Annotated in this window: 56 protein-coding genes (2 of these 56 running past the window's edge); 25 read left to right on the top strand and 31 right to left on the bottom strand. The window is 62.2% G+C overall.

The window, feature by feature from the left end:
- Positions 1–605 carry the 3' portion of an isoprenoid biosynthesis glyoxalase ElbB gene (elbB, locus tag ACU688_RS17810; protein ID WP_448185791.1) on the top strand. 61 nt of this gene lie to the left of the window's left edge, so only the last 605 of its 666 coding nucleotides appear in the window; its start codon lies beyond the left edge, outside the window; the stop codon is at positions 603–605.
- 139 nt (positions 606–744) lie between these two features.
- Here the strand turns inward: elbB and ACU688_RS17805 are convergent, their stop codons facing one another.
- Both ACU688_RS17805 and ACU688_RS17800 read right to left on the bottom strand, forming a co-directional pair.
- Positions 745–1,200: a YaiI/YqxD family protein gene (locus tag ACU688_RS17805; RefSeq protein WP_448185790.1), complete on the bottom strand. Its 456-nt coding sequence runs from the start codon at positions 1,198–1,200 to the stop codon at positions 745–747.
- Positions 1,201–1,364: 164 nt separating this feature from the next.
- The gene (locus ACU688_RS17800) at positions 1,365–3,260 is read right to left on the bottom strand and encodes an FTR1 family protein (protein ID WP_448185789.1); all 1,896 of its coding nucleotides are present in this window, start codon (positions 3,258–3,260) and stop codon (positions 1,365–1,367) included.
- Positions 3,261–3,517: 257 nt separating this feature from the next.
- On the opposite strand from ACU688_RS17800, the gene ACU688_RS17795 reads away from it, so the two are divergent.
- Genes ACU688_RS17795 through ACU688_RS17780 form a run of 4 tightly spaced genes read left to right on the top strand, consistent with a single transcriptional unit; the run spans position 3,518 to position 6,661 of the window.
- Entirely contained in the window at positions 3,518–4,912 is a 1,395-nt protein-coding gene (locus tag ACU688_RS17795) for a COG3014 family protein (protein WP_448185788.1), read from the top strand.
- Positions 4,913–4,922: 10 nt separating this feature from the next.
- Positions 4,923–5,294: a YcfL family putative periplasmic lipoprotein gene (locus ACU688_RS17790; protein WP_017530843.1), complete on the top strand. Its 372-nt coding sequence runs from the start codon at positions 4,923–4,925 to the stop codon at positions 5,292–5,294.
- Between the two features lie 35 nt (positions 5,295–5,329).
- Positions 5,330–5,917 carry a penicillin-binding protein activator LpoB gene (lpoB, locus tag ACU688_RS17785; protein ID WP_124526873.1) on the top strand — a complete coding sequence of 196 codons (588 nt, stop codon included), beginning with the start codon at positions 5,330–5,332 and terminating at the stop codon, positions 5,915–5,917.
- Between the two features lie 3 nt (positions 5,918–5,920).
- Positions 5,921–6,661: a penicillin-binding protein activator LpoB gene (locus ACU688_RS17780; protein WP_448185787.1), complete on the top strand. Its 741-nt coding sequence runs from the start codon at positions 5,921–5,923 to the stop codon at positions 6,659–6,661.
- Between the two features lie 178 nt (positions 6,662–6,839).
- Here the strand turns inward: ACU688_RS17780 and ACU688_RS17775 are convergent, their stop codons facing one another.
- The 3 genes from ACU688_RS17775 to ACU688_RS17765 form a co-directional block, all read right to left on the bottom strand.
- Positions 6,840–7,472: a LysE family transporter gene (locus tag ACU688_RS17775; protein WP_124526875.1), complete on the bottom strand. Its 633-nt coding sequence runs from the start codon at positions 7,470–7,472 to the stop codon at positions 6,840–6,842.
- A gap of 71 nt (positions 7,473–7,543) precedes the next feature.
- Complete coding sequence (locus ACU688_RS17770) at positions 7,544–8,098, bottom strand: mechanosensitive ion channel domain-containing protein (protein WP_448185786.1); 555 nt, start codon at positions 8,096–8,098, stop codon at positions 7,544–7,546.
- Entirely contained in the window at positions 8,098–10,008 is a 1,911-nt protein-coding gene (locus ACU688_RS17765; protein WP_448185785.1) for an ATP-binding cassette domain-containing protein, read from the bottom strand. Before ACU688_RS17765 ends, ACU688_RS17770 begins: the two co-directional genes overlap by 1 nt.
- A 50-nt stretch (positions 10,009–10,058) precedes the next feature.
- Between ACU688_RS17765 and ACU688_RS17760 the strand changes: the two genes are divergently transcribed.
- Positions 10,059–10,520, top strand: coding sequence for a TIGR02444 family protein (locus ACU688_RS17760; RefSeq protein ID WP_448185784.1), 462 nt, complete (start codon positions 10,059–10,061; stop codon positions 10,518–10,520).
- On the opposite strand, the gene ACU688_RS17755 is transcribed toward ACU688_RS17760, so the two are convergent.
- Positions 10,517–11,578 (bottom strand): AlgP family protein, encoded by a 1,062-nt coding sequence (locus ACU688_RS17755; RefSeq protein ID WP_448185783.1) that lies wholly within the window; start codon positions 11,576–11,578, stop codon positions 10,517–10,519. The two genes, ACU688_RS17760 and ACU688_RS17755, sit on opposite strands and share 4 nt — an antisense overlap.
- Before the next feature lie 192 nt (positions 11,579–11,770).
- Between ACU688_RS17755 and ACU688_RS17750 the strand changes: the two genes are divergently transcribed.
- Entirely contained in the window at positions 11,771–12,448 is a 678-nt protein-coding gene (locus ACU688_RS17750) for an FKBP-type peptidyl-prolyl cis-trans isomerase (protein ID WP_448185782.1), read from the top strand.
- Positions 12,449–12,502: 54 nt separating this feature from the next.
- Here ACU688_RS17750 and rsd read toward each other — a convergent pair whose 3' ends face one another.
- The 7 genes from rsd to ACU688_RS17715 all read right to left on the bottom strand — a co-directional run bounded on the left by rsd (position 12,503) and on the right by ACU688_RS17715 (position 18,890).
- Positions 12,503–12,961 (bottom strand): sigma D regulator, encoded by a 459-nt coding sequence (gene rsd, locus ACU688_RS17745; protein WP_448185781.1) that lies wholly within the window; start codon positions 12,959–12,961, stop codon positions 12,503–12,505.
- A 215-nt stretch (positions 12,962–13,176) separates the two neighbouring features.
- Positions 13,177–13,692, bottom strand: a complete 516-nt coding sequence (locus ACU688_RS17740) for a disulfide bond formation protein B (RefSeq protein WP_448185780.1) — start codon at positions 13,690–13,692, stop codon at positions 13,177–13,179.
- A gap of 235 nt (positions 13,693–13,927) precedes the next feature.
- Positions 13,928–15,169, bottom strand: coding sequence for a heme biosynthesis protein HemY (locus ACU688_RS17735; RefSeq protein ID WP_448185779.1), 1,242 nt, complete (start codon positions 15,167–15,169; stop codon positions 13,928–13,930).
- Between the two features lie 5 nt (positions 15,170–15,174).
- Complete coding sequence (locus ACU688_RS17730; RefSeq protein WP_448185778.1) at positions 15,175–16,290, bottom strand: uroporphyrinogen-III C-methyltransferase; 1,116 nt, start codon at positions 16,288–16,290, stop codon at positions 15,175–15,177.
- Positions 16,291–16,308: 18 nt separating this feature from the next.
- Positions 16,309–17,067 carry a uroporphyrinogen-III synthase gene (locus tag ACU688_RS17725; RefSeq protein WP_448185777.1) on the bottom strand — a complete coding sequence of 253 codons (759 nt, stop codon included), beginning with the start codon at positions 17,065–17,067 and terminating at the stop codon, positions 16,309–16,311.
- Positions 17,064–18,005: a hydroxymethylbilane synthase gene (gene hemC, locus ACU688_RS17720; RefSeq protein WP_017736979.1), complete on the bottom strand. Its 942-nt coding sequence runs from the start codon at positions 18,003–18,005 to the stop codon at positions 17,064–17,066. Before hemC ends, ACU688_RS17725 begins: the two co-directional genes overlap by 4 nt.
- A gap of 138 nt (positions 18,006–18,143) precedes the next feature.
- Positions 18,144–18,890, bottom strand: coding sequence for a LytR/AlgR family response regulator transcription factor (locus ACU688_RS17715; protein ID WP_448185776.1), 747 nt, complete (start codon positions 18,888–18,890; stop codon positions 18,144–18,146).
- A 502-nt stretch (positions 18,891–19,392) separates the two neighbouring features.
- Here ACU688_RS17715 and argH point away from each other — a divergent pair.
- Complete coding sequence (argH, locus tag ACU688_RS17710) at positions 19,393–20,787, top strand: argininosuccinate lyase (RefSeq protein ID WP_448185775.1); 1,395 nt, start codon at positions 19,393–19,395, stop codon at positions 20,785–20,787.
- 109 nt (positions 20,788–20,896) lie between these two features.
- On the opposite strand, the gene ACU688_RS17705 is transcribed toward argH, so the two are convergent.
- Positions 20,897–21,556 (bottom strand): glutathione S-transferase family protein, encoded by a 660-nt coding sequence (locus ACU688_RS17705; protein WP_448185774.1) that lies wholly within the window; start codon positions 21,554–21,556, stop codon positions 20,897–20,899.
- A gap of 126 nt (positions 21,557–21,682) precedes the next feature.
- Between ACU688_RS17705 and ACU688_RS17700 the strand changes: the two genes are divergently transcribed.
- The 3 genes from ACU688_RS17700 (at position 21,683) to ACU688_RS17690 (ending at position 25,328) form a co-directional block, all read left to right on the top strand.
- A complete protein-coding gene (locus tag ACU688_RS17700) occupies positions 21,683–21,967 on the top strand; it encodes a hypothetical protein (protein ID WP_010207441.1) in 285 nt (94 codons plus the stop codon).
- Between the two features lie 96 nt (positions 21,968–22,063).
- A complete protein-coding gene (locus tag ACU688_RS17695; RefSeq protein ID WP_003195403.1) occupies positions 22,064–22,318 on the top strand; it encodes a TIGR02647 family protein in 255 nt (84 codons plus the stop codon).
- A 169-nt stretch (positions 22,319–22,487) separates the two neighbouring features.
- A complete protein-coding gene (locus ACU688_RS17690; protein WP_448185773.1) occupies positions 22,488–25,328 on the top strand; it encodes a class I adenylate cyclase in 2,841 nt (946 codons plus the stop codon).
- On the opposite strand, the gene rnk is transcribed toward ACU688_RS17690, so the two are convergent.
- From rnk to cyaY, 3 genes are all read right to left on the bottom strand, one after another.
- Positions 25,325–25,738, bottom strand: coding sequence for a nucleoside diphosphate kinase regulator (rnk, locus tag ACU688_RS17685; protein ID WP_124526885.1), 414 nt, complete (start codon positions 25,736–25,738; stop codon positions 25,325–25,327). The genes ACU688_RS17690 and rnk overlap by 4 nt on opposite strands.
- 131 nt (positions 25,739–25,869) lie before the next feature.
- Positions 25,870–26,088 carry a DUF1289 domain-containing protein gene (locus ACU688_RS17680; RefSeq protein WP_448185772.1) on the bottom strand — a complete coding sequence of 73 codons (219 nt, stop codon included), beginning with the start codon at positions 26,086–26,088 and terminating at the stop codon, positions 25,870–25,872.
- 2 nt (positions 26,089–26,090) lie between these two features.
- Positions 26,091–26,423, bottom strand: a complete 333-nt coding sequence (cyaY, locus tag ACU688_RS17675; protein WP_207040366.1) for an iron donor protein CyaY — start codon at positions 26,421–26,423, stop codon at positions 26,091–26,093.
- A 238-nt stretch (positions 26,424–26,661) separates the two neighbouring features.
- On the opposite strand from cyaY, the gene lptM reads away from it, so the two are divergent.
- From lptM to ACU688_RS17645, 6 genes are read left to right on the top strand one after another with little or no spacing between them, the layout of a single operon-like run.
- Complete coding sequence (gene lptM, locus ACU688_RS17670; protein WP_010207449.1) at positions 26,662–26,832, top strand: LPS translocon maturation chaperone LptM; 171 nt, start codon at positions 26,662–26,664, stop codon at positions 26,830–26,832.
- 9 nt (positions 26,833–26,841) lie between these two features.
- Positions 26,842–28,089 (top strand): diaminopimelate decarboxylase, encoded by a 1,248-nt coding sequence (lysA, locus tag ACU688_RS17665; protein ID WP_017736986.1) that lies wholly within the window; start codon positions 26,842–26,844, stop codon positions 28,087–28,089.
- Positions 28,090–28,092: 3 nt separating this feature from the next.
- Positions 28,093–28,923, top strand: coding sequence for a diaminopimelate epimerase (gene dapF, locus ACU688_RS17660; RefSeq protein WP_448185771.1), 831 nt, complete (start codon positions 28,093–28,095; stop codon positions 28,921–28,923).
- A gap of 13 nt (positions 28,924–28,936) precedes the next feature.
- Entirely contained in the window at positions 28,937–29,653 is a 717-nt protein-coding gene (locus tag ACU688_RS17655) for a DUF484 family protein (RefSeq protein ID WP_017736988.1), read from the top strand.
- Positions 29,654–29,655: 2 nt separating this feature from the next.
- On the top strand, positions 29,656–30,555 hold the full coding sequence (xerC, locus tag ACU688_RS17650) for a tyrosine recombinase XerC (RefSeq protein WP_207040362.1): 900 nt from the start codon (positions 29,656–29,658) through the stop codon (positions 30,553–30,555).
- On the top strand, positions 30,552–31,247 hold the full coding sequence (locus ACU688_RS17645; protein ID WP_448185770.1) for an HAD family hydrolase: 696 nt from the start codon (positions 30,552–30,554) through the stop codon (positions 31,245–31,247). Before xerC ends, ACU688_RS17645 begins: the two co-directional genes overlap by 4 nt.
- Before the next feature lie 189 nt (positions 31,248–31,436).
- On the opposite strand, the gene sutA is transcribed toward ACU688_RS17645, so the two are convergent.
- From sutA to glnK, 3 genes are all read right to left on the bottom strand, one after another.
- Complete coding sequence (gene sutA, locus ACU688_RS17640) at positions 31,437–31,772, bottom strand: dormancy-specific transcriptional regulator SutA (protein WP_017736991.1); 336 nt, start codon at positions 31,770–31,772, stop codon at positions 31,437–31,439.
- 348 nt (positions 31,773–32,120) lie between these two features.
- Positions 32,121–33,458 carry an ammonium transporter gene (locus ACU688_RS17635; protein WP_010207459.1) on the bottom strand — a complete coding sequence of 446 codons (1,338 nt, stop codon included), beginning with the start codon at positions 33,456–33,458 and terminating at the stop codon, positions 32,121–32,123.
- Positions 33,459–33,492: 34 nt separating this feature from the next.
- On the bottom strand, positions 33,493–33,831 hold the full coding sequence (glnK, locus tag ACU688_RS17630) for a P-II family nitrogen regulator (protein WP_002555808.1): 339 nt from the start codon (positions 33,829–33,831) through the stop codon (positions 33,493–33,495).
- 421 nt (positions 33,832–34,252) lie between these two features.
- Here glnK and ACU688_RS17625 point away from each other — a divergent pair, with 421 nt between their 5' ends.
- The gene (locus ACU688_RS17625; protein WP_448185769.1) at positions 34,253–34,513 is read left to right on the top strand and encodes an accessory factor UbiK family protein; all 261 of its coding nucleotides are present in this window, start codon (positions 34,253–34,255) and stop codon (positions 34,511–34,513) included.
- A gap of 226 nt (positions 34,514–34,739) precedes the next feature.
- Positions 34,740–36,242, top strand: coding sequence for a YifB family Mg chelatase-like AAA ATPase (locus ACU688_RS17620; protein WP_448185768.1), 1,503 nt, complete (start codon positions 34,740–34,742; stop codon positions 36,240–36,242).
- Between the two features lie 17 nt (positions 36,243–36,259).
- On the opposite strand, the gene ACU688_RS17615 is transcribed toward ACU688_RS17620, so the two are convergent.
- Positions 36,260–37,489 (bottom strand): benzoate/H(+) symporter BenE family transporter, encoded by a 1,230-nt coding sequence (locus ACU688_RS17615; RefSeq protein ID WP_448185767.1) that lies wholly within the window; start codon positions 37,487–37,489, stop codon positions 36,260–36,262.
- Between the two features lie 105 nt (positions 37,490–37,594).
- On the opposite strand from ACU688_RS17615, the gene pdxR reads away from it, so the two are divergent.
- Positions 37,595–39,094, top strand: coding sequence for a MocR-like pyridoxine biosynthesis transcription factor PdxR (gene pdxR / locus ACU688_RS17610; protein ID WP_448185766.1), 1,500 nt, complete (start codon positions 37,595–37,597; stop codon positions 39,092–39,094).
- 25 nt (positions 39,095–39,119) lie between these two features.
- On the opposite strand, the gene ACU688_RS17605 is transcribed toward pdxR, so the two are convergent.
- Together ACU688_RS17605 and ACU688_RS17600 are read right to left on the bottom strand one after the other, a co-directional pair.
- Positions 39,120–41,096, bottom strand: a complete 1,977-nt coding sequence (locus ACU688_RS17605) for a methyl-accepting chemotaxis protein (protein ID WP_448185765.1) — start codon at positions 41,094–41,096, stop codon at positions 39,120–39,122.
- Between the two features lie 180 nt (positions 41,097–41,276).
- On the bottom strand, positions 41,277–42,194 hold the full coding sequence (locus ACU688_RS17600) for a LysR substrate-binding domain-containing protein (protein WP_448185764.1): 918 nt from the start codon (positions 42,192–42,194) through the stop codon (positions 41,277–41,279).
- Between the two features lie 150 nt (positions 42,195–42,344).
- Here ACU688_RS17600 and ACU688_RS17595 point away from each other — a divergent pair, with 150 nt between their 5' ends.
- Positions 42,345–43,748: a NorM family multidrug efflux MATE transporter gene (locus ACU688_RS17595; RefSeq protein ID WP_448185763.1), complete on the top strand. Its 1,404-nt coding sequence runs from the start codon at positions 42,345–42,347 to the stop codon at positions 43,746–43,748.
- A gap of 123 nt (positions 43,749–43,871) precedes the next feature.
- On the opposite strand, the gene ACU688_RS17590 is transcribed toward ACU688_RS17595, so the two are convergent.
- A complete protein-coding gene (locus ACU688_RS17590) occupies positions 43,872–45,536 on the bottom strand; it encodes a putative bifunctional diguanylate cyclase/phosphodiesterase (RefSeq protein WP_448185762.1) in 1,665 nt (554 codons plus the stop codon).
- Between the two features lie 255 nt (positions 45,537–45,791).
- Between ACU688_RS17590 and rep the strand changes: the two genes are divergently transcribed.
- On the top strand, positions 45,792–47,801 hold the full coding sequence (rep, locus tag ACU688_RS17585; RefSeq protein ID WP_448185761.1) for a DNA helicase Rep: 2,010 nt from the start codon (positions 45,792–45,794) through the stop codon (positions 47,799–47,801).
- 57 nt (positions 47,802–47,858) lie between these two features.
- Positions 47,859–48,431 (top strand): xanthine phosphoribosyltransferase, encoded by a 573-nt coding sequence (locus ACU688_RS17580; protein ID WP_124526902.1) that lies wholly within the window; start codon positions 47,859–47,861, stop codon positions 48,429–48,431.
- A gap of 138 nt (positions 48,432–48,569) precedes the next feature.
- Here ACU688_RS17580 and ACU688_RS17575 read toward each other — a convergent pair whose 3' ends face one another.
- From ACU688_RS17575 to dadA, 6 genes are all read right to left on the bottom strand, one after another.
- Positions 48,570–50,492, bottom strand: coding sequence for an acetyl-CoA hydrolase/transferase C-terminal domain-containing protein (locus ACU688_RS17575; RefSeq protein WP_448185760.1), 1,923 nt, complete (start codon positions 50,490–50,492; stop codon positions 48,570–48,572).
- 136 nt (positions 50,493–50,628) lie between these two features.
- Positions 50,629–51,039 carry a c-type cytochrome gene (locus ACU688_RS17570; protein WP_448186027.1) on the bottom strand — a complete coding sequence of 137 codons (411 nt, stop codon included), beginning with the start codon at positions 51,037–51,039 and terminating at the stop codon, positions 50,629–50,631.
- A 180-nt stretch (positions 51,040–51,219) separates the two neighbouring features.
- Positions 51,220–51,768, bottom strand: a complete 549-nt coding sequence (locus ACU688_RS17565) for a cupin domain-containing protein (protein WP_003176893.1) — start codon at positions 51,766–51,768, stop codon at positions 51,220–51,222.
- 116 nt (positions 51,769–51,884) lie between these two features.
- Positions 51,885–52,958 (bottom strand): alanine racemase, encoded by a 1,074-nt coding sequence (alr, locus tag ACU688_RS17560; protein ID WP_448185759.1) that lies wholly within the window; start codon positions 52,956–52,958, stop codon positions 51,885–51,887.
- 78 nt (positions 52,959–53,036) lie between these two features.
- Positions 53,037–53,390, bottom strand: coding sequence for a RidA family protein (locus ACU688_RS17555; RefSeq protein ID WP_017135862.1), 354 nt, complete (start codon positions 53,388–53,390; stop codon positions 53,037–53,039).
- Positions 53,362–54,663 carry a D-amino acid dehydrogenase gene (gene dadA, locus ACU688_RS17550; RefSeq protein WP_448185758.1) on the bottom strand — a complete coding sequence of 434 codons (1,302 nt, stop codon included), beginning with the start codon at positions 54,661–54,663 and terminating at the stop codon, positions 53,362–53,364. Before dadA ends, ACU688_RS17555 begins: the two co-directional genes overlap by 29 nt.
- Positions 54,664–54,818: 155 nt before the next feature.
- Between dadA and ACU688_RS17545 the strand changes: the two genes are divergently transcribed.
- Positions 54,819–55,307, top strand: a complete 489-nt coding sequence (locus ACU688_RS17545) for an Lrp/AsnC ligand binding domain-containing protein (RefSeq protein ID WP_003176896.1) — start codon at positions 54,819–54,821, stop codon at positions 55,305–55,307.
- A 100-nt stretch (positions 55,308–55,407) separates the two neighbouring features.
- Here ACU688_RS17545 and ACU688_RS17540 read toward each other — a convergent pair whose 3' ends face one another.
- The gene (locus ACU688_RS17540) at positions 55,408–55,761 is read right to left on the bottom strand and encodes a YkgJ family cysteine cluster protein (protein ID WP_016975913.1); all 354 of its coding nucleotides are present in this window, start codon (positions 55,759–55,761) and stop codon (positions 55,408–55,410) included.
- 115 nt (positions 55,762–55,876) lie between these two features.
- Here ACU688_RS17540 and ACU688_RS17535 point away from each other — a divergent pair, with 115 nt between their 5' ends.
- Positions 55,877–55,927, top strand: the beginning of a protein-coding gene (locus ACU688_RS17535) for an NAD(P)/FAD-dependent oxidoreductase (RefSeq protein WP_448185757.1). The gene runs 1,242 nt beyond the window's last position; only the first 51 of its 1,293 coding nucleotides appear in the window; the start codon lies at positions 55,877–55,879; the stop codon falls past the right edge of the window.

Below are 55,927 nucleotides of genomic sequence, written 5' to 3'. Positions count from 1 at the left end.
ACGAAAGTGTGATCACCCTGCTGCGCCTGGACCAGCGCGGCGCTCAGGTCCAATGTTTTGCCCCCAATATCGCGCAACTGCACGTGATCAACCACCTCACCGGCGAAGAGATGCCCGAGTCGCGCAATGTGCTGGTGGAGTCGGCGCGCATCGCCCGTGGCGAGGTGAAGGATATTGGCGAAGCCAACGCCGACGACTTCGACGCGCTGATCGTGCCGGGCGGGTTTGGGGCGGCGAAGAACCTGTCGAACTTTGCCGTGGCGGGCGCGGGGTGCAGCGTCAACCCGCAGGTCTTGGCGCTGGCCGAGGCCTTTGCCGAAGCGGGCAAGCCGGTGGGGCTGATCTGCATCTCACCGGCCCTGGCCGCGAAGATCTACGGCCCGGGCGTGACCTGCACCATCGGCAACTGCCCGGACACCGCCGCCGCGCTGGACAAGATGGGCGCCAACCACCAGGAATGTGCGGTGGACGATATCGTTGAAGACAAGGCGCGCAAGCTGGTGAGCACGCCAGCCTATATGGTGGGCAAGAGCATCAGCGAGGTGGCGTCAGGCATCAACAAACTGGTGGATCGGGTGCTGGAGCTGACGCACGAGAACGACTGAATACCCATGCTGGTGAGGGAACTTATGTGGCGAGGGAGCTTGCTCCCGCTGGGCTGCGTAGCGGCCCCAAAAGCTTGGGAGCGCTTCGCACTCCAGCGGGAGCAAGCTCCCTCGCCACAAAAGCTCCCTGGCCACAGAATCAGGCTTCTCGCATCAAGCGCGTGAGGATCCGGTCCAGGGCATTGGCAAACGCCTGCTTGTCCTTCTCGCCATGGGGCGGTGGCCCGCCGCCCATCTGGCCCTGTTCGCGCAGGTCGGTGAACAGGTTGCGCACCGCCAGGCGTTCGCTCATGTTCGCCGGGCTGAACTCCTTGCCCCGTGGGTCGAGTGCCGTAACGCCCTTCTTCACCAGGCGATCGGCCAGCGGCACATCGCTGCAGATCACCAACTCGCCGGGCACGGCGTGCTCAACCAGGTAGTCATCCGCTGCATCCGGGCCGCTGGGCACCACGATCAGCTTTACGCATGAAAAGCTCGGCTTGATCTGGCTCTGCCCGGCCACCAGCACCACTTCGAACTGGCGCTTGAGGGCGAACTTCACCACTTGGTCCTTGGCTGCCCGAGGGCAGGCGTCGGCATCGATCCATACGCGCATAGCTATTTTCCTCAAATCCAATGTGGGGCTTGCTGTGGCGAGGGAGCTTGCTCCCGCTCGGCTGCGCAGCAGCCGCCAGCTTTTGGGGGCGCTTCGCCCCCCAGCGGGAGCAAGCTCCCTCGCCACAAGAGCCCGCTCCCACACTGACTGTGCCCACTCAAGACTTAAGCAGTGGCGCGACGCTTCTCGGCCAACCGACTACGGCCATACAACACCACAATCGCCAGGATCGCCACCGCCTGCGCACTCAACGAGTACGCATCGGCATGAATCCCCAGCCAATCAAAGTCAAAGAACGCCACCGGCCGTGTGCCGAAGATCCCGGCTTCCTGCAACGCCTTGACGCCATGCCCGGCAAACACCACCGACAACGCGCACAACAGCGCCGCATTGATGCCGAAGAACAGCGCCAACGGCAGCTTCGCCGAACCCCGCAGGATCACCCACGCCAACCCCATCAACAGCACCAGCGCCGTGGCGCCGCCCGCCAATACCGCGTTGTGCCCGGCAGGGCCGGCTTGCAGCCACAGGGTTTCGTAGAACAGGATCACTTCGAACAGCTCGCGGTACACCGAGAAGAACGCCAGCATCGCAAAGCCGAAACGCCCGCCACCGCCCACCAGGCTGCTCTTGATGTAGTCCTGCCACGCAGCCGCATGGCGGCGGTCGTGCATCCACACGCCGAGCCACAGCACCATCACGCTGGCAAACAGCGCCGTGCAGCCTTCCAGCAGCTCACGCTGGGCGCCGCTGACGTCAATCACATACGCCGCCAGCGCCCAGGTGGCCAAGCCCGCCAGCAGCGCCAAGCCCCAGCCGACGTTGACGCTGCGCACCGCCGACTGCTGGCCGGTGTTGCGCAGGAACGCGAGGATCGCCGCCAACACCAGGATCGCTTCCAGGCCTTCGCGCAGCAGGATCAGCAAACCGGAGATGTAACTCAGCGACCAGCTCAGGCCATCGCTGCCCAGCAAACCGGCGGATTCAGTCAGTTTGCCTTTGGCCACGTCCAGGCGCTGCTGCACTTGCTCGATCGGCAGCCCGTCCTGCAACGATTGCCGATAGGCCATCAGGGCTTTCTCGGTGTCCTTGCGCACGTTGGCGTCGACGTTATCCAGCGAGCTTTCCACCAGCTCGAAGCCTTCCAGGTAGGCGGCGACGGACAAGTCGTAGGCTTGCTCGTGATCGCCGTTGCGGAACGCGGCGAGGCTCTTGTCCAAGGTGCTCGCGGTGTAGTCGAGCAATTGCGCCGGGCCACGCTTGACCTGCGGCGGTTGCGCGCGCTGGGCGCGGAACGTCGCGGCGGCGGCCGGGCCGCTGGCCGCCAGCACTTCATTCGGGGTCTGGCGGGCCAGGTCGGCGAGGTTGAACGGTTGCTCGCTCTTGGCCGCCGCCGGGTCGGCGGTGAAGCCGGCGATGTAGGTGGCCAGGTCCCAGCGCTGACGGTCGTCCAGTTGGTCGGCGAAGGACGGCATGTCGGTGCCTTCGACGCCCAGGCCGAGGGTGTTGTAGATCGCATAAAGGCTCAGGCGATCCAGGCGCGTGGCATCCGTCAGGTTGGCGGGCGGCGGCGTCATGCCGGTGCCCGCGGGACCATCGCCGGCGCCGGCCGCGCCGTGGCACACCGAGCACTGCTGGGCGTAGAGCGGCGCGCCACGCACAGGGTCGGGGGTGATCGCCGGGGCCTGGCTGACTTCATAAGCCACCGCCAGCTTGGCGCCCAACTGCCGGGCCTGGCGGGCGACAGTCGCGCCCTCCGCATGGGCCTTGACCGCTGCCAGCAACTCATCGACGCCGCTGATCAACTCGGCGCGCTCGGGCCTGGCTGGCAAATCCGCCACCAACCCCTGCAACACCCCAAGAAATTCCAGCTGCTCGCGGTATTCGGAATCATCGACAACCTTGCCCGCCTCCACCGTCGGCGGGTAGTCGGCGCCAATGTAGTCCAACAAATGCAGGGCTTGCGGCGCGCCCTCGGTCGTCGCGGCCAGCACGTGGAAGCTGCACGACATCAACGCCGGCAGCAGCAGCCAGGCGAGAAAACGGAAGGGGGCAGTCATGAATGAATCTCAAAGGGAAATACGAAGTAACATATTGTTTAACGTTAAGCGCTTTGACTCAAGGCGTTAGTGATTTGACGCAGGGAATAGCGTCAGATCCGTGATGGCGTTCCCCTCTCTTCCCCAGGCAAAAAGCCATTGTTTTGCCAGCAACGGCGCCTATAATGCCGCGCCCTGTTATCGCGAAAGGGTCTTTATTTCCTCTTTTTAATGAGGAATTGGCACATCAGCTGGTTACGTTCAGGGAAGAAGTCTGCATGGCATTTCGCGCCGTTACCCCGCTTGCGCTCGCGGCGGTCACCTTGCTGTCGGGTTGCTCGATGTTTCGCAGCTACGACACCGAGCTGCAAGCCACCAACCAGCAGTTGGTCAGCGGCAATGTCGAGGGCGCACTGACCCTGCTGGAGAAAAACAACAGCGGCGAAGACAAGGACCTGCTGTATTTCTTCGAAAAGGGCGAATTGCTGCGGGCCAAGGGCGACCTGAGCGGCAGCCAGACCGCCTGGCGCAGCGCCGACCTGCAAGTCTACAAGTGGGAAGAGTCGGTCAAGTTCGACAGTGAACGCTACCTCGCCCAGTTCGGCAGTTTCCTCGCCAATGACAAGGTGCGTCGCTACGAAGGCTACGACTACGAAAAAGTCATGCTGACCACGCAGATGGCCCTGAACCTGCTGGCCCTGAACGACTTCGACGGCGCCCGCACCGAGATCAAGAAAACCCACGAACGCGAAGCAGTGATCGCCGACCTGCGCGACAAGGAATACCTCAAGCGCGAGAACGAAGCCGAACGCCAAGGCGTGACGACTCAGTTCAAGGACCTGCGTGGCTACCCCGTGGAAGCCCTGGACGCGCCGGAAGTGGTCGGCCTGAAGAACAGCTACCAAAGTGCGTTCAGCCATTACCTCGCCGGTTTCGTCTACGAAGCCCTCGGCGAAAAAGACCTGGCCGCCCCCGGCTATCGCAAGGCCGCCGAGTTGCGCCCGAACACGCCGCTGCTGGAACAAGCCCTGCTCGACCTCGACAAAAGCAGCCTCGGCGCCGACGAAACCGAGGTGCTGATCGTGGTGCAGAGCGGCCTGGCGCCGGCGCGTGATTCGATCCGCCTGCCGCTGCCGATCCCGATCGACGGCCATCTGGTGATCACCCCGCTGTCGTTCCCGGTGATCAAGGCCGACACCTCCACCGCGCACTTCGCGCAGATCGGCGTCGATGGCCAGCAACAGAACCTCACCGCACTCAACAGCACCACCGCCATGTCGCGCCGCGCCCTGCGCGATGACATGCCGGGGATCATCCTGCGCACCACCGTACGCGCGGTGACCCGTGGCGTGACGCAAAACAACCTGAACAAGACCAACCCCATGGCCGGGCTGGTGCTGGGCATCGCCTCGGCCGTCACCGAAGGCGCCGACACACGCACCTGGCGCACCCTGCCGGACCTGACACAAGTCACACGCCTGCGCCTCAAGCACGGTGAGCACCAGGTCAGCCTGCCCAACGCCCTGGGCGGCACGCGGGTGACGGTCAAGGCCGACCAGCGCTACCAAGTGATCACCCTGCGCGTGGTCGGCAACCAGGTGTTCGCCAGCGGCCTTGCGGCCCACGTGGTGCCGAGCCTGACCACCCAGGCCATCGCCCTCAAACAACCTTAAGGAGCACGTTATGCGTCATTTCATCCTCGGCGCCCTGGCGCTGGTCCTGCTGGCCGGCTGCGCCACCCCGCCGCCACCGGAACCTGGCAGCGCGGCGAGCAAAATCGTGGTGATGGGCAAGTTCAAGGGCATCGCCGTCGGCGCCATCCGCGTGGCGCGCGAGAACGGCTTCCTCACCGCCAAGGTGCAGCTGAGCAACATCACCAGCAGCAACCAGACGATGTATTACCGCTTCGCCTGGCTGGGGGCCGACGGCTTCCCGGTGGGCGACGAAGACACCTGGAAAGTGCTGAACCTGTACGCCAACCAGGCGACCTTCCTGCCGGCCATTGCCAACTTGCCTCAAGCGGCGGACTTCCGCCTTGAAGTGAAGACGCCTTGACGCCCGCCCCTATTCAGCTCTGGAGAGATTCCCCCATGTTTGCACGCTTCTCGATCCTCGCCGTGGTTGCCGTCCTGGCCAGCGGTTGCTCCAACACCTCGCCGGTGCTGGGCAGCAAGAACATCAGCTACGGCGACACCAAGGCCGTGGAAACCGTGACCAACGAGTTCGGCTCCACCGACCTGCAGATGATCGCCGAAACCATGACCCGCTCCCTCGCCCAGTCCGGCATCCTGCAAGGCCGCCCGGTGGTGCAGGTGTATGACGTGAAGAACAAGACCAGCGAGTACATCGACACCCGCGAGATCACCACGTCGATCAAGACCCAGCTGATGAAGACCGGCACCGCACGCTTCGCCAGCGACAACACCGACATGCAAAGCCAGGTCGACCAGCTCAAGCTGCAGAACCAGAGCGGCCTGTACAAGAAGTCCACGGTGAGCAAGACCGGCAACATGGTCGCCGCCAAGTACCGCCTGGAAGGTTCCATCAGCTCCATCGTCAAGCGCAGCTCGGACTACAAGGACGTGTTCTACAAGTTCAGCCTGCAACTGGTGGACGTGGAAAGCGGCCTGGCCGAGTGGATGGATGAAAAAGAAATCCGCAAGACCACGGAGCGCTAAGCCATGCGTACATGGATCGGCATGATCGGCCTGCTGTGCGCCTTTGGCGCCTCGGCCGCACCGAAAATCGCGGTGACCGACCTGGCCTATCAGGCACGGGTCGAGGAGTACATCCACGCGGTTTCGGCCAGCAACAACTTCCAGGCCAGCGGCTACCACGCCAGTGGCGCGTCGAGCTACGCCGAGTTCGAGAGCCGCTCCAGCTACATCGAGCAGCTTGAGCTGCGCAAATTCAGCGGTGACATCAAGGGCGAGATCCTCAAGTCACGCCAGTTCCAGCTGGTGCAAGGCACGCCCTACACCGCCGACGCCAAGGGCGACGTGTATGACGTGATCAAGCGCATCAAGGCCGGCAACTTCAAGGGCGCGGACTACGTGCTGTTCGGCACCCTGTCCGACATCGACTTCACCCAGGACCTCAACGCCATCGACCGCACCAACAGCTACTCGGCGGTGCTGAGCCTGACGCTGGTGGCGGATTTCAGCCTGATCAACACACGCACCTTCGAGATCACCTCGGCGTTTACCGCCATGGGCGAAGGGCAAGACACCAAACTGGTGAACAGCCGCGACGTACGCGTGAACCTGAACCGGCCACGGGTGGTGAAGGACGTGTCGAAAAGCCTGGGTGAGGATGTGGCGCGGCAGTTGGCGGAGCAGTTGGGTGGCGGGTATCAAGAACCCGGCCAACCCGTGTTGCGCAATAACTTGCCGAGGGATGAAGCGCCGAAAATTCTGCGCTGATCCTCGATAGCACGGCTAACACATATCAATGTGGGAGCTGGCTTGCTGTGGCGAGGGAGCTTGCTCCCGCTGGGCTGCGCAGCGGCCCCAAGATCTTGGGAGCGCTTCGCACTCCAGCGGGAGCAAGCTCCCTCGCCACAAGAGCCAGCTCCCACCGTTTTGATTGGGCTTCTTCAGATCAAGCCGTGGCGCGATGCAGGCTGGCGAGGAAGCCAGCGGCCCCCACAAACAACCCGGCAAACGTACGGTTCATGCGCTTCTGCTGCTTCGGCGTACGCAACAAGCGCAACACCTTCGACGCCAACCCCGTATACCCCGCCATCACGATCATATCCACGCAGATCATCGTCGCGCCCAGGATCACGTACTGGATCACCAGCGGCGCCTGCGGGTTCACGAACTGCGGCAGCACCGCCAGCATGAACACCAAGGCCTTGGGGTTGCTCGCATTGACCAGGAAACCGCGGAACATCATCGCCATCGGCTTGCCGATCGGGCGCACGGCCGCGTCGTCGGACATGTCCATGGGCAAGGCGCGCCATTGCTTGATGGCCAGGTACACCAGGTACGCGACGCCAAACCATTTGATCGCATAAAACGCGGTGGAAGATGTCGCCAGAATCGCACCCAGGCCGCCGGCGACCACGGCAATCTGCATCGCCAGGCCGATTTGCAGGCCAATGGCGTTCCAGTAACCGCGCGCAAAACCGTATTGCAGGCCGCTGGACATCGAGGCGATGGCGCCTGCACCAGGGGAAAGAGAGATGACCCAACTGGCCACAAAAAAGGCCAGCCATGTATCGAGTGCCATTACACACCTCGTTTCAAATTCGTCGTGAGCGTTAAGCTAACTCCGAGCACCGAGGCCTGGCTATAGAATTTTTACGCGGGGCTGATCCAGCGGCGCACCGAGCGTTGGAAGAACAGGCTGTTGGGCACCTGCACCATCGCGCTGTCGGTACCGGCTTCGGCCACTTCGATCAGCGTGGTGTACAGCAGGTTGATCGCCACCACCCGGCCTTTCACGCCCGGTTTGTCCACGGTGTCCACCAGCTCGACAATATCGCCGATGCGAAACGGCCCGACGGTAAAGATCAGGATCGCGCACAGCAGGTTGGACAGCACCGACCACATGGCAAAAAACGCCACGGCCGCGACGGCGACGAACCCCGACAGTGCGGTCCACAGCACCGTGGCGGACACCCCCACGCGCTCCAGCACAAAGATCAGCGCGCTGCCCATGATCAACCAGCGCAAGCCACCGCGCAGCGGCATCAGCAGTTGTGGCGGGAACGGGTAGCGCTCGCCGAGGCGCGTCAGGCCCTTGGCGACAAAACGCTGCGCCAGGTAGCCGGCCAGCAGGATCAGCAGGATTTGCACGCCGATCCAGATAGGCTCGACCCACTGCGGCGGCAGCGGCAACTGCAAGGCTTCCATCAGGACAGCGCCTCCAGCTCCGCTTGCAGGGTTTCGAGCAATTCGAGGGCTTCCATCCAGGTTTCCTCCAACTGCCCTTCACGCACCTTGAGCTTGGCCTGTTCGGCCAGCAGGTCGCGCAATTCATCCTTGCGCGCGGCTTCGTACACGGCGCTGTCACCCAGGCTGGTTTCGATCTTGGCCAGGCGCTCGTGCACCTTGCCCAGTTCGGCTTCCAGCTTGTCGGCTTCACGCTTGTGCGGCGCCAGTTGTTGGCGCAAGGCAGCAGCGGCCTGGCGCTGGGCTTTCTTGTCGGTCTTGTCCGGGTTGACCGGCGTGTTGCTGACCGGCGCGTTGCGCAGGCGGTAATCCGTCAGCCAGCGCGCGTAGTCGTCGAGGTCGCCGTCGAATTCTTCGACTTTGCCGTCGGCCACCAGCAGGAAGTTGTCGGTGGTGCTCTTGAGCAAGTGGCGATCGTGAGACACCACCAGTACCGCACCGCTGAATTCCTGCAAGGCCATGGTCAGCGCCAGGCGCATTTCCAGGTCCAAGTGGTTGGTCGGTTCGTCGAGCAGCAGCAGGTTCGGCCGGTCCCAGGCGATCAACGCCAGGGCCAGGCGGGCTTTTTCGCCGCCGGAGAAATTCAGCACCGGCTCGTCGATACGCGCGCCACGGAAGTCGAAGCCGCCGAGGAAGTCGCGCAGCACCTGTTCGCGCTCGGTCGGCGCCAGGCGTTGCAGGTGCAACAGCGGGCTGGCCTTGGCGTCGAGGGAGTCCAACTGATGCTGGGCGAAGTAGCCCACCACCAGGTTCTCGCCACGGGTCAGGCGGCCGGCCAGGGGTTGCAGCTCGCCGGAGAGGTTCTTGATCAGCGTCGATTTACCCGCGCCGTTGGGGCCAAGCAGACCGATGCGCGCGCCCGGCGTGAGTTGCAGCTTCACTTTTTCCAGGATGGTTTTTTCGCCGTAACCCAGGCGTGCATCCGAGAGGTCGAGCAACGGGCTGGAGATTTTCACCGACTCGCGGAACACAAAGTCGAACGGCGAATCGACGTGGGCCGCCGACAGTTCTTCCATGCGCTCCAGGGCCTTGATCCGGCTCTGGGCCTGGCGGGCCTTGGTGGCCTGGGCCTTGAACCGGGCGATGTAGCTTTCCATGTGCGCACGTTGCGCCTGCTGCTTCTCGAACGCCTGCTGCTGTTGGGCCAGGCGTTCGGCACGGGCGCGCTCGAACGCGGTGTAGCCGCCACGGTACAGGGTGATTTTCTTCTGTTCGACGTGGGCAATGTTGTCGACCACGGCGTCGAGGAAATCCCGGTCGTGGGAAATCAGCAACAAGGTGCCCTGGTAGCTCTTGAGGAAATCCTCCAGCCACAGGATCGCATCGAGGTCCAAGTGGTTGGTGGGTTCGTCGAGCAGCAGCAGGTCGGACGGGCACATCAGCGCCTGGGCCAGGTTCAGGCGCATGCGCCAGCCGCCGGAGAAGTCGGCGACCGGGCGGTCCATCTGTTCGTTGGTGAAGCCCAGGCCGGCGAGCATCTTGCGCGCACGGGCGTCGGCGGTGTAGCCGTCGGCACTGTCGAGTTCCGCGTGCAGGCGCGCCTGGGCGGCGCCGTCCTGGGAGTTCTCGGCCTCGGCCAGGTCGTGTTGCACCTGGCGCAGGCGCAGGTCGCCATCGAGCACGTAGTCAATCGCGATGCGGTCCAGGGTGTCGATCTCCTGGCGCATATGGGCGATACGCCAGTCGGCGGGCAGCAAGCAGTCCCCGGAATCCGGGGTCAGCTCACCCAGCAACAGGGCGAACAACGTGGATTTGCCGGCGCCGTTGGCACCGATCAGGCCGGCTTTGTGACCGGCGTGCAGGGTCAGCTCGGCGTCTTCGAGAAGACGTTGCGGGCCACGCTGTAATGTTAGGCTTTGAAGTCGGATCATAATGGCGGCGGAGTCTACCAGCTTCGTTGGCCGCTGGCTTGGGTGTGAATATGTGCGCTGACCTGTGGAGCTTTGCCCTCTCGACTTACGCCCGGCCGGGTGTCGAAGCCGCTTGCCTGCGCTTGCAGGAACAAGGCGCGGATGTGTGCCTGTTGCTCTGTGGTGCCTGGTTGGAGCAGCGCGGTGTAGCGACTGCGCCCGAGCGCGTACTGGCCCTGCAACAACTGGCTGGCCCATGGCGCACACAGGTGATCGAACCGTTACGAAGCATGCGCGTGCAATGGCGTGTCATGGCGCAGCAGGATCAGCCGTTGGCGGCGCTGCGCGAACGGATCAAGGCGTTGGAATTGGAGGCCGAGCGGGAACTGCTGGCACGCCTGGAAGCGTTGGCGCAGGCATGGCCGATAGGGGAAGGTCAACAACAGTGGCTGGAAGGACTGGCGGCTGAGGATGCCGCCAACCTTGACCATGACGCGCTGCAGCAGCTGCGCGTCATGGCCACCGGCACTTAGGAAGCGCTGGTTGGGGTAGTGCTTGGCGCTACCGGTGCAGGCGTGCTGCTGGCCGATGCGGTTGGAGCGGTGGACGCGGTAGCAGCAGGCGCAGCTGGCTTGGCCGGTGCTGGTTTGGCAGCAGCAGGTTTGGCAGCTGGTTTAGCGGCTGGCTTTGCAACAGCGGGTTTGGCAACTGGCTTGGCGGCTGGTTTTGCAGCAGCAGGTTTGGCAGCTGGCTTAGCGGCTGGTTTTGCAGCAGCAGGTTTGGCAACTGGCTTAGCGGCTGGCTTTGCAGCAGCAGGTTTGGCAGCTGGCTTGGCGGCTGGTTTTGCAGCAGCAGTTTTAGCTACTGGCTTGGCGGCTGGTTTTGCAGCAGCGGCTTTAGCAACTGGCTTGGCAGCTGGTTTTGCAGCAGCAGTTTTGGCAGCTGGCTTAGCGGCTGGTTTTGCAGCAGCGGCTTTAGCAACTGGCTTGGCGGCTGGCTTTGCAGCAGCGGTTTTAGCTACTGGCTTGGCAGCTGGTTTTGCAGCAGCAGTTTTGGCAGCTGGCTTGGCGGCTGGTTTTGCAGCAGCGGTTTTGGCAGCTGGCTTGGCGGCTGGTTTTGCAGCAACGGTTTTGGCAGCTGGCTTGGCAGCAGCTTTAGCGGGCGCCTTTGCAGCAACGGCTTTTGCAGGTGTACGAGCACCCAATACTTTAGCCACGGCTTCCTTCACACGACCAACGCCCTGGGCCAGTTTCAGGCTTTCTTGAGCGTCTTTTTTGAGTTGGGAAATGTAGCCGCGAGTTTCAGCTTGGCGATCCTTGAGGGCGTCCAGCAGGTCCTCAAGTTCTTTGACAGCGTCTTTGGCTTTGGCTTGTGCCTTGGCCTTGCCGGCAGTGGCGGCGTCTTGCAGTTTGGTGCGGGATTTGTGCAGCTTTTCTTGCGCTTTACCGCGTTGTTTTTCCAGCTTGGCGAGCAGTTTTTCTGCATCGGCCAGGGCTTGGGAACAAGCGCTTTCCAGATGTTCGAGCAAGCTGCCCGAAAGTTGTTGGAGTAAATGCAACGGGGTATTTACAGGCTTCTGTTTGGCCGACATGGTTTACCTCCTGGCTGACGTGGGTGCGGCTCATACTAGCCCTCTGCTCTTACCGCCGCTAGGGCATGTTGACAGTATCGTTTGCCTTGCGTTGCACCGTGCGAAAATTCTTATCGTTATAACGAAAATACGCGGCACTTTTTACCCACTCACACTGGCATAATCCGTCGCACTTTCGGCGGGAGGATGCCCATGTCGCGTTACCTTTTTCTAGTGCTTGGCCTGGCGATTTCGGTAGCCAATGCGAGCGACCAATCGCCGCCCAAAACCACTGACCAGAACCAGCACGACCTCGCCTACAGCCTGGGCGCCAGCCTCGGTGAACGCCTACGCCAGGAAGTCCCCGACCTGCAGATCCAGGCTTTGATCGACGGGCTCAAGCAAGCCTATCAAGGCAAGCCGCTGGCGCTCGACAACGCGCGCATCGAACAGCTTCTCGCCCAGCACGAAGCACAGAGCGAAGCCGATGCACAGGCGCCTCACAGCGAAAAAGCACTCGCCGCAGAACAGCAGTTTCTAGCCAAGGAAAAAACCGTCAGCGGCGTCCGCGAATTGGCCGATGGCATCCTGCTCACAGAGCTGGCGCCCGGCAGTGGCGCCAAGCCGCTGGCAACGGATGAGGTGCAAGTGAAGTATGTGGGTCGGCTGCCCGATGGGACGGTGTTCGATCAGAGCACGCAGCCCCAATGGTTTCGCCTGGACAGCGTGATCAGTGGCTGGACCAGCGCACTGCAACAGATGCCTACCGGTGCGAAATGGCGTTTGGTCATCCCGTCTGCCCAGGCCTATGGCGCCGACGGTGCCGGCGAGTTGATCGCACCTTACACACCCCTGGTCTTTGAGATCGAACTGCTCGCCACCCGCCATTGAGGCAATAAAAAACGGTGCGCCATGCGCACCGTTTTTTTGTCTCGCCATCCGGGATCAAGCCTGGGTAGCAGGCTCTTCTTTATGGGCGTTGTGCAGCACTTCGATCAGGCAGTCTTCCAGCTCGAATCGCTCGTGAAGCAGGCCGCCCAACTCTTTGAATTTCTCGGCCACGCAGTTGCCGGCATCACACAGGTCGGTGAACACCAACAGCTTCTCGGTGATCACATCGATGCGCGGGTAGATCGTCTCAGCCAAGTCCAGACCACGCTGATCATCGAAGGCTTCCGCCTCCTTGGTCAGTTGCTCGTAGACGCCGAAATGGCCGGTCGACACGTAGTCCACCAACACACCACAGAAGTCCTGCAACGGCTCGCGGTTCTCAGCCAGCGCCTCGGGCTTGGCGCCAAGCGCATCAAAGGCCCGAACCAGTTCATGACGTGCCTTCAACCAGCTGTCGATCAGCTTGTGCACCCCACCCCAGCGTTCCTGAGCATTCTGACAACTTTCCAGCATGATGATCTCTCTTCCCTATAGGGGCGCTGCCGCCTGGTGCCCGCGCAACACTTCAAGGATAAAGCCGCAGCCGGACAAGGCCGCATCGGACAAACGGTTTCGATAGTGCGTGCGGGCCAGATTATGCCCGCATGACTATGGCTTCAAGGTACGCAGGAGAGAAAGTTCATACAAGTGTTTAATCCCGTCCTACAACCATTGAACTGATTAAGGCGCTAGCCCTGCCGCAAATGCAGGCCGGGCAACAGCCGCGAAAATGGCATTACACCCAGGATGAGCATCACGACGAAGAACAACAGGCTCCACTCCGGGAGGCTCAAATCGAATAGCGTCCAGTTGATTTCCACGCAATCGACAGTGCCATTGAAAATAGCCTGGACTGCCTGCCACACCGACAGCCTTTCCAACATGTCCTGCAGGCTCGGCCAGCATTCTGGAGCCGCACCCGACGGGATACTTTGCAGCAACACCTGACGCGCAGCGGTGAAGGCCCCCAGCAAGGCACAGCCCATGCCCGCCAACCCATATAGGCCAGCCCCGGAGCGCCTGGGGTTATGAATGGCCGCGACCAAGTTGATCAGCATGAACGTGGCAAGAAACACCCGCTGTACCTGGCACAGAAAGCAGGGGCGCAGCAGCGCACCATATTCCAGGTAGAAAGACACACCCAACGTCAGCGCGCCAGCGATGAACGCCAGGAAAAACAAGGTGCGTGAGGGGGCCAAAGACATTACTTATCCGTACCGCAGAAGATAGGTCGCTACGGTAGAGGAAAGGCCTGACCCCTTTCAATACGCGCTAGAGCAGACGATTCCGCGAAAGCGTGAGGACATCCCGCCAGAGCGTGGAGGACATAACGAAGTGCTACGTAGGAGTTTGTTACGATTCCCGTTTCGACGAGGAATTACGCAGGCTGAAGGGTTGGCTGTCAGAAGCATCTGCGCCAACCCTCGCATCTTTCCTACTTCAGACGCGTGCAGGCACCGGCAACGGTGACGCGAGCAGACGGTTATCCAAAAGGCCCAGGCCTTCCTGGAACAGTTGGTTGCTGCGCTCGGTGTCACCCAGTTGGGCCAACAGGCGCGCGAGCTCGGCACAGGCTTCCGGATTGCGCTGCACTTGCAGGCTGCTTTCCAGATAGTCACGCGCCTTGCCCCACAAGCTGTTTTGCAGGCACAGGCGACCCAGAGTCAGCAGCAGGCTGGCATCGCCCGGATGGTCCTTGAGCCAGCCTTCGGCAAACTTCAATTGCCGCGCCGGGTCGCTGCCACGCAGCAAGCCATAGAGCCGGATCAGGTGGCTGTCGTAACCGCGCTTGATCGCGCCGCGCAACACTTCTTCAGCCTTGGCGTCGGCGCCCAATTGGCGCAGTTGCTCGGCATAGGCCAGGACCAACTGCGGCTCCTGGCGCTGGGCGGAGGTCAATTGCTGCCAGGCCCGTTCAAGGGACTGCAAACCGGCTTCGCCTTGCTCCTCACGCTGGGCCGCCAGGCTGAGGTTCTCACCCCAGGCGCGACGCTCCAGCTCGGCCAGTTCGGCGGCGGGCAGCACCTTGTCCTTGCGCAACTCGGGGAGCAGGCGGATCACCGACGACCAATCGCCACGCTGCTGATGCAGGCGCTGCAACTGACGCAGCACCTGGGCGTTGTGGGGATGACGTTCGTGCATGGCCTGCAAGGTGACAAGGGCGCCCTCGGTGTCGCCACGGTCCAGTTGCAATTGCGCATGGCTCAAGGCGACGGCCAGTTCGGCCTGGGGCTGGCGCTCCAGAGCGCGCTCCAGCAACCCGTCGGCTTCTTCATAGCGACCCTGCTCGTTTGCCGCACGCGCGGCGCCGAGGTAATAGAGCAATGGCTGGCGTTCCGCTTCGGCGGCGCGGTGCAAGTGACGCTCGGCACTGGCCCAGCGACCTTCGGCGAGGTCCAACTGGCCTTGCTCGATGGCGATCTGCACACGGCGGCTGCGGTTACGGCGCGACCATGGGTTGACCACGCCACCGGAGGCAGTCACCAGGTTAAACAGCAAGCGCACCAGGTAGATCGCCAGGCCGATGACAAACACCGCCACCAAGGTCGCCCACAGGCTCGATTCGTAATGCAGCACGTGGGGATAGGTAATCAACACGTAGCCGGTGTGTTTCGAGATGCCCACAGCCAGTGCCAAAGCGATTGCAATCGCCAGCACGAGGCCCACATAGAAACGCTTCATCGGCTTTACTCCTGGGTGGCCGGTTTGCCAGCCGACGCCTTGGCTTCGTCAGCAGACAAGTGGCGACGCTCAAGGTAAGCCTGCACCGCTGCCAGGCTCGCCGCCAGGTCTGGCGTCACCACCGACACGGCCTTGGGCTCAAGCTCGGCGATACGCGCCAGCATCGCTTTGCTTTGCGGGTTGTCCTGATTGAAGTTGTCTTGCAGTACGCTGCGCGCCTCACCCAACGAGCGGCTGTACACCGCCGTCTCGCCGTTGAGCGCAGCCCATTGCGCCTGCTCCAGCGCCAGGCTCAGGGCCAGGCGCACCTGGTTCAAGCCTTGGCCGGCCAGCAATGGGCGGATGTTGTCGTCAGGGTTGAAGTCGATGCGGAAGTAGCGCGAGATCTGCTCCCACCATTGGCTCCAGCGGCTTTCGGCATCCGTGGTCGGACGCCCTTGGGACGCCGGCTCGGTGAGCTGGTATTCCGGTGCGATCGCGGCCAGTTGCACCACTTGATCGCGCAGCGCCGCCAGTTGCAGGTACAGCCCGGTGCGATCCGGCTGCTCGGTGCTGCGCAGTGCCGCAAGGCTCTTGGCCAGTTGTTCACGCGCGGCGTAGGAACCCGGATCGCTCTGCTCGCGCAGGATCTCGTCGGCACCCTGGACCAGCGACTGGGCACTGTTGATGTCCTGCAAGGCCGACAAGCGCAAGCTGGCCAGACGGATCAGGTGTTCGGCTTCCGCCAGGCGCCAATCCTGGCGGCTGGCGCCGAGGACGGTTTCCAGGCGCTGGCTGAGGCGCTGCTGATCGCCCTGCAACTGAGCCACCAGGCGACGACGCTCTTCAAGCTCCTCCGCGCCCGGCAACTGCGCCAAGCGTGCGGCCAACTGTTGCTGGCTCTGCTTGAGGGATTGTGCCTGGTCATCCAGCGTGCGCACCTGGCCCAGCTGTTGCTGGCTGCTGGCTTGCAGGGCGCGGACCTGCCAAATCCCCCAACCACCGGCGGCAACCCCGGCAGCGCCGAGCAACAAGGCCACGATCGCCAGGCCATTGCCACGGCGTGGCGCGGTGGCCGCTGACTCAACCGGCGCATCGAGTGCGGGTTGGGTTTCTTCTTTGGGCAAGGCTGTTTCGCTCACGTATCCGTCCTTTGCGTATCAGAGAGTGGTCGCGCGATGGCTGCGCAGTGCCACTAACAAAGCCGCGGCGCTCGCACCGCGACAATCCACAACTTTTTCTGCGCCAGCAGCCCGCGCCATCTCATAGACTCGCGGGCTCGGCACGAACAACGGCAACTGTGCCACCGCCGGCCAATCGGTACCGGCCAGGGCTTGCAGGTGCAAAAAACCCTGCCCACTGCTGACCACCAGGCCGTTCAAGCGTTCCAACTGGATGCGTTGCATCAGCGTCCCGGCGGCATAGCTCGGCAGGAAGCGACGGTACAACTCCAGATAGACGACACTAGCACCTTGCTCGCGCAAACGCTCAGCGAGCAACTCCCGCCCGCCTTCGCCGCGCAGGATCAGCACCCGGGCAGCGGGCTGTGCGACAGCCTCGCGCAAGGCCGGCAGTGCAAGCAAGGCCTCACTGTCGTCGCCGGTGTCGGGATAGTGAACGTTGAGCCCGTGATCGGCCAGGACCTGGCCCGTAGCCGCGCCGACGCTGAACCACGGCAACTGCGGCCAGGCCTGGTCCAGCTGTTGCAACGCCAGGCGTGCGGCGGGCTTGCTGACCACGATCAACGCGCAAAAGCGGCCCAGGTCACGGAAGACGGCCTGCTGTTCGGGTGTGACGGGTAATGGCTCGATGTCCAGCAACGGCAGGCTGCTGCTGAAAATCCCGGCTGCCGACAACGACGCCGCCAAGGACAACGACTCCTCGGCAGGCCGCGTCAGCAGCACACGCCAGTCGGTCACTGCGGACCGGCCTCGCCGTAGACTTTCTCGAGGATGGCGCCGGCGCCCTTGTCCAGCAACGCTTCGGCGACCTGAATACCCAGGGCCGCCGCGTCACGTTGCGGGCCACGCACCTCGGCGGTCAGCAGGGTACCGCCGTCCGGGTCGCCCACCAGGCCGCGCAGCCACAGGTTTTCCCCTTCGAGCACGGCGTAGCAGGCGATGGGCACCTGGCAACCACCATTGAGGTGCTTGTTCAGGGCACGTTCGGCGGTGACGCGCACTTCGGTGTCGTGGTGATCAAGGGGCTTGAGCAGTGCGTGAATCTCACTGTCGGCGGTGCGGCATTCGATGCCCACGGCGCCCTGGCCACCGGCTGGCAAGCTGTCTTCGACGCTGATGGCCGAGGTGATGCGGTCTTCGAAGCCCAGGCGGATCAGCCCGGCCGCGGCCAGGATGATCGCGTCATATTCACCGGCATCCAGCTTGGCCAGGCGCGTGTTGACGTTGCCGCGCAGGAAGCGGATCTGCAGGTCCGGGCGACGGGTCAACAACTGCGCCTGGCGACGCAGGCTGGAGGTGCCGACGATGCTGCCCAGGGGCAATTCATCCAGGGATGCGTAGGTATTGGAAACGAAGGCATCGCGCGGGTCTTCGCGCTCGCAGATACAAAAAAGGCCCAGGCCTTCGGGGAAGTCCATGGGCACATCTTTCATCGAATGCACGGCAATGTCGGCTTCGTTTTCCAGCAACGCGGTTTCCAGTTCCTTGACGAACAGGCCCTTGCCGCCGATCTTCGACAACGGCGAGTCGAGCAGCTTGTCGCCGCGACTGACCATGGGCACCAGGGACACCACGAGGCCTGGGTGGGCCTGCTCCAGGCGTGCTTTGACGTATTCGGCCTGCCACAAGGCCAGGGCGCTTTTACGGGTGGCGATGCGGATTTCGCGAGAGGACATGGATCAATCCGTACTGAATAGATACGGCAGATAATAACAGCTCAGGCAAATACGCTTTGATTTGAATCAGCAAGTGCGGGGCCTCCCTGGCCACGTCGCACCGGGATAAGGACTGCAGGCAGCGCCAAAGCCCTTGGGCTAAAGCTGCTGCATCATCTTGCGCACGCCGGCGACATGGCGTCGGCTGACGATCAAGGCATCGCCATTGAGCCCCTTCAGGAACAACTGAAAGTGCCCAAGCGGCGTGCGTTGCAGCCGCTCGATACGGTCACGGGCGACCAGCGCGTTGCGGTGGATACGCACGAAACGGTCGCCGAACTCATCTTCCAGGGCCTTGAGCGGCTCATCGAGCAGCACTTCACCCGCTTCGTGCCGCAGGGTCACGTACTTGTGGTCGGCAATGAAGTACACCACCTGGTCCAGGGGAATCAGCTCGATGCCTTTGCGCGTACGTGCGCTGATATGGCTACGCGGCCCGTTGCCACTTTGGGCGGCAGGCTGGGTCAAGGCGCTGAGTTGGCTGCGGTTGGGGCGCTCGGCTTTTTTCAGGGCCTTGAGCAGGGCGCCTGCTTCGACCGGCTTTGCCAGGAAGCTCACACCGCTGGCTTCCAGGGTCTGCGCGGGAAAATCGTCGGGCGACGCGCACAACACCAGCGCCGGCGGCGACTCGCGCTCGCTCAGGCGGGCGGCGACTTGCAGGCCATCAAGGCCCGGCAGGCGAATATCGAGCAAGACCACGTCTGGCTTGAGGCTGTCGATCAGCGTCAACGCTTCTTCGCCCGTGGTGGCGCTCGGTTCAAGGACTGTATAACCCTCGAGTTCACTGACCATACGGCTCAGTCGCTCGCGGGCTTGGGGTTCGTCTTCAACGATCAGGACATTCATATTGCGCTGGATTCCTGCGTGAGTCTCGCACAAGGATAGCGTAGACAGGTGCGGTGACTTGCGTCACAGCGATCCACGCTAAGACTAGCGCGAGCGGCAAAAAGTGCCCTGAGAGTGGCACCCATATTTACCCGGACCTGTTCAATTGCGCCCAAGACCTTCTGACTTCGGGCATCGTCGTAGGGTTTGCTGATACACAATCCGAATACCCCCCTTCTGAATGAGTAGCCTGGGTTCTGACCGCATCACCCGGCTTTGGTGCATTCACGCTCTATCAGTGCAACTGTAGACGCTCACTGCGACGACATTGCTCTATCGTCAAATATCGTTTCAATAAACACCCGAGTCCAGTCTCTTCCCGGACGCGTCCGGCGGCAAGGCACTTTGCCATCCTTCGTGCAAATAAAAATGCCGACCACCCGTAGCACCGCCTCCACGGGCAACCCTGTTATTATCGCCGGCACACCTCCAAGCCTCTTTAAAGCAGATCACGAGCGAATCCATGAGCACCGACAAGACCAACCAGTCCTGGGGCGGCCGCTTCAGTGAACCCGTCGACGCCTTCGTCGCCCGCTTCACCGCCTCCGTCACCTTCGACCAGCGCCTGTACCGCCACGACATCATGGGCTCGATCGCCCACGCCACGATGCTGGCCAAGGTCGGCGTGCTGACCGACGCCGAGCGCGACAGCATCATCGATGGCCTGACCACCATCCGCGGTGAGATCGAAGCCGGCACGTTCGACTGGCGCGTCGACCTGGAAGACGTGCACATGAATATCGAGGCCCGCCTCACCGACCGTATCGGTGTGACCGGCAAGAAACTGCACACCGGCCGTAGCCGCAACGACCAGGTCGCGACCGATATCCGCCTGTGGATTCGTGACGAGATCGACCTGATCCTGGCCGAGATCACCCGCCTGCAAAAAGGTCTGCTGGAGCAGGCCGAGCGTGAATCCGACACCATCATGCCCGGCTTCACCCACCTGCAAACCGCACAGCCCGTGACCTTCGGCCACCACCTGCTGGCCTGGTTCGAAATGCTCAGCCGCGACTACGAGCGCCTGGTGGACTGCCGCAAGCGCGCCAACCGCATGCCGCTCGGCAGCGCCGCACTGGCCGGCACCACGTACCCGATCGACCGCGAATACACCGCGCAACTGCTGGGCTTCGACGCCGTGGGCGGCAACTCCCTGGACGGCGTGTCCGACCGTGACTTCGCCATCGAATTCTGCGCCGCCGCCAGCATCGCGATGATGCACCTGTCGCGCTTCTCCGAAGAGCTGGTGCTGTGGACCAGCGCGCAATTCCAGTTCATCGACCTGCCGGACCGTTTCTGCACCGGCAGTTCGATCATGCCGCAAAAGAAAAACCCCGACGTGCCGGAGCTGGTACGTGGCAAAAGCGGCCGTGTGTTCGGCGCGCTGATGGGCCTGCTGACCCTGATGAAAGGCCAACCCCTGGCCTACAACAAGGACAACCAGGAAGACAAAGAACCGCTGTTCGACGCTGCCGACACCTTGCGCGACTCGCTGCGCGCGTTTGCCGACATGATCCCGGCGATCAAGCCCAAGCACGCGATCATGCGTGAAGCGGCGCTGCGCGGGTTCTCCACCGCCACCGACCTGGCGGACTACCTGGTGCGCCGTGGCCTGCCGTTCCGTGACTGCCACGAAATCGTTGGTCATGCCGTGAAGTACGGCGTGGACACCGGCAAGGACCTGGCGGAAATGAGCCTGGAAGAACTGCGTCAGTTCAGCGACCAGATCGAGCAAGACGTGTTTGCCGTGCTGACCCTGGAAGGTTCGGTGAATGCGCGTGACCATATCGGCGGGACTGCGCCGGCGCAGGTGAAGGCTGCCGTTGCGCGTGGCCAGGCCCTACTCGCCAGCCGCTAAAAGCATCGCAGGCAAGCCAGCTCCCACAGGGGACCCGGGTCGTCAAGACACCTCGGTCAACTGTGGGAGCGGGCTTGCCCGCGATGACGGCCTCCCAAGCACCAAACATCTACTTCTTGGCAGCAATCATCGCCATAAACGCCGGCATCGCCGCTTCCCTGTCCGCCGCCACCTTCTGCGCATTGGGCAGTGCATGCAGCTTGTCCAGCAACGCCTTGGCCGCCGGCATCTGCGCCAGCAAATCCAAGCCAAACAGCTTCTCGCCCACCCCGCAGGCGAGGTTCACGCTGTACATGAAATACAGATCCGCAATCGTGAAGCTCTCCCCCGCCACATAAGGCGCGAACTTGCCGTGCCGACCTAACGACCCCATCCCCAGCAACAGCTCGGCCTTGGATTTTTCCTTGATCGCCTCCGGTACCGGCATGCCAAAAAACGCTTCGGCAAAACACGCCCGGGCGGGCAACTCGATGTACAGCTCGATTTCCCGGCACAGCGCCAGCACCTGGGCGCGCTGGAACGGGTCCGCCGGCAGCAGCGCGGGGCCTTCCTGGGTTTGCTCGATGTATTCGAGGATCACACTGGTTTCGTTGATAAAACCCTGTTTGACCCCCAGCACGGGCACCTTGCCTCGGGGGCTCACGGCCAGGGCTTCAGGCGTCTGGCCCGCGTAGAAAGGCACCTCTTCAAACGGCAGGCCTTTCTCCAACAGCGCCAGCTTGACCATGTTGTAGTAGTTGCTGACCGAGAATCCGTAGAGCTTGAGCATTGCGACTGCCTCCAGGCCGAGTGTGGGGTTGGCTGCATGAGTTATAGATCCGAAGGCCCCACCTGACCAGCAGCATCACCCGCCTGAATGGGGGTAGACTGACGCCCTTTCCTTGAGGAGCCTGCCATGAGCGAGCCGACCGATATCGACAACGACGAAGAAGAATTCGCCGAAACCACCCTGATCGAAGCCATCGAAAACCAGATCGAGAGCGAAAACCCACCCGCTGCCAAGGCCACCTTCAACAAGCTGACCCTGGTCGGCTACGAGCGTGAAGAGATCCTGCAACTGATGGCCCACGTGCTTGCCGTCGAGATCGACGCCCTGCTGGAAGAGGACCGCGCCTTCAATACCGAATGGTATGAAACTGCGCTGCGCGCCCTGCCGGAACTGCCGCCCGAAAAGCAATAAATCCAACACGCGGCAACACACTGGACAGTTCGGCAAAGTGCGTTCACCTTATGGCCTGCTAGCCTCTAATAAATTCTTAGAAAGTCTGGAGTCCGTATGTCGTATACCCCTGAGTTGGTTGCCGAACTGGAAATCCTTGTACTCTTCCCATTAGACAGCACCAAGGAAGGTCTGAAAGTCCACCAGACCGCCGCCCCCACTGCTATCGCCGCTGCCAAGCGCCTCCACGCGAAAGGTCTTATCGACCAGCCGGATGGCGGTTACCTGACCAGCCTTGGTCGTGACGCTGCAGAGCAGGCCCAAACCCTGCTGACCATCCTGACCACTGCCAGCACCAAAGAAGCCGCCTGACACCTGATCCCGCCCATGGAGTCCGCCCAATGCGGATTCCGGGGGCGTTGCTGTGAGACGGTTAAAGTTCTGACGCCAAAAACCGATTACCTTCTAAACCTCCTACGCTACTGGCTGTAAACTCCAACACGGCCGCCCACGTCGGGCCCTGCGCGCCACCGAGTCCGACATGACCCGCACCCACGAAATCCGCCCTGACCTGGACGAAGGCATCGACCGCAAGGTGCTGGCCCAGCTGCGCGCGCGTTTCATGGCCCTCAACGCAGGCCGCATGGCCCGGGCCGTCGAAGGGCTGACCCCACGCCAACAAAGCGTGTTGACCCTGTTGCCGCTGTTCTTTCACGTCAATCATCCGCTGTTGCCCGGCTATGTCTCCGGCAGCACGCCCGCCGGGCTGTCGAATTTCGAACCCGACGCCCAGGCCCTGACCGAAGCCCAGCGCCTGACCCGCTCGTTTTCCTACAAACCGCGCCACGGCAACCCACCGCAACCGATCCACGGCCTGTTCCTGATGGGCAGCCTCGGCACCCTGGCCCAAGCCGACCAGAGCGATATGGACGTGTGGGTGTGCCACGCGCCGGACCTCGGCGAAAACGAATTGGCCGAGCTGCGCAAGAAATGCCAGTTGCTGGAAACCTGGGCGCTGAGCATGGGGGCCGAGGCGCATTTTTTCCTGATCGAGCCGACCCGCTTTGTGCTCGGGGAACGCGACGCCCAGCTCAGTTCCGACGACTGCGGCACCACCCAGCATTACCTGCTGCTGGACGAGTTCTACCGCACCGCCATCTGGCTCGCCGGGCGCACGCCGATCTGGTGGCTGGTGCCGGTGTACGAAGAAGCCCGCTACGCCGAGTTCACCCATACGTTGATCTCCAAGCGCTTTATCCGCGCCGATGAAACCCTCGACCTGGGCCACCTGGCGCGCATTCCCCCCGGAGAATTCATCGGCGCCGGGCTGTGGCAACTGTTCAAGGGCATCGAGTCGCCCTACAAGTCGGTGCTCAAGCTGCTGCTGACCGAGGTCTACGCTAGCGAACACCCGCGCGTGCACTGCCTGAGCCTGCGCTTCAAGCGGGCGGTATTCGCCAACCAGATGGACCTGGATGAGCTCGACCCGTACATCGTGGTCTACCGCCGCATCGAGGAATACCTCAAGGCACGCAACGAACCCGAGCGCCTGGAACTGGTTCGGCGCGCGCTGTACCTCAAGGTCAACCGCAAGCTCAGCGCCGGCCAACGCACCACCAGCTGGCAACGCCTGTTGCTGGAGCGCCTGGCCCAGGAATGGGGCTGGGACCAGCGCCAACTAGCCCTGCTGGACAGCCGCAGCCAGTGGAAAGTGCGCCAGGTTGCCTCCGAGCGCCGCGCCCTGGTCAGCGAGCTGAACTACAGCTACCGCTTCCTCACCCAGTTCGCCCGCACCGAACAATCCGCCAGCCTGGTCAACAAACGCGACCTCAATGTGCTAGGCCGCCGCCTGTATGCGGCCTTTGAGCGCAAGGCCGGCAAAGTCGAGTTCATCAACCCCGGCATCGCCCCGGACCTGGCCGAAGACACCCTGACCCTGGTGCAATCGCCAAACCGCAAGGAACCTGGCCAGCACTTCTGGAGCCTGTACAACGGCAACCTGACGGCCCAGGAGTCGGAACATTTCGCGCCGATCAAACGCAGCCGCGACCTGCTGGAAATGCTCACCTGGTGCCATCGCAACGGCGTGATCGACAGCAGCACCCGCCTGGCCTTGCACCCAGGCACCAGCGACATGACCGAATTCGAGCTGTTCAACCTGCTGGGAAGCCTGCAACAGAGCATCGCCCTGCCCCTGGCCAGCGTCGATGAAGAACGCCTGCTGCGCTCGGCAGTGCCGGAAGAAGTGTTGTTGCTGATCAACGTCGGCGTCGACCCGCTCAAGCATCACCGTGACTTGAACATCCTGATGACCACCGAGCGCACCGACTCCTTGAGCTACGCCGGGGTGCGCGACAACCTGGTGCTGACTCTGGACCAGGTCACGCTCAATAGCTGGAACGAAGTGCTGGTTACTCGCTACGACGGCCCCCACGCCCTGCTCGATTGCCTGCGCGACTACCTCAACCAACTGCCATCGGACCACCTGCCGCGCCTGCGGGTGCGCTGTTTCTGTCACAACCGTGCGCAGTTCATTGCCCAGCGCGTCGAAGAAATCTTCGACACCGCGCAGAACCTGCTGCTCGGCCAGGGCAACCACCGTTACCTGTTGCAGGTGCAGCAGGTCTATCACGTGATGGAGCTGGTCCCGGGCCAAGCCACTCACATACCGCTGCCGACCCAGGACGCGCTGATCACCTACCTCAGTGAAGAGCTGGCGAGCTACAGCCCGCTGCACCTGGACGCCATGGCCCTGGAAGACCACGACCTGGCCTTGCTGCTGCCCATGGGTATGGCCGATTGCGTGCAGGTGTTCTACCGGATCAACGAAGGCGTCGCCGAGTTGTACGTGCTGGATGAGTTCAATGCGCTCTGGCAGCAGCGCTTGCCGTTCCATGATGAGCAGAGCCTGCTGGCGCCGTTGCAGCGCTTCCTGCAATCGATCATCTTCCGCCGTGAGGCACTGGCACCGCTGGACACTCAGCAACCCTTGGGTGAAGTGCAGATCTTGTACTACCAACTGTTGCCGTCAGGCAGCAACCGCGCGCGCACCGTCGAGCCCCGGCCGGCACCGCAGAACTCGGCGAACAAACCGTTTTATGACGTGCAGGCGATTATCGGCAAGGCCGCGCCCGGCCAGGTGGGCGTGACCCTGTACTGCAATCAGCGGGAGTTCTGCGAATTGGAGTTTGGCGACCAGCTGTTTGCCGTGGTCGCCCAGGAGATCATCGGGCAGCGCCGGGAAACCGAGCGCTACCGCTGCTACATCACGGATCTGGACCTGTCAGGCCTGCTCGGCGATGGGCAAAGCCCGAGCAATCTGTACCTGCGCTACAAGGCCGAGCTGGAGCTGTCGCTCAACGCGGCACTGAACCAGGTTTAGAGCGGGAACGGGCCGCCATCTTTGGGCTGGCCTTCAACGCTGAGCAATTCCAGCTTGAGGGTCTTGCCACCCGGTGCTGGCCAATCGATGTGCTGGCCCACTTGCAGGCCGAGCAACGCGCTGCCCACCGGCGCCAGGATCGAGATCTTGCCTTCATCGGCATTCGCGTGTTTCGGGTAGACCAGGGTCAGGTGGTAGTCCTTGCCGCTGCCTTGTTCACGGCAATGCACGCTGGAGTTCATGGTCACGACACCCGCAGGCACTTCATCGTGGCCAACCACGTCTTCAGCGCGGTCGAGTTCGGCTTGCAACGCGGCGACGCCAGGAGACTCGTCGCCCAAGCGGTCGATCAGTTGCTCCAGACGCTGCACGTCAAGACGGGTGAGGATGATGGACGGTGCGGTGGTCATGATTCAGGCAGACTCCTTTTTTCTGCACAAAAAAGCAAAACCCCGCCAGAAAAAGGCGGGGTTCTCACGGGCCTCGATGAGTTGAGGCGTAGCCGGACACTACCACAGCGTCACAAATAAACAAGACGACCTCAGGCGCTGGTCCTGCGCTGCTCAGCCTGGGCGCAGATCACCCGGCGCCGGGCATCGTCGGCAGAGCGCCATTCACGGATGTCTTCGACGTGACGAAAACATCCGAGACAGACTTTTGCCTCGTCCAGGCGACACAAACTGATACAAGGTGACGGCACCGCCGGGCTGACATTACTGAACAGCGGCTTGGGCGGGCGTACGGGTGTGGGCTGCGTCACGATCAGATCTCTTCGAAATCCAGCTCTTCGCCGGTATATTCGCTGACCAGCCGCGTGAGCATTTCTCCCAACAGCTCTTCGCTCTTGTCGCACTGCCATTTGCCGCTTTCTTCGTCGTAGTCGAAGTGCACGCCACCGGAGCGCGCGGCCAGCCACAGTTGGCGCAGAGGCTCCTGGCGGCTGAAGATCAGCTGTTGGCCGGTCTCGAATTTGACGGTCAGCACGCCCGCCGAATTTTCCAGATCCACGTCCAGGCCGCTGTCGTCGAAAATATCTTCCAGCGCCTGCTGGGTAGCATCCACCAAGTCGTGAAAACGGGCTTCGGTCAAACTCATTGTGGCAACCTCAAAAGTGTCTGGTTTTGCTCAAGCGCCGCACGATACGGGCGAGCCCGGCCGATTGCAAAGGATACCGATCCCATCGCGATTGGCGGTATGAAATATCCCCAGCCAGCGTAGTCCGCTTCGCAGCCATCTCGGCAAACCCCCGTCGGACGGGTATTTCGGCGCATAGGCAAGCTGGCAGGTGGTCGGTATACTCGGGCGCAATTAATGCATATTCAAGGATTTCGCCATGAAGCGCCTGATCTCTTCCCTTGCTGCGCTCGTCGCGGTCGCTTGCCTCGTTAGTGCCTGTGGTCAAAAAGGCCCGCTGTACCTGCCCGATGACAGCAAAGACCCGAATGAACAGGCGCAATCGTCGCAAAAGCCATCCAAAGCGCATAAGCACGACACCTACGAATAAGGGAACTCCATGGACGCTTTTAACTACCGGGACGGCGAGCTGTTCGCGGAAGGCGTGGCGTTGTCCGCGATTGCCCAGCGCTTTGGCACCCCGACCTATGTGTACTCCCGAGCGCACATCGAAGCTCAATACCGCAGCTTTGCCGACGCGCTGGAAGGCACGCCGAGCCTGGTGTGCTACGCGGTCAAGGCCAACTCCAACCTGGGTGTACTGAATGTCCTGGCGCGTCTGGGCGCTGGTTTCGACATCGTCTCCCGTGGCGAGCTGGAACGTGTACTGGCCGCCGGCGGCCAGGCTGACAAGATCGTATTCTCCGGCGTCGGCAAGAGCCGCGAAGACATGCGCCGCGCCCTCGAAGTCGGCGTGCATTGCTTCAACGTCGAGTCCACCGACGAGCTGGAACGCCTGCAGGTGGTTGCCGCCGAGATGGGCGTTCGCGCGCCGATCTCCCTGCGCGTCAACCCGGACGTCGATGCCGGCACCCACCCGTACATTTCCACCGGTCTCAAAGAGAACAAGTTCGGCATCGCCATTGCCGACGCCGAGGACGTGTACATCCGCGCCGCCCAACTGCCGAACCTGGAAGTACTGGGCGTCGATTGTCATATCGGCTCGCAACTGACCACCCTGCCTCCGTTCATCGACGCCCTCGACCGCCTGCTGGCGCTGGTCGATCGTCTCGGCGAATGCGGCATCTACCTGCACCACATCGACCTCGGTGGCGGCGTGGGCGTGCGTTATCGCGACGAAGAGCCGCCGCTGATCGCCGACTACATCCAGGCCGTGCGCGAGCGCATCGAAGGCCGTGGCCTGACGCTGATGTTCGAGCCCGGCCGCTATATCGTCGCCAACGCTGGCGTGCTGCTGACCCAGGTCGAGTACCTCAAGCACACCGAGCACAAGGATTTCGCCATCGTCGATGCGGCGATGAACGACCTGATCCGCCCGGCGCTGTATCAGGCCTGGATGAATGTCACCGCCGTGGCGCCGCGCGACAGCGCAGCCCGCGCCTATGACATCGTCGGCCCGATCTGCGAGACCGGCGACTTCCTGGCCAAGGATCGTCAGCTGGCCCTGGAAGAAGGCGATCTGCTGGCCGTGCATTCAGCCGGTGCCTACGGGTTTGTCATGAGCTCCAACTACAACACCCGCGGCCGTACCGCCGAGGTGCTGGTGGACGGTGATCAAGCGTTTGAAGTGCGTCGCCGCGAGACGGTAGCCGAGTTGTATGCTGGCGAAAGCCTGCTGCCGGAGTAAGCCATGCTGCTGCGTTTTACCAAGATGCACGGGCTGGGCAATGACTTCATGGTCCTCGACCTGGTCAGCCAGCACGCGCACATCCTGCCCAAGCACGCCAAACAATGGGGTGACCGGCACACCGGCATTGGTTTCGACCAGTTGCTGATCGTCGAGGCGCCGAGCAACCCGGAGGTGGATTTCCGTTATCGGATCTTCAACTCCGACGGTTCCGAAGTGGAACAGTGCGGTAACGGCGCGCGCTGCTTCGCCCGTTTTGTGCTGGACAAGCGCCTGACCGCCAAGCGCCAGATCCGCGTCGAGACCAAGAGCGGCGTGATCGAGCTGGACATCCGCAGCGACGGCCAGATCAGCGTCAACATGGGCGCGCCACGCCTGGTGCCGGCGGACATTCCGTTCCAGGCCACCGAGCAGGCCACCAGCTACGCGGTGGATGTCGACGGCCAGATCGTCGACCTGGCAGCCGTGTCCATGGGCAACCCCCATGCGGTGCTGCGGGTCAGCGACATCAATAACGCGCCCGTGCATGAATTGGGGCCGAAGATCGAACACCACTCGCGCTTTCCCGCGCGGGTCAACGTAGGTTTCCTACAGGTGATCGACCGTTCCCGCGCGCAATTGCGCGTCTGGGAACGCGGCGCCGGCGAAACCCAGGCTTGCGGCACCGGTGCTTGCGCCGCGGCCGTGGCCGCGATCAGCCAGGGGTGGATGGATTCGCCGCTGCTGATCGACCTGCCCGGTGGACGTTTGTCCATCGAATGGGCAGGCCCAGGCCACCCGGTGCTGATGACCGGGCCGGCCTCGCGTGTATACGAAGGACAGGTCCGTCTATGAGTGAGCCCAGCTAATGACCGATAAGCCTCAAGTACCCGCACAAGCATCCCCGAGCGACAGCCTGGAGGCCGCAGCCGTCGCGGCGTACCTTGAGGCTAATCCGGACTTCTTCGTCCAGCACGAAGAACTGCTGCCGGCCCTGCGCATCCCCCACCAGCGTGGCGACACCGTGTCGCTGGTGGAGCGACAGATGAAGATCCTGCGCGAGCGCAATATCGAAATGCGCCACAAGCTCTCGCACTTGATGGACGTGGCCCGCGACAACGATCGCCTGTTCGAGAAAACCCGTCGCCTGATCCTCGCACTGATGGACGCCACCAGCCTGGAAGAAACGGTGATCGCCGTGGAAGACAGCCTGCGCCAGGATTTCCAGGTGCCTTTTGTCAGCCTGATCCTGTTCAGCGACAACCCCATGCCCGTGGGCCGTTGGGTCAGCGGCAGCGATGCGCAAACTGCCATTGGTGGCCTGCTGTCCGAAGGCAAGACCATCAGCGGCACCTTGCGCGAGCATGAGCTGGACTTTCTCTTCGGCGCCGAACAGCGCCAGCAGATCGGCTCTACCGCCGTGGTCGCCCTCAGCCATCAAGGCCTGCATGGCGTGCTGGCCATCGCCAGCCGTGATCCGGCGCACTACAAAAGCTCGGTGGGCACATTGTTCCTGACCTACATCGCCGAAGTGCTGGGCCGCGTGCTGCCACGTTTCACCACCGCCTTGCGCGCGGTGCGCTAGCCATGGAACGGCAACTGGACGCTTATTGCGCTCACCTGCGCAACGAGCGCCAGGTGTCGCCCCATACGCTGGAAGCCTACCGACGGGACTTGAACAAGGTCCTGGCGTTCTGTGAAAAACAACAGATCAGCAGCTGGAAAGCCCTGGATATCCAGAGCCTGCGCAGCCTGGTCGCACGCCTGCACCAGGCCGGCCAATCGTCTCCCAGCCTGTCACGCCTGCTGTCGGCGGTGCGCGGGCTCTATCACTATCTCAACCGTGAAGGCCTGTGTGACCACGACCCAGCCAACGGCCTGTCGCCGCCCAAGGGCGAACGGCGCCTGCCCAAGACTCTCGACACCGATCGCGCCCTGCAACTGCTGGATGGTGCGGTCGAAGACGACTTCCTCGCCCATCGCGACCAGGCGATCCTGGAGCTGTTCTATTCCTCGGGCCTGCGCCTGTCGGAGCTGACCGGCCTGAACCTGGATCAATTGGACCTGGCGGACGGCCTGGTGCAGGTACTCGGCAAGGGCAGCAAGACCCGCGTGCTGCCGGTGGGCCGCAAAGCCCGCGAGGCCCTGCAACTGTGGCTGCCGTTGCGGCTGCTGACCAACCCGGCCGACGATGCGGTGTTTGTCAGCCAGCAAGGCCGGCGCCTGGGGCCGCGCGCCATCCAGTTGCGCGTCAAGGCCGCCGGCGAGCGCGAACTAGGGCAGAACCTGCACCCGCACATGCTGCGGCACTCGTTTGCCAGCCATATGCTGGAGTCGTCCCAGGACTTGCGCGCCGTGCAGGAACTGCTCGGCCACGCCGATATCAAGACTACGCAGATCTACACCCATCTGGATTTCCAACACCTGGCAACGGTGTACGACAGCGCCCATCCACGGGCCAAACGCATCAAGGGCGGCGACTCATGAGTATCAAGCTGATCACCTTCGACCTGGACGACACACTCTGGGACAACGTACCCGTCATCATCAGCGCCGAAGCGTCGATGCGCGAATGGCTGGCCACCCATGCGCCCAAGGTCGGCGAGTTGCCGCTGGAACATTTCGCCAACCTGCGCCAGCGGGTTCTGGAGCGCGACCCCGAGCTGAAACACCGCATCAGCATCCTGCGTCATCGGGTGTTGACCCACGCCTTTGAAGAAGCCGGTTATCCACAGCCCGAGGCCACGCAAATGGCCGATGTGTGCTTTGAAGCGTTCATCCATGCACGCCATCAGCTGACCCCGTTCCCTGAAGCCGAACCGATGCTGCAAGCGCTGCGCCAGCACTTCCTGCTGGGAGTGATCACCAACGGCAATGCCGATGTGCAGCGCGTCGGGCTGGCCGATTACTTCCACTTTGCCCTGCGTGCCGAAGATATCGGCATCGCCAAGCCGGATGCGCGACTGTTCCAGGAAGCGATGAAACGCGGCGGCGTGGAGGCCAGTGCGGCGGTGCATATCGGCGATCATCCGGGGGATGACATTGCCGGGGCGCAACAGGCGGGGCTGCGGGCGGTGTGGTTTAACCCGACGGGTAAGGCGTGGGACGCGGATAAGCGCCCGGATGCCGAGATTTGTAACCTGGCGGAATTGCCAGGGTTGCTGCGCAACTGGACCTGACACCGAACCCAATGTGGGAGCTGGCTTGCCTGCGATAGCGGTGGGTCAGAGAACACAGTACTGGCTGACAGACCGCCATCGCAGGCAAGCCAGCTCCCACAGGGTATTGCTGTGCCCTGATGAGTTTATTCCAGGCATGAAAAAGCCCGCAGCGACGGCGGGCTTTTTCCTACAAGCAGGTGGCTGACCTCAGATAGGTCGGCTGCCGTACTTGTTATCCGGCTTCTTCGGTGGATCGGCCACCACGTTGGCCTCGACTTCCTGCACTTTGCCGCCTTTAGCGAGGAATTCTTCCATCGCACGGGCCAGCGCATCGCGCTCTTTGTTCTTGGCTTCAACGCTAGGCAGTTCGTCTACCGAAACAGCGGCCTTGGCTTTGCCTTTGGCTTTGGGTGCTGCGTCGCCGTCGCCACTGTCCTCGGCTTCGTCGGCACCGTCGTCAACGGCTGCAGCGTCAAGACCTTCATCGGTCTCGTCGTCATCACCTACTTCGAGGTCGTCGTTTTCCAGATCATCGTCGCTCATGTTCTACCTCATGACTTGCGAAAAGCAGATTAGTTATAGCCCAGCTTCATCCTCTGTCGAGGCCGCCGGAAAAAAATCAACATCCACTGGATAACCAGTGGCTTATGCCCCGTCACCGTGAAAGGTGCCGAGGACTTCACAAGCAGCGCCATGATCACGCTGCTCGCCCAGATAAATACAGTTTTGCGCCCATCGGCGCGCATTCTAGCGCGCTCTGGGAAAAAACAAAGTGCCGAATACGCCTACATGCCTGTAAGACATTCGCATGCGGGGACGCGCCGCGTGCTCTCTCTCACAAACACCAGACAAAAAAATGCCCGGCAAGCCGGGCATCTTTTTTTCGCGTACTTACAAGTTGTAGCCGCGTTCGTTGTGTTGCGCCAGGTCGAGGCCGACAGCCTCTTCCTCTTCGGTGACCCGCAGGCCCATGACCATGTCCAGCACCTTGAGGATGACGTAGGTCACGATTGCCGTGTAGATCACAGTGAAGCCGACGCCTTTGCACTGGATCCAGACCTGTGCAGCCACGTCAGTCACGGTGCCGAAGCCGCCCAATGCGGGGGCTGCGAACACACCGGTGAGGATCGCACCGACGATACCGCCGATACCGTGCACGCCGAATGCGTCCAGGGAGTCGTCGTAGCCCAGCTTGCGCTTGAGGCTGGTGGCGCAGAAGAAGCAGATCACACCGGCCACCAGGCCGATCACCAGGGCGCCCATCGGGCCCACGGTGCCCGCAGCTGGCGTGATTGCAACCAGGCCGGCTACAACGCCCGAGGCAATGCCCAGTGCGCTTGGCTTACCGTGGGTGATCCACTCGGCGAACATCCAGCCCAGCGCCGCAGCAGCGGTAGCGATCTGGGTGACCAGCATCGCCATGCCGGCGGTGCCGTTGGCCGCAGCGGCGGAACCGGCGTTGAAGCCGAACCAGCCGATCCACAGCATGGCTGCACCGATCAGGGTGTAACCGAGGTTGTGCGGTGCCATTGGGGTGGTCGGGAAGCCTTTGCGCTTGCCGAGCACGATGCACGCCACCAGGCCAGCCACACCGGCGTTGATGTGCACCACGGTGCCGCCGGCGAAGTCCAGCACGCCCCAGTCCCACATCAGGCCACCGTTGCCGCTCCAGACCATGTGCGCAATCGGCGCATAGACCAGGGTGAACCAGATCGCCATGAAGATCAGCATTGCGGAGAACTTCATACGCTCGGCAAACGCACCGACGATCAGTGCCGGGGTGATGATGGCGAAGGTCATCTGGAAGGTGATGAACACCGCCTCAGGGAACAATGCCGCAGGCCCGGTGATGCTGGCCGGGGTCACGCCCGCCAGGAACGCCTTGCCCATGCCGCCGAAGAAGGAGTTGAAGTTGACGACGCCCTGTTCCATACCGGTGGTATCGAACGCGATGCTGTAGCCGTAGACAACCCACAGGATGCTGATCAGACCAGTGATGGCGAAGCACTGCATCATCACCGACAGAATATTTTTGGAGCGGACCATGCCGCCGTAGAACAGCGCCAGGCCAGGGATAGTCATGAACAGCACCAGTGCGGTGGCGGTCAGCATCCAGGCGGTGTCGCCGGAGTTGAGGACTGGAGCAGCCACTTCATCTGCCGCCATGGCCAGGCTTGGCATTACGATGGACAACAGGGCTCCGAGCCCTGCGAATTTACGCAGAGTCATATTGTTTTCTCCTGGGGCGTTGGGGTTTGGCGGCTTAGATTGCGTCGGTATCGGTTTCGCCGGTACGGATGCGAATAGCCTGTTCCAGATTGACCACGAAGATCTTGCCGTCACCGATCTTGCCGGTGTTGGCCGCCTTGGTTATCGCCTCGATAACCCGGTCAAGATCCTTGTCGTCAATGGCGACATCAATCTTCACCTTCGGCAGGAAATCGACCACGTATTCCGCGCCGCGATACAGCTCGGTGTGACCCTTCTGCCGACCGAAGCCTTTGACCTCAGTGACGGTAATGCCCTGCACGCCGATCTCGGACAACGACTCGCGTACATCGTCCAACTTGAACGGCTTGATGATGGCAGTGACTAGCTTCATGAAAACTCTCTCCCGAATTGGTGGACTTGCCCCAGGAAAACAAACCCGTCTCAAGTCTAAGCGCAGTGCCTGGCTTTGTAACGCGTCGTCGCGAAGGCAATTGCCTTTGTGACGCCAGCGATCCATTGGTGACGAAACCTGTACCCCTGATCCGTCGGCGCACTGCATTCGTCACAGCGACTGCATCAGTGCATGGGTCATGATCGTCTAAGCAGAAACCTTGCCAGCTCCGTAAAAATCACTGAAATCAGTCCTTTGCCCACTTTTGCCCACCGTCGGGACTTTTCGGCGGCCACAATGCGCACAAAAACAGTGCGCCGCTGTACGGCGCATTGCGCGAAAAGCGTGCGCGGCGGCGGTAAAAAAGACTATAGACGCCGCGTGATACACTGCCGGCCAACAGTTTCTCGGAATATTTCCCATGCTCGCGCCCAAAGACCTCCTCGACGCCCTGAGCGGCCACGCCTCTCGCCTGTTCAGCGGCGAAACCCCGCTGCCCCGCACCGAAATCGAAAGCCAGTTCAAGGCGCTGCTGCAAAGCGGCTTCAGCAAGCTCGACCTGGTGAGCCGGGAAGAGTTTGACAGCCAGATGGTCGTGCTGGCCCGCACACGTGCGCGGCTTGAGAGCCTGGAAGCGAAAGTCGCCGAACTGGAAGCGCGATTGACCCCCGCTGCCGAGTAACTGACTCAACTCGGTCAAAATGTGGGAGCTGGCTTGCCTGCGAAGGCGGTGGATCAGCTAGTTGATCTGTGACTGACACACCGCATTCGCGGGCAAGCCAGCTCCCACATTTGTTCTGTGTTGCTCTTTGGATACGTTCTGTAAAACCTCCCCGCCTCGCTCTTCCCCACCTCGTCTACCCTTGAAAAACCCGCAGGAAGCGGCCTCTCCATTTCAAGGAACGATCATGTCCCTCGCCATCGTCCACAGCCGCGCCCAAGTCGGCGTCGAAGCCCCGGCGGTCACCGTCGAAGTGCATATGGCCAATGGTTTGCCGTCGCTCACCCTGGTGGGCCTGCCCGAAACCGCCGTCAAGGAAAGCAAGGACCGCGTACGCAGCGCCATCCTCAATAGCGCGCTGCAATACCCAGCCCGCCGCATCACCCTCAACCTCGCGCCCGCCGACCTGCCCAAGGATGGCGGGCGTTTTGACCTGGCGATTGCCCTGGGCATCCTGGCCGCCAGCGTGCAGGTGCCGGCGCTGATGCTTGATGAGGTGGAATGCCTGGGCGAACTAGCGCTGTCCGGCGCGGTACGTGCGGTGAAGGGTGTATTGCCAGCGGCATTGGCGGCACGCAAGGCCGGGCGCACCGTGATAGTGCCCAGGGCGAATGCCGAGGAAGCGTGCCTGGCGTCGGGCTTGAAGGTGATTGCGGTGGATCATCTGTTGCAGGTCGTGGCGCACCTGAACGGGCACCAACCGATTGAACCTTACAAATCCGATGGCTTGTTGTACTTGAACAAGCCCTACCCGGACTTGAGCGAAGTACAGGGCCAACTCGCGGCCAAGCGCGCGCTGTTGATTGCGGCAGCGGGCGCACACAACCTGCTGTTCAGCGGGCCTCCCGGAACCGGCAAGACCTTGCTCGCCAGCCGCCTGCCCGGTTTGTTGCCGCCACTGAGCGAGCAGGAAGCACTGGAAGTGGCGGCGATTCAATCCGTGGTCAGCCTGGCACCCCTGAGCCATTGGCCGCATCGACCGTTTCGTCAGCCGCACCATTCGGCGTCAGGCCCGGCCTTGGTGGGCGGCGGATCGAAGCCGCAGCCGGGAGAAATCACCCTGGCCCATCACGGCGTATTGTTTCTGGATGAGTTGCCGGAGTTTGATCGCAAGGTGCTGGAGGTTCTGCGCGAGCCATTGGAATCGGGGCACATCGTCATCTCCCGCGCCCGCGACCGGGTGAGCTTTCCCGCACGCTTTCAGTTGGTGGCGGCGATGAACCCCTGCCCCTGTGGCTACATGGGCGAACCCAGCGGGCGCTGTCGCTGTACGCCGGAGCAGGTCCAGCGCTATCGCAACAAGCTCTCCGGGCCGTTGCTGGACCGGATCGACCTGCACCTGACCGTCGCCCGGGAGACCACCGCGTTGAACCCGACAGCGCACACTGGCGACAACACGGCCACCGCGTCGGCGCTGGTGGCCCAGGCCCGGGAGTGCCAGCAAAACCGCCAGGGCTGCGCCAATGCGTTCCTGGATTTGCCTGGGCTGCGCCAGCATTGCACGCTGTCCAAGCCGGATGAAGCCTGGCTGGAAAGCGCGTGCGAGCGGCTGACCCTGTCCCTGCGCGCCGCCCACCGGCTGCTGAAAGTCGCGCGCACCCTGGCGGACCTGGAGCACACGCAGGCGATCGGTCGCCAACACATTGCCGAAGCCCTGCAATACCGGCCCAGCAGCGTGCAGCCAGGGTGATCACCGATAGACGGGCCTTATTGCGTGGCGCCCTTGATCGAAACGTCTGCTGTCGTCTTTCTCCTTGGCAGGCGGCCATTGAGCAGCGCATACGCCGCCAGCCCGATCAACAGCCCCCAAAACGCCCCGCCTATGCCCAGCAGGGTGATATTGGCGGCGCACGCCAGAAAGGTGATCAGCGACGCCTCACGAGATTTGGCGTCAGCCATGGCGCTGGCCAGGCTGGCGCCGATGGTGCCGAGCAAGGCCAGCCCGGCCAGCGTGATAATGAAGGAGGCCGGGAACGCCATGAACACCGCGGCCAGCGTCACCCCGAACACCCCGATGAGGATGTAGAACACACCTGCGGCAACCCCCGCGATCCAGCGTTTGGACGGTTCCTGAGAGGCTTCCTTGCCGGTACAGATGGCGGCGGTGATGGCCGCCACGTTGAACGCGTGGGAGCCAAAGGGCGCCATTAGCAGTGAGCCCAGCCCGGTCACCGTGAGGATCGGGTTGGCGCTGATCTTGAAGCCATCGTTGCGCAGCACCAGCATGCCCGGCATGTACTGCCCCGTCAGCGTGATCAGAAACAACGGCAGTGCGACGCTGAGCAGCGCATTGAGCGAAAACTCAGGCCGAGTGAACACCGGCGCCGCCAATTGCAGGGATAGCCCCGAAAGATCCACACGCTCCTGCGCCAACAGAAACGCCAGCCCCAGCACCAGAATGCCCACGACTGCATAACGCGCGGTAAACCGCTTGAGCAGGATGTAAGCGGCGATCAGCAATCCGACCAACACTGGGTCGAGGCTCATACCCGCAAACGCGCCAACCCCAAACGGCAGCAGGATACCGGCGAGCAGCGCGGCGGCGATGCCGGGCGGAATCAAGCGGATGAGTTTTTCGAAACAGCCTGACAACCCCAGCAACACAAAGGCGGCAGCTGACAGCATGTACGCACCGACCGCCTCGGCGTAGGGCGTCGTGGACAGCGCAACCACCAGAAACGCCGCGGCGGGCGTCGACCACGCGGTGATGATCGGCTGGCGGTTTGCCCAACTGAGATACAACCCGGTGACGCCAACGCCAATCGACACCGACCACACCCACGACGCCGTCAGCTCAGGGCTGAGCCCCGCAACCCTGGCCGCCTGGAACACCAGGATAAAGGTGCCGCCATAATTGACGATCACCGAAATGAGCCCGGCAATCACGGGGTGGAAAAGGTCGCGCCAGCGCAGCGGCGACGAGAGCGGAGAGGACATGGGGCTTTGCTCCTTGCGGTGGATAGGTGATAGCAGCAAGGGTTAAAGTCTACGGACAGACTGGCCTGCCGCTACCGGCCAATTCATCAAGGATGAGCAGACCGCATGGCAAAATCGTTCGAGCTGGAAACGCTGCAGATGCGGCTCAATGATGCTGAATTCCGCCTGCTGGACCTGCACCAGCGAATCCAGCGCGCATTGCGGGCGCTGATCTTCGACGGCGCACTGGCACCCGGATTGAAACTGCCGGCGACGCGGGTGTTGGCCAAATCACTCGGGCTTGCCCGCGACACGGTGGAAAACGCCTACGTGCAGTTGCACCGCGATGGTTTCATCGTGCGCCGCGCAGGCTCTGGCAGTTATGTGTGCGACGCCATCGGCGCAGAATTGCGCGGCGCCTCACGCCGACGCATCAAGGCCGACGCCGTCAAAAGCAACGAGGCGGCGAACGGCGCAGGCTTGAGTCTGCGCGGGCAGATGATCCTCGACAGCGGTGGCGTGAACGATCAACAGGTCATCAAGGCATTTGCCACCGGCCTGCCGGAAACCCGGACATTTGCGACGGACGTCTGGGAACGCCTGCAACGTCAGGTGCTGAAGGACCATCGCAGCAACGTGCTGTTGCACGGCGACCCGCAGGGCGCTGAGCCGCTGCGTAAAGCCATCGCCACCTACTTGAACCTGGAGCGCGGGGCGAAATGCTCGCCGGACCAGGTCCTGGTGCTGAGCAGCACGCGCCAGGCGCTGTTCCTCTGCGCACAGTTGCTGGTGGACGTCGGCAAACCGATCCTGCTGGAGAACCCGGGGTACTTTGGCGCGAAAAAGGCGTTTGAAACCGCCGAGGCCAGGGTTGTGCCGATCGATGTGGATGAACAGGGCATCCGCACCGACCTGCTGCACGCCGACCGCAGCGGCGCCCATTGCGTGTATGTGACGCCCTCCCACCAATACCCGACCGGCGCCACCTTGACCCTGGAACGGCGTCTTGAGTTGATCAACTGGGCAGCGGAAAAGGGCAAGTGGATCATCGAGGACGACTACGACAGCGAGTTTCACTACCAAGGTAAACCCACCGCCTGCGTGCAGGGCCTGGACAAGTACCGGCGCACGCTTTACATCGGCACCTTCAGCAAGACCCTCTACCCCGGCCTGCGCATGGGCTACATGGTGCTGCCAGCCGAGCTGGTCAACGCTTTCACCTACGCCCGCAGCATGATGGACGGCCACACCCCGCAGATCCTGCAACTGACGCTCGCGCGCTTCATGGAGGACGGGCATTACAACGCCCACGTACGGGCCATGCGCAAACTCTACGGCGCACGCCAAACGATCATGTTGGAGGCTATCGGCAAGCATCTGCACGGCGTGGTGACAGCCTGTCGCCCGCCGGGCGGGCTGCAAATCCCGTGCTTGCTGCACGAAGGCTGGTCGGAAGATACAACCATTCGCCAAGCCGCCAGCGCCGGGGTGCAGTTGCCCGGTCTCAGCCGGTTATATGCCGGCGCTGAAAAAAAGCAGGGCTGGCTGCTGGGCTATTCGTCCTTGAACGCCCAGGAAATCGAAACCGCCATGCTGCGCTTGGCCGGTGCGCTGAAAAAACCATAAGGAACCAGGCGCACCGTGTTTGCCGTCAACGGAAGCGATCGACCTCTTGGCGCAAGCCTGCCGCCAACGTCTCCAGCTCCTTGGCGGTAATCGCCAGGTTCGACACCACTTCACGCTGCTCACTGTTGGCCAGCGCAATGCTTTGCAAGTTGCTACTGAGCAACGTCGCCGTGCTGCTCTGTTCCTGAGTCGCCGTGGTAATCGCGGCAAACTGCTGGCCCGCCGAACGGCTTTGCTCGTCGATCCGCGCCAGGGCCGAGGCTACGTCGGCGTTGCGCGACAGGCCTTCCTGCATCAGCACATTGCCGTGCTCCATGGTAGTGATAGCGTTGCCGGTTTCCTGCTGGATGCTCTGGATCATCGCGGAAATCTCGTCGGTGGCCTCGCGGGTGCGCGACGCCAGGTTGCGCACCTCATCGGCAACCACGGCAAACCCACGGCCCTGCTCACCGGCACGGGCGGCTTCAATGGCGGCGTTGAGCGCCAGCAGGTTGGTCTGGTCGGCGATGGAGGTAATCGTGCCGACAATTCCGCCGATCTCCTGGGAACGCTGGCCAAGGGTGTTGATCACCGTGGCCGTGCTGTTCAACGCGGTGGCGATATGTTCCAGGGACGACGACGCCTCTTGCATCGAATTACGGCCGATGCGCGTCTGCTGGGCGTTTTCCTGTGCGAGACGCTCGGTGTTGCCCATGTTGTCGGCGATGTTCAGCGAGGTGGCGCTGAACTCTTCCACGGCGCCGGCCATGCTGGTGATCTCGCCAGACTGCTGTTCCATGCCGTCATAGGCACCGCCAGACAACCCGGACAACGCCTGCGCCCGGCTGTTGACCTCTTCGGCCGCCTTGCGGATATGCGAGACCATGGTCGACAGCGCTTCACCCATCTGGTTGAAGCTGCGCGCCAGTTGGCCGATTTCGTCATGGCTGGACACGTTCAAGCGCGCGCTCAAATCGCCGGCGCCCAGGGCTTCGGCTTGGCGTACCAGGTCGCTCAACGGCTGCAATTTGCTGCGCAACAGCCAGACGGCCGCGCCGACCGCCAGCAACATCGCCAGCACGCTGCCGATCACCAGGCGAATACCCACGGCCCAGGTGACGGCGCGGATCTCAGCCTTCGGCATGCTTGCCACCACCGACCACGGGCCGCCATCGAACGGCACCGCGACGCTGTAGAAGTCTTCGTTCTTGTCACTCCAGAACCGCCCGGCACCCGGCTTTTTCGCCAGGTCGAGAATCACCGGGACCGCCTGGTCCAGCGCCTGCACGCCTGCCGGTGGCACCAGCCACTTCTTCTGCTCATCGAGCAACGCCAAGGAACCGGTCTGGCCGATGCGAAAGCGCTTGAGGTTGTCGAACTGGGCGTTCTGCGCGTCGGTGTAATCGAAGCCCACAAACAGCACGGCAATGACTTTTCCTGCAGCGTCGCGTACCGGCGTGTACTGGGTCATGTAGGAACGTTCGAACAACACCGCACGGCCGACATAGCTCTGCCCGGCCAACAAGCGTTGATAGGCCGGATGCTGGTGATCCAGCGCAGTGCCGATGGCGCGGCTGCCATCCTGTTTGGTCAGGGAGGTGCTGACGCGGATAAAGTCCTCGCCGTTGCGCACAAACACCGTGGCCACGCCGCCCGAGGTGTCCTTGAACTCATCGACTTCGGCGAAATCGTTATTCAACAGGTCGCTGCCCAGGTAGAGGCTCGGGGTCTGTACGCCGGCCACGGTGACCGGCTGGTCCGCACGCACGCTCAAACCGGCGCCAAAGCGCTTCTCAAACAGCCCGCTCAAACGCTGGGTGCTTTCGCGCAAGGTGCTGTGGAAGGTATTGAGCTGGTCGGCGAGCAGGCGTGCTTCGCTGGCCAGGTGCTCCTCGCGGGTGTCGAGGTTGGCGGAGTCGAGGGAACGCAAGGCAAACACGGTACTGCCGCTGATGACGACAGCCAGAATCACGGCGAGCGCGAGGCCCAGCTGGGAGGCAATCCGAGCGCGAGGTTGAGACATGACAGCTCCTGGCCGAGGCCAGGATCATCCTGATCTCATAGCGCTGCTCGGCAATTTATCTAGTGGGAAGCGTTGGGGCACGATGGTTCCAACACACCTACTTCGGCGTGCGCGGGCAATACTTGAGCGATTCACAGGGTTATCGCGCAAACGATTGCATGAACGGTGCGCAACGCATCATTACAGGCGCTCGACCTGGGGCAATTCCATGGCCTTGACTTCGCTTTGCAGGAAGTCCGCCAGCCGCCGCAATCGCTCACCGCCGGGGCGGGTTTTCGGCCACACCAGGTAGTAACTTTCCCCACTGGCCACCGCGCTGGGCCACGGCAGGCTCAAGCGCCCCTGGGCCACATCTTCGGCCACCATCAGCAAATCCCCGATGGACACGCCGTAGCCCCGCGCGGCGGCGATCATGCCCAGCTCAAGGGTGTCGAATACCTGCCCGCCCTTGAGCGATACCTGCGACGACAAGCCCATGCGCCCCAGCCAACTGCGCCAATCGCGACGGTCGGGCGTAGGATGCAACAACTCGGCCGTCGCCAGGCGTGCGGCGTCCCACGGCCCGTCGTCCAGCAGGTTCGGAGCGCCAACCGGAATCAGCAGCTCCGGGAACAGGTAGCACGCGTCCCAATCCGCAGGGAAATGCCCATAGCTCAATAACACCGCGCAGTCGAAGGGCTCCTGGTTGAAGTCCACCTCATCCACATTCATCCACGCGCTGGTCAACTGCACTTCGTTACCCGGCTGCAATGCTCGGAAACGACTGAGCCGCGCCAGCAGCCAGCGCATGGTCAGGGTGGAAGGCGCCTTCATGCGCAGGATGTCATCTTCGGCATTCAAGGTATGGCAAGCGCGCTCCAGTGCCGCAAACCCCTCGCGCACGCCGGGCAACAACAGGCGCGCGGCTTCCGTGAGCTGCAAGGTGCGGCCGCTGCGCTGGAACAGGCGGCAGGCGAAATGATCCTCAAGGGTGCGGATATGTCGGCTCACCGCACTTTGCGTAATCGACAGTTCCTCCGCCGCGCGGGTGAAGGAGTTGTGCCGGGACGCGGCCTCAAACGCCCGCAGGGCGTACAGCGGAGGAAGACGACGAGACATATAGAAAACTCCTACGGATCAATGCCGCACCCTAACAGATTAGCTATACATGAGTTTTAGTCATGCCAATGATCGCTTTTATCCCTTTGCGCAATGGCCTGGACACGCCGAGAATCAACCCTTCCACAACCCTCTGACTATTTGAGCGTGATGATCATGCAGCATCCGGCACGTACCGAACTCTGGGCCATTCTGCGGCTGTCGGGGCCGTTGATTGCCTCACAGTTGGCGCACATGCTGATGGTGTTGACCGACACCCTGATGATGGCCCGCCTGAGCCCCGAAGCCCTGGCAGGCGGCGGCCTGGGCGCGGCGAGCTATTCGTTCGTGGCGATTTTCTGCATCGGCGTGATTGCCGCCGTGGGCACGCTAGTGGCGATCCGTCACGGCGCGGGCGATATCGACGGCGCCACCCGCCTGACCCAGGCCGGTTTGTGGCTCGCCATGCTGATGGCCCTGGCGGCGGCGTTGCTGCTGTGGAACCTCAAGCCGGTGCTGCTGATGTTTGGCCAGACCGAAACCAACGTGCAGGCGGCGGGGCAGTTCCTCACGATCCTGCCCTTCGCCCTGCCCGGCTACCTGAGCTTCATGGCCTTGCGCGGCTTCACCAGCGCCATCGGCAAAGCCACGCCGGTGATGGTCATCAGCCTGTGCGGCACGGTGATCAACTACTTGCTCAACCATGCCTTGATCGAGGGCATGTTCGGCCTGCCGAAACTGGGCTTGATGGGCATCGGCCTGGTCACGGCCATCGTCGCCAACGGCATGGCGCTGGCGCTGATGTGGTACATCCGCAGCAACCGTGCTTATGCCGCCTACCCGTTGGGCACTGGCCTGCTGCGCCTCAACACCACCTACCTGCGCGAGCTGTGGCGCCTGGGCCTGCCGATTGGCGGCACCTATGCGGTAGAGGTCGGGTTGTTCGCCTTCGCGGCGCTGTGCATGGGCACCATGGGCAGCACGCAGTTGGCGGCGCATCAGATCGCCCTGCAGATTGTCTCGGTGGCGTTCATGGTGCCGGCGGGGATGTCCTACGCGGTGACCATGCGCATCGGCCAGCATTACGGCGCCGGGCAGTTGCTGCAGGCTCGCCTGGCTGGCCGGGTCGGGATTGGTTTTGGGGCAACGGTGATGCTCGGGTTTGCCGCCGTGTTCTGGCTGTTGTCCGACCCGTTGATCGGGCTGTTCCTTGACCACAATGACCCGAAGTTTCACGACGTGATCGTGCTGGCCGTCAGCCTGTTGGCCGTGGCGGCGTGGTTTGAATTGTTCGACGGTGTGCAGACCATCGCCATGGGCTGTATCCGTGGGCTGAAGGACGCCAAGACCACATTCCTGGTGGGCCTGGGTTGCTATTGGCTGATTGGTGCGCCGGCGGCGTGGCTGATGGCGTTCACCCTGGGCTGGGGGCCGACTGGCGTATGGTGGGGCCTGGCGCTGGGGCTGGCGTGTGCGGCGGTGAGCCTGACGTGGGCGTTTGAGGCGAAGATGAAGCGGATGATTCGGCGGGAGCCGCAGGTTCGCGCTGAGTTCCAGGCGATGCAGCCTGACTAGAAAATGCACGCGGTCAGTGTGGGTGCTGGCTTGCCTGCGATGCTGACAACTCGGTCTTCCAGCAAAACCGAGGTGATTCAATCGCAGGCAAGCCAGCTCCCACATTTGAATGTGGTTTGCAATTCAGCCCAGCAGTGCTTCTCGGCCTTTGCCATAGGTGAGGTATTCCACCAACTCCGGCAACGGCAACGGCTTGCTGATCAGGTAACCCTGAGCCTGGTCACACCCAAACAACCGCAACAACGCCAGCTGCTCAGGGGTTTCCACACCCTCGGCCACCACTTCCAGGTTGAGGTTGTGGGCCAGGTTGATCATCGCGTGCACCAGCTTGCGGTTCTCTTCGCGCTCTTCCATGCCGCCGACAAAGCTCTTGTCGATCTTCAACAAGGCAATCGGCAGGCTGTTGAGGTGCACGAACGATGAAAAACCGGTGCCGAAGTCATCCAGGGAAAAGCGCACGCCCAGGCGGCCGAGGGCGTCCATGGTCTGCTTGACCAGGTCGCTGCGGCGCATCACGGCGGTTTCCGTCAGTTCGAATTCCAGCCATTGCGCTTCCACGCCACGTTCGGCAATCAGCCGGCTGAGGGTGGAGAGCAACTGGCTGTCCTGGAACTGACGGAACGACAGGTTGACCGCCATGTGCAGCGGCGGCAGGCCGCGTTCGCGCAAGTCCTGCATGTCGCGTAGGGCGCGGGAGATCACCCAGTAACCCAGCGGCACAATCAGGCCGCTTTGCTCGGCCAGGGGCACGAATTCGCTGGGCGGCAACAGGCCACGTTCGCCGTGGCGCCAGCGCACCAAGGCTTCGAGGCCGACGATATGCCCGTCGTCCAGGTCCAGGCGCGGCTGGTAGTGCAGCTCCAGTTCGTCGCGGCGCAAGGCCCGGCGCAGCTCGCTTTCCAGGTCGGCCAGGCTGCGCGCGTTGCGGTTGATGCGTTCGTTGAAGATATGAAAGGTGCAACCCTGGGTGCTTTTGGCTTGCTGCATGGCGATATGCGCGTGCCACATCAGTGGGTCGGCACCGGCGCTGGCACGGGCGTGTGCCACGCCCAGGCTGCAACCGATCAGCAGGCTTTCGCCATCGACCCAATAGGGTTCGGCCATGACTTCGGTGATGCGCTCGGCCATCCACTCGGCGCGCTGGGGCGCACGGCGGGTGTCGATCAGCAAGGCGAATTCATCACTGCCCAGGCGCGCCAGTTGGTCACCGGCCTCCAGCTGGCTCTTGAGCCGCGAGACCACTTGCAGGATCAACCGGTCGCCGGCCTGGTGGCCGAGGGCGTCGTTGGCGTGGCGGAAGTTATCGAGGTCCAGGTGACCGAGCGCCAGGCCGCGCCCTTCGTTCTCCGCCAGCCGCGCCGCCAGCAGCGTCTGGAAACCCTGGCGGTTGGCGATACCGGTGAGCGGGTCCTGTTCGGCCAGGCGTTGCAGGGTGGTTTCCAGCACGCCGCGTTCGCGAACATGGCGCAGGCAGCGGCGCAGGGTGTCGGCGTCCAAAACGGTGCGCACCAGCCAGTCGCTGACACCCAACGGTGAAACCAGCGGTTCCTGCTCCAGCAGCAAAACGCACGGCAAGCTGCAACGGCCGGGGCCCGGTTGCAGGCCTGGCGTGGTCAATAGCACGGCACCGTGGTCGTCATCGAACAGACGACTTACGGAATCCCAATTTGGCGCGCTGATCAGCACAGCCCCATCGCCCATCGGCGCCAGGCACTCGCGCAACAACGCTGCCCACGCGGGCTCATCGGCCAGCAGCAGCAAACGCAAGGGTTCGACAGGCGTAGACAAGCTAGCTCCCTAGACTCTGCAAGATTTCGTTGGCGGCGGGCATTATGACGTGCGGCCTGATAATCACCAATGATAGGGGTTATCAAACACGCAGATTGTAAACAATAGTCTCAAATGCCCTGACATCCTGCGGCAAAGTATCAAAACCGGCAAATTTAGATCGAGTGGTACGTCACACTGTCGTTCTGACAGAGCAGAATCCTGCCAGCCTGTTAAAATGCCCGCCCTTTTGAATAACGACTCCCTGAATTCTGTATGTCCCGACTCAATCCCCGGCAGCAAGAAGCCGTGAACTACGTCGGCGGCCCTCTATTGGTGCTCGCCGGCGCAGGCTCCGGCAAGACCAGCGTGATCACCCGCAAGATCGCGCACCTGATCCAGAACTGCGGCATCCGCGCCCAGTACATCGTCGCCATGACCTTTACCAACAAGGCGGCGCGGGAAATGAAAGAGCGCGTCGGCACCCTGCTCAAGGGTGGCGAGGGCCGTGGCCTAACGGTGTGTACGTTCCACAACCTGGGCCTGAACATCATCCGCAAGGAACACGTGCGGCTGGGCTACAAGCCGGGCTTCTCGATCTTTGACGAGACCGATGTGAAGTCGCTGATGACTGACATCATGCAAAAGGAATACGCAGGCGACGACGGCGTGGACGAGATCAAGAACATGATCGGCGCCTGGAAAAACGACCTGATCCTGCCGCCCCAGGCCCTGGAAAACGCACGCAACCCCAAGGAACAGACCGCCGCCATCGTCTACACCCATTACCAGCGCACGCTCAAGGCGTTCAACGCGGTGGACTTTGACGACCTGATCCTGCTGCCCGTGAAGCTGTTCGAAGAACACGCCGACATTCTGGAGAAGTGGCAGAACAAGGTGCGCTACCTGCTGGTGGACGAATACCAGGACACCAACGCCAGCCAGTACCTGCTGGTGAAAATGCTCATCGGCAAGCGCAACCAGTTCACCGTAGTGGGCGACGACGACCAGTCGATCTACGCCTGGCGCGGCGCCCGCCCGGAAAACCTGATGCTGCTCAAGGACGACTACCCGTCCCTGAAAGTGGTGATGCTGGAGCAGAACTACCGCTCCACCAGCCGCATCCTGCGGTGCGCCAACGTGCTGATCTCGAACAACCCCCACGAGTTTGAAAAACAACTGTGGAGTGAGATGGGCCACGGCGACGAGATCCGTGTGATCCGCTGCCGCAACGAAGATGCAGAAGCCGAACGCGTGGCGGTGGAAATCCTCAGCCTGCACTTGCGCACCGACCGGCCCTACAGCGATTTCGCGATTCTCTATCGCGGCAACTACCAGGCCAAGCTGATCGAGCTGAAATTGCAGCACCACCAGGTGCCGTATCGCCTGTCAGGTGGCAACAGCTTTTTCGGACGCCAGGAAGTGAAAGACCTGATGGCCTACTTCCGGCTGATCGTGAACCCGGATGACGACAACGCCTTCCTGCGCGTGATCAACGTGCCGCGCCGGGAAATCGGTTCCACCACCCTGGAAAAGCTCGGCAACTACGCCACCGAACGCAAGATCTCGATGTACGCCGCCACCGACGAAATCGGCCTCGGCGAGCATTTGGATACCCGCTTCACCGACCGCCTGTCGCGCTTCAAGCGCTTCATGGACAAGGTCCGCGAGCAGTGCGCCGGCGAAGACCCGATCAGCGCCCTGCGCAGCATGGTCATGGACATCGACTATGAAAACTGGCTGCGCACCAACAGCTCCAGCGACAAGGCCGCGGATTACCGCATGGGCAACGTCTGGTTCCTGATCGAAGCGCTGAAAAACACTCTGGAAAAAGACGAAGACGGCGAGATGACCGTCGAGGACGCCATCGGCAAGCTGGTGCTGCGCGACATGCTGGAGCGCCAGCAGGAAGAGGAAGACGGCGCCGAAGGTGTGCAGATGATGACCTTGCATGCCTCCAAGGGCCTGGAATTCCCCTACGTGTTCATCATGGGCATGGAAGAGGAAATCCTCCCACACCGCTCCAGTATCGAAGCTGACACCATCGAAGAAGAACGCCGACTGGCCTACGTGGGCATTACCCGCGCCCGTCAGACCCTGGCCTTCACCTTTGCCGCCAAGCGCAAGCAATACGGCGAGATCATCGATTGTGCCCCCAGCCGGTTCCTCGACGAACTGCCGCCGGACGACCTGGCCTGGGAAGGCAATGACGACACCCCGACCGAGGTGAAGGCCGTTCGCGGCAACACCGCCTTGGCGGACATACGCGCGATGTTAAAGCGCTAGAATCGACTACTTTTTAATCTACTTTCGGCGCGCATTGCGTCAACAGAGGAAGCTTTCGTGGAAGCACTGCACAAGAAAATTCGCGAAGAAGGCATCGTGCTTTCCGATCAGGTACTCAAGGTCGACGCCTTTCTGAACCACCAGATCGATCCGGCGCTGATGAAACTGATCGGCGACGAATTCGCTGCGCTGTTCAAGGATTCGGGCATCACCAAGATCGTCACCATCGAAGCTTCGGGCATTGCGCCGGCGATCATGACCGGCCTGAACCTGGGCGTACCGGTGATTTTCGCGCGCAAGCACCAGTCCCTGACCCTGACTGAAAACCTGCTGTCGGCGACCGTGTATTCGTTCACCAAGCAGGTAGAAAGCACCGTGGCGATCTCCCCGCGCCACCTCACCAGCAGCGACCGCGTGCTGGTGATCGATGACTTCCTGGCCAACGGCAAGGCGTCCCAGGCGCTGATTTCGATCATCAAGCAGGCGGGCGCAACCGTTGCCGGCTTGGGGATCGTGATCGAGAAGTCGTTCCAGGGTGGCCGTGCGGAGCTGGATGCGCAGGGTTATCGGGTTGAGTCGCTGGCGCGGGTTAAATCGTTGGCCGGTGGTGTAGTGACCTTCATCGAGTAAGCACCACTCCTGAGCGGGCACGGTTAAAAATGTGGGAGCTGGCTTGCCTGCGATAGCGGAGTGTCAGGCGACATCAATGTCGCTGTACCACCGCTATCGCAGGCAAGCCAGCTCCCACAGTTGGTTTCGTGGTGTTTGTTAGTGTGCGGTGGCCTGTAGACCTGCGAGCAAGAGCCGCTGGTACAAATCCTCTTTGAGCCCCTCCGGGCTATCCAACCCCATCCGCTTCAAGTGCCCGGGAAACACCTCCGGCTCCGGCGCATCGAACGCCGCCTTGCCCAACTCCAAAATCTCCGTCAGCTTGAATTTGCTCTTGAGCCAGTTCAACGCGCGCAACAGATCCCGCTCTTCATCGCTGAAATCGCTGCCCAGCGGATATTCCGGGAACAACCGCTGATGCCGCGCCTGGATAGCCTGGAGGCGCTCCGGCGTATTGTCGGCAAAGCGCACATCCAGCTGGAAATCCCCGGGCAACTTGCCGGCCTTTTGCGCTTGCTCGATCAAATCGCCCTGGAAACGTGAGTCGGTGATATTGAGCAACGCCTCGATCACCTTGGCGTCCGTCTGACCGCGCAAATCGGCGATGCCGTACTCGGTGATGACGATATCCCGCAGATGCCGGGGAATGGTGCAGTGGCCATAGTCCCAGACGATATTGGAACTGACCTCCCCCGCCGACTCGCGCCAACTGCGCAGGATCAGGATCGACCGAGCACCTTCCAGCGCATGGCCCTGGGCGACGAAGTTGTACTGCCCGCCGACGCCGCTGAGCACGCGGCCATCTTCCAACTGGTCGGCCACACCGGCGCCGAGCAAGGTCACCATGATCGCGCTGTTGATAAACCGCGCGTCCAGGCGTTGCAGGCGCTTGAGCGCTTCCTGGCCGTACAGCTCGTTGATGTAGCTGATGCGGGTCATGTTGAATTCAAGGCGCTTGCCGTGGGTCATTTCCTGCAGGCGCTGGTAAAAACTGCGCGGACCGAGGAAGAAACCGCCGTGGATCGAGACGCCATCGGGTTGTGCCGCCTCATCGAGCAGGCCAGCATTGGCTTGCTCCTGGGTCGCCACATCCGGGTAGACCTTACGCCGCACAATCCCGGCATCCGCCAGCACCAGCAGGCCGTTGACGAACATTTCGCTGCAACCGTAAAGGCCACGGGCGAAGGGCTCGACGCCGCCTTCACGGCTGATCAATGGCGCCCACTGGTACACATCGAGGTCGGTCAGCAGCAAACGATAGGCTTCGTTGTCGGCCTGGCGCGCCAACAATGCAGCGGTGAGCGCATCACCCATCGAGCCGATGCCGATCTGCAAGGTGCCGCCATCGCGCACCAAAGTGCTGGCGTGCAGGCCGATAAAGTGATCCTGGACCCCCACCGGCATGTTCGGCGTGGAGAACAGCGTGGTGCTGTCTTTTTCGTCGATCAGGTAATCGAACGCGTCCATGCCCAGCTCGGAATCGCCGGGCATGTAGGGCAAGTCGGTATGAACCTGGCCGACGATCAGAATGGTTTCCCCGGCATCGCGGCGCTTGGCGATCATCGGCAGTAGGTCGAGGGTGATGTCCGGGTTGCAACTCAGGCTCAGCCGATCGGGGTGTTCGCTGCTGCTGGCCACCAGTTGCGCCACCAGGTTCAAGCCGGCGGCGTTGATATCGCGGGCGGCGTGGCTGTAGTTGCTGCTCACGTAATCCTGCTGGGCCGAGGTGCTGTGCAGCAGGCTGCCGGGCTGCATGAAGAACTGCTGCACGCGGATGTTGTTGGGCAGGCTGTCTTTGCGCAGGGCGGCGAGGAAATCCAGCTCGGGATAATCACCAAACACCCGCTCGATAAAGGGTTCGAGAAAGCGCTTCTGCAAGCCGTCGCCTAGCGGTGGGCGGCCGAGGCTGAGTGCGGTGTAGATCGTCAGCGCCCGCTCCGGCAGCTTGGCGATGCGCCGGTACAGCGCATTGACGAACAAGTTGGGTTTGCCCAGCCCAAGCGGCATGCCCATGTGGATATGCGCTGGCAAGCGCGCCAGTACGTCGTCAACTGCCTGCTCGATTGAACACAACTGCACCATCCGACCCTCCTGAACATTCCGTGATTAGGGGTTGGACAGAGAGTGGCGGGTGTTTGCTGCAAAGAACAGCCCTGAAACAAAATCGCGGGCACAAAAAAGCCGCTCGTAAGCGGCATTTTTGGCGAAGATCGGCGGATTAGAGCCCGGACATCTTCTTGATAGCGCCTTTAAGGTCGTCATCCGAGCAATCAGCGCAGGTGCCTTTCGGCGGCATGGCGTTGATACCGGTGATCGCCTTGGCCAGGATGCCGTCGAGGCCGCCCTGGTGATCGGCGCGTTCTTTCCAGGCGGCGGTGTCGCCGACTTTCGGCGCGCCCAACAGGCCGGTACCGTGGCAGGCGTTGCAGTGCTTGGCGATGATATCGTCCGGGGTTTTTGCCCCGCCGCCGCCCGCTACCACGGCGACTTCCATGCCCTTGCATTCCTGGCCTTGGACGCAAACCTGGCCAACAGGCTCAAGGCGCTTGGCAATATCATCATTGGTCGCAGCTTGAGCGCTGACAGCCCATAGGGCCAGTACGGTTGCTGGTGCAGCCAGCATTTTCATAATTAGGTTCACGCGTTCACCCTCAATGGTGGCTATTCACGCCTGCGGCCACGGTTTCGCAGGCGGCGAAAGTATAACGGTTAGCCCGCCTGGCCGAAACAACCCTATTAAATAAAGGGAGATTCGGCTTCGCGGATACGGCTGCGGGAGTCTCTGCAACGCTGGCAGGACGCCTCTTCTCTAAAAGTTCGCGGGTGTGGCTGCGCTGATTAGTCGCGCCGGCACGTCGAACGGGTTGCGAAAACGATGGGGCTTGGTGCTTTCAAAGTAGTAGCTATCGCCGGCTTCGAGCACAAAAGTTTCAAGACCGACCACCAATTCCAGGCGGCCCTCCACCAGAATCCCGGTTTCCTCGCCTTCGTGGGTGAGCATTTCTTCGCCCGTATCGGCGCCCGGTGGGTAGATTTCGTTGAGAAACGCAATCGCCCGGCTGGGGTGCGCCCGGCCTACCAGTTTCATGGTGACGGCGCCGTCAGAGATGTCGATCAGCTCATTGGCTTTATAGACGATCTGCGTCGGTATTTCCTGGAGGATCTCCTCGGAAAAGAACTCGACCATGGACATGGGGATGCCGCCCAGCACCTTGCGCAAGGAGCTGATCGAGGGGCTGACGCTGTTTTTTTCGATCATCGAAATGGTGCTGTTGGTGACACCCGCGCGCTTGGCGAGCTCGCGCTGGGAAAGACCCTTCAGTTTACGGATGGATTGCAGTCGTTCGCCGACGTCCAATGCAGGAGCCTCCTAGGATTCAGGCTTTGTTGTAATTGAGCGTTATCATGGCGACAGCGTTCAGTATTTACAACACTTGGGCCTAAATCCCGGGTAGCGACGTTCGTGCCTGGCGGTCAGTCGCCGGAATAGAGCCTTGGCACCCGGCGCAGGTTGCAGAAGATCTGGTAGGGAATGGTTTCCGCCGCGACGGCGATGTCGCTGGCGAGGATGTTTTTGCCCCACAACTCCACCGTGGAACCGAGGCCAGCCTGTGGCACATCCGTCAGGTCGATGCACAGCATGTCCATGGACACGCGGCCCAGCAATTGGCTGCGCTGCCCGGCCACCAACACCGGCGTGCCGGTTGGCGCATGGCGCGGGTAGCCGTCGGCATACCCCATGGCCACCACACCGATGCGCATCGGCTTGGGCGTGATGAACCGCGCGCCGTAACCCACCGGCTCGCCGGCCGGCAGTTCACGTACGCAGATCACTTTCGATTCCAGGGTCATCACCGGCTGCAAACGTGCGGCCACGGCCTGGTCCTCGCCAAACGGCGTGGCGCCGTAGAGCATGATGCCGGGGCGCACCCAATCGCTGGCGACGTTCGGCCAGCCCATCACCGACGGCGAATTGCGCAGGCTGACCTCGGCCGATAAGCCTTGGCGCGCCGCTTCAAATACCGCCACTTGCTCATCGCTGCGCACGCAATCGAGCTCATCGGCGCGGGCGAAGTGGCTCATCAACACGATCTTGGCGACTTTGCCGCTGGCCAGCAGGCGCTGGTATGCCTCGTGGTAGTCCTTGGGATGCAGGCCGACGCGATGCATGCCCGAATCCAGCTTGAGCCAGATGGTCAGCGGCTTGGTCAGGCGGGCTTGTTCGATCGCGTCCAACTGCCACAGCGAATGCACCACACACCACAGATCATGTTCGTTGATCAGCGGCAGTTCACTGGCTTCGAAAAAACCTTCCAGCAGCAACACCGGCGCACGAATGCCGGCAGCGCGCAACTCCAACGCTTCTTCGATACACGCCACGGCAAAGCCGTCGGCCTCGGCTTCCAACGCCTGGGCTACACGCACGGCACCATGGCCGTAGGCGTCGGCCTTGACCACGGCAAGGGCCTTGGCCCCCGTGACTTCACGGGCCAATTGGTAGTTATGGCGCAGGGCTTGGAGATCGATCAGGGCACGGGCAGGACGCATGGCGGCAGGCTTCTAGGCGGCAGAGTGAAGAAAAACCGGTGCCGCCCAATATCGTCGGCACCGGGAGAGGATCTGGGTTTACGGCAGCGCGGCCACGACGGACAGCTCTACCAGAATTTCCGGTTCGCACAGCTTGGCTTCAACCGTGGCGCGGGCCGGGGCAACGCCTTTGGGCAGCCACTTGTCCCACACCGCGTTCATGCCGGCAAAATCGGCATCGATGTCTTTCAGGTAGATCGTCACCGACAACAACTTGGTCTTGTCGGTGCCGGCCAGGTCCAGCAAACGCTCGATATTGGCCAGGGTTTCACGGGTCTGCTGTTCAATCCCGGCATTCATGTCGTCGCCGACTTGCCCGGCCAGATACACGGTACCGCTGTGAACAACGATCTGGCTCATGCGCTCATTGGTGAGCTGGCGCTGGATTGACATGTTTTGCGGACTCCTGGTGGTTGCCGTAACGGGAAATATCGAGGCCTGCGGCGCTGATCTGTGGGGTTTTCTTCGCCATCAGGTCGGCCAGCAAGCGGCCCGAGCCACAGGCCATGGTCCAACCGAGAGTGCCGTGGCCGGTGTTCAGGAACAGGTTCTTGAACGGCGTGGCACCGACAATCGGCGTGCCGTCGGGCGTGGTTGGGCGCAGGCCGGTCCAGAAGGTGGCCTCGCTCAAATCGCCGCCCTGAGGATAAAGGTCGTTGACGATCATCTCCAGGGTTTCGCGCCGACGCGGGTTCAGCGACAGGTCAAAACCGGCAATCTCCGCCATGCCGCCGACGCGGATGCGGTTGTCGAAACGGGTGATCGCGACCTTGTAGGTCTCGTCGAGAATGGTCGACGTCGGCGCCATCGCCGGGTTGGTGATCGGCACGGTCATCGAGTAACCCTTGAGCGGGTACACCGGCGCCTTGATCCCCAGCGGCTTGAGCAGCTTCGGCGAGTAGCTGCCGAGGGCCAGCACGTAGCGGTCGGCGGTTTCCAGCTTGCCGTCGATCCACACGCCGTTGATGCGTTCGCCAGCGTAGTCGAGGCGCTGGATGTCCTGTTCAAAGCGGAATTCCACGCCCAGTTGCTTGCACATCTCGGCCAGGCGCGTGGTGAACATCTGGCAGTCACCGGTCTGGTCATTCGGCAGGCGCAGGGCGCCAGCGAGGATGTCGGTGACACTGGCCAGGGCCGGCTCTACACGGGCGATGCCGGCGCGGTCGAGCAGTTCGAACGGCACGCCAGACTCTTTCAGCACGGCGATGTCCTTGGCGGCGCCATCCAGCTGGGCTTGGGTGCGAAACAGCTGCGTAGTCCCCAGGCTGCGGCCTTCGTAGGCAATGCCCGTCTCGGCGCGCAGCTCGTCGAGGCAGTCACGGCTGTACTCGGACAGGCGCACCATGCGTTCTTTGTTCACGGCATAGCGGCTGGCGGTGCAGTTGCGCAGCATCTGTGCCATCCACAGGTACTGGTCGAGGTCGGCGGTGGCCTTGATCGCCAGCGGCGCGTGGCGCTGCAGCAACCACTTGATGGCCTTGAGCGGCACACCCGGCGCGGCCCATGGCGAAGCGTAGCCTGGAGACACCTGGCCGGCGTTGGCGAAGCTGGTTTCCATCGCAGCGGCAGGCTGGCGGTCGACCACGACCACTTCAAAGCCGGCCCGCGCCAAATAGTAGGCACTGGTCACCCCAATGACGCCGCTACCCAAGACCAGAACGCGCATTTTTATATCCTCATCGCGGCTTGACCGCCGACGTGTGTTATTCGAGCAATGATGAGCGCAGTGTAAAAAACTATTGCCAGTGCATTTCACTATATAACCGCCTATATTTGGCGACAATTCTCGGCAAAAACCCTTTTCACAGAGGCGTATCCCCTATGCGTACCAACACCCAGACCAAGCGGGAGCTGGACAAGATCGACCGCAACATCCTGCGCATCCTGCAAACCGACGGGCGCATTTCGTTCACGGAGCTGGGGGAAAAGGTCGGGCTGTCGACCACGCCGTGCACCGAGCGCGTGCGCCGGCTGGAGCGTGAAGGGATCATCATGGGCTACAACGCACGGCTCAATCCCCAGCATTTGAAGGGGAGTTTGCTGGTATTTGTCGAGATCAGCCTCGATTACAAGTCCGGCGACACCTTTGAGGAATTCCGCCGCGCGGTGCTGAAACTGCCCCATGTGCTGGAGTGCCATTTGGTGTCAGGGGACTTCGACTACCTGGTGAAAGCGCGGATTTCCGAGATGGCCTCGTACCGCAAATTGCTCGGCGATATCCTGCTCAAACTGCCCCATGTACGGGAGTCCAAGAGCTATATCGTGATGGAAGAGGTGAAGGAGAGCCTGAACCTGCCAATCCCGGACTGACTGGCACACTGCGGTCAAATGTGGGAGCTGGCTTGCCTGCGATAGCGGTGGTGACTGATCCACCGCCATCGCAGGCAAGCCAGCTCCCACATTAACCGAGTCAGACCAGCACCTGCCGCGTGCTCGCCATGTACTCATGAATCTGCTTTTCCACCCGCGGATGAATCAGCTCCACCGGCCGCCGCCCATTGGGGCACGGCAAGGTCTTGGTGGTGCCGAACAACCGGCAGATCAACGGCCGCTCGTCATACACCGTGCAACCGTTAGGCCCAAGGTGCACACAGTTCAGTTCGTCCATGGCCGCGTCCTGTTCGGCCGCCGTCTTGCGTGGCAGGCGCGACATTTCCTCGGGCGAGGTGGTCACCGGCCCACAGCAATCGTGGCAGCCGGGGACGCACTCGAACGAAGGAATCTGTCGGCGCAGCGCGCTGATTTTCTGGCTGTTGCAACTCATCGAAACAGGTACCGAACGGCGGATAGGCGTGGATTCTGCCGCAAAAGCCCGCGGTGAGACAGCTTCGTCCGACCGCTGTATCCTGCGTCAAATTTTCCAAACAGGGATGCTCCCCATGACTGCCAGCGCCCGGCACACCACGTCCTACTACGCTGCCAGCAGCGTG

Source organism: Pseudomonas acericola (SeqCode), assembly GCF_053456465.1.
Note: the sequence above shows the minus strand (reverse complement) of the source record. Positions and strands in the feature narration are given on the sequence as shown.

Bases quoted from the DNA above. Each gene is read 5' to 3' on its own strand.
- ACU688_RS17805 (WP_448185790.1), bottom strand. From the start codon at position 1,200: ATGCGCGTATGGATCGATGCCGACGCCTGCCCTCGGGCAGCCAAGGAC.
- ACU688_RS17800 (WP_448185789.1), bottom strand. From the start codon at position 3,260: ATGACTGCCCCCTTCCGTTTTCTCGCCTGGCTGCTGCTGCCGGCGTTG.
- ACU688_RS17795 (WP_448185788.1), top strand. From the start codon at position 3,518: ATGGCATTTCGCGCCGTTACCCCGCTTGCGCTCGCGGCGGTCACCTTG.
- ACU688_RS17790 (WP_017530843.1), top strand. From the start codon at position 4,923: ATGCGTCATTTCATCCTCGGCGCCCTGGCGCTGGTCCTGCTGGCCGGC.
- lpoB (WP_124526873.1), top strand. From the start codon at position 5,330: ATGTTTGCACGCTTCTCGATCCTCGCCGTGGTTGCCGTCCTGGCCAGC.
- ACU688_RS17780 (WP_448185787.1), top strand. From the start codon at position 5,921: ATGCGTACATGGATCGGCATGATCGGCCTGCTGTGCGCCTTTGGCGCC.
- ACU688_RS17775 (WP_124526875.1), bottom strand. From the start codon at position 7,472: ATGGCACTCGATACATGGCTGGCCTTTTTTGTGGCCAGTTGGGTCATC.
- ACU688_RS17770 (WP_448185786.1), bottom strand. From the start codon at position 8,098: ATGGAAGCCTTGCAGTTGCCGCTGCCGCCGCAGTGGGTCGAGCCTATC.
- ACU688_RS17765 (WP_448185785.1), bottom strand. From the start codon at position 10,008: ATGATCCGACTTCAAAGCCTAACATTACAGCGTGGCCCGCAACGTCTT.
- ACU688_RS17760 (WP_448185784.1), top strand. From the start codon at position 10,059: ATGTGCGCTGACCTGTGGAGCTTTGCCCTCTCGACTTACGCCCGGCCG.
- ACU688_RS17755 (WP_448185783.1), bottom strand. From the start codon at position 11,578: ATGTCGGCCAAACAGAAGCCTGTAAATACCCCGTTGCATTTACTCCAA.
- ACU688_RS17750 (WP_448185782.1), top strand. From the start codon at position 11,771: ATGTCGCGTTACCTTTTTCTAGTGCTTGGCCTGGCGATTTCGGTAGCC.
- rsd (WP_448185781.1), bottom strand. From the start codon at position 12,961: ATGCTGGAAAGTTGTCAGAATGCTCAGGAACGCTGGGGTGGGGTGCAC.
- ACU688_RS17740 (WP_448185780.1), bottom strand. From the start codon at position 13,692: ATGTCTTTGGCCCCCTCACGCACCTTGTTTTTCCTGGCGTTCATCGCT.
- ACU688_RS17735 (WP_448185779.1), bottom strand. From the start codon at position 15,169: ATGAAGCGTTTCTATGTGGGCCTCGTGCTGGCGATTGCAATCGCTTTG.
- hemC (WP_017736979.1), bottom strand. From the start codon at position 18,005: ATGTCCTCTCGCGAAATCCGCATCGCCACCCGTAAAAGCGCCCTGGCC.
- ACU688_RS17715 (WP_448185776.1), bottom strand. From the start codon at position 18,890: ATGAATGTCCTGATCGTTGAAGACGAACCCCAAGCCCGCGAGCGACTG.
- argH (WP_448185775.1), top strand. From the start codon at position 19,393: ATGAGCACCGACAAGACCAACCAGTCCTGGGGCGGCCGCTTCAGTGAA.
- ACU688_RS17705 (WP_448185774.1), bottom strand. From the start codon at position 21,556: ATGCTCAAGCTCTACGGATTCTCGGTCAGCAACTACTACAACATGGTC.
- ACU688_RS17700 (WP_010207441.1), top strand. From the start codon at position 21,683: ATGAGCGAGCCGACCGATATCGACAACGACGAAGAAGAATTCGCCGAA.
- ACU688_RS17695 (WP_003195403.1), top strand. From the start codon at position 22,064: ATGTCGTATACCCCTGAGTTGGTTGCCGAACTGGAAATCCTTGTACTC.
- ACU688_RS17690 (WP_448185773.1), top strand. From the start codon at position 22,488: ATGACCCGCACCCACGAAATCCGCCCTGACCTGGACGAAGGCATCGAC.
- rnk (WP_124526885.1), bottom strand. From the start codon at position 25,738: ATGACCACCGCACCGTCCATCATCCTCACCCGTCTTGACGTGCAGCGT.
- cyaY (WP_207040366.1), bottom strand. From the start codon at position 26,423: ATGAGTTTGACCGAAGCCCGTTTTCACGACTTGGTGGATGCTACCCAG.
- lptM (WP_010207449.1), top strand. From the start codon at position 26,662: ATGAAGCGCCTGATCTCTTCCCTTGCTGCGCTCGTCGCGGTCGCTTGC.
- lysA (WP_017736986.1), top strand. From the start codon at position 26,842: ATGGACGCTTTTAACTACCGGGACGGCGAGCTGTTCGCGGAAGGCGTG.
- dapF (WP_448185771.1), top strand. From the start codon at position 28,093: ATGCTGCTGCGTTTTACCAAGATGCACGGGCTGGGCAATGACTTCATG.
- ACU688_RS17655 (WP_017736988.1), top strand. From the start codon at position 28,937: ATGACCGATAAGCCTCAAGTACCCGCACAAGCATCCCCGAGCGACAGC.
- xerC (WP_207040362.1), top strand. From the start codon at position 29,656: ATGGAACGGCAACTGGACGCTTATTGCGCTCACCTGCGCAACGAGCGC.
- ACU688_RS17645 (WP_448185770.1), top strand. From the start codon at position 30,552: ATGAGTATCAAGCTGATCACCTTCGACCTGGACGACACACTCTGGGAC.
- sutA (WP_017736991.1), bottom strand. From the start codon at position 31,772: ATGAGCGACGATGATCTGGAAAACGACGACCTCGAAGTAGGTGATGAC.
- ACU688_RS17635 (WP_010207459.1), bottom strand. From the start codon at position 33,458: ATGACTCTGCGTAAATTCGCAGGGCTCGGAGCCCTGTTGTCCATCGTA.
- glnK (WP_002555808.1), bottom strand. From the start codon at position 33,831: ATGAAGCTAGTCACTGCCATCATCAAGCCGTTCAAGTTGGACGATGTA.
- ACU688_RS17625 (WP_448185769.1), top strand. From the start codon at position 34,253: ATGCTCGCGCCCAAAGACCTCCTCGACGCCCTGAGCGGCCACGCCTCT.
- ACU688_RS17620 (WP_448185768.1), top strand. From the start codon at position 34,740: ATGTCCCTCGCCATCGTCCACAGCCGCGCCCAAGTCGGCGTCGAAGCC.
- ACU688_RS17615 (WP_448185767.1), bottom strand. From the start codon at position 37,489: ATGTCCTCTCCGCTCTCGTCGCCGCTGCGCTGGCGCGACCTTTTCCAC.
- pdxR (WP_448185766.1), top strand. From the start codon at position 37,595: ATGGCAAAATCGTTCGAGCTGGAAACGCTGCAGATGCGGCTCAATGAT.
- ACU688_RS17605 (WP_448185765.1), bottom strand. From the start codon at position 41,096: ATGTCTCAACCTCGCGCTCGGATTGCCTCCCAGCTGGGCCTCGCGCTC.
- ACU688_RS17600 (WP_448185764.1), bottom strand. From the start codon at position 42,194: ATGTCTCGTCGTCTTCCTCCGCTGTACGCCCTGCGGGCGTTTGAGGCC.
- ACU688_RS17595 (WP_448185763.1), top strand. From the start codon at position 42,345: ATGATCATGCAGCATCCGGCACGTACCGAACTCTGGGCCATTCTGCGG.
- rep (WP_448185761.1), top strand. From the start codon at position 45,792: ATGTCCCGACTCAATCCCCGGCAGCAAGAAGCCGTGAACTACGTCGGC.
- ACU688_RS17575 (WP_448185760.1), bottom strand. From the start codon at position 50,492: ATGGTGCAGTTGTGTTCAATCGAGCAGGCAGTTGACGACGTACTGGCG.
- ACU688_RS17570 (WP_448186027.1), bottom strand. From the start codon at position 51,039: ATGAAAATGCTGGCTGCACCAGCAACCGTACTGGCCCTATGGGCTGTC.
- alr (WP_448185759.1), bottom strand. From the start codon at position 52,958: ATGCGTCCTGCCCGTGCCCTGATCGATCTCCAAGCCCTGCGCCATAAC.
- ACU688_RS17555 (WP_017135862.1), bottom strand. From the start codon at position 53,390: ATGTCAATCCAGCGCCAGCTCACCAATGAGCGCATGAGCCAGATCGTT.
- dadA (WP_448185758.1), bottom strand. From the start codon at position 54,663: ATGCGCGTTCTGGTCTTGGGTAGCGGCGTCATTGGGGTGACCAGTGCC.
- ACU688_RS17545 (WP_003176896.1), top strand. From the start codon at position 54,819: ATGCGTACCAACACCCAGACCAAGCGGGAGCTGGACAAGATCGACCGC.
- ACU688_RS17540 (WP_016975913.1), bottom strand. From the start codon at position 55,761: ATGAGTTGCAACAGCCAGAAAATCAGCGCGCTGCGCCGACAGATTCCT.